Source organism: Pseudomonas sp. SWRI154 (assembly GCF_014268645.1).
GTDB classification, from domain to species: domain Bacteria; phylum Pseudomonadota; class Gammaproteobacteria; order Pseudomonadales; family Pseudomonadaceae; genus Aquipseudomonas; species Aquipseudomonas marvdashtae.
The window spans coordinates 115,343-171,892 of the sequence record NZ_JABWQW010000007.1; the positions used below are offsets into that span (position 1 = coordinate 115,343).

General features: G+C 60.8%; 56 protein-coding genes, 1 other RNA gene and 1 pseudogene (2 of these 58 only partly in view). 15 read left to right on the forward strand and 43 right to left on the reverse strand.

The window, feature by feature from the left end; genetic code table 11:
- The 13 genes from murC to rsmI all read right to left on the reverse strand — a co-directional run.
- Positions 1 to 803 carry the 5' portion of a UDP-N-acetylmuramate--L-alanine ligase gene (gene murC, locus HU806_RS08615; protein ID WP_186610984.1) on the reverse strand. The gene continues 658 nt to the left of window position 1, outside the view, so 803 of the gene's 1,461 nt are visible here — the first part of the coding sequence; its start codon is at positions 801 to 803; the stop codon falls past the left edge of the window.
- Positions 796 to 1,866: an undecaprenyldiphospho-muramoylpentapeptide beta-N-acetylglucosaminyltransferase gene (gene murG / locus HU806_RS08620; protein WP_186610985.1), complete on the reverse strand. Its 1,071-nt coding sequence runs from the start codon at positions 1,864 to 1,866 to the stop codon at positions 796 to 798. The genes murC and murG overlap by 8 nt, the downstream gene beginning before the upstream one ends.
- The gene (ftsW, locus tag HU806_RS08625; RefSeq protein ID WP_527251139.1) at positions 1,856 to 3,073 is read right to left on the reverse strand and encodes a putative lipid II flippase FtsW; all 1,218 of its coding nucleotides are present in this window, start codon (positions 3,071 to 3,073) and stop codon (positions 1,856 to 1,858) included. The genes murG and ftsW overlap by 11 nt, the downstream gene beginning before the upstream one ends.
- On the reverse strand, positions 3,070 to 4,416 hold the full coding sequence (gene murD, locus HU806_RS08630; RefSeq protein ID WP_186610986.1) for a UDP-N-acetylmuramoyl-L-alanine--D-glutamate ligase: 1,347 nt from the start codon (positions 4,414 to 4,416) through the stop codon (positions 3,070 to 3,072). The genes ftsW and murD overlap by 4 nt, the downstream gene beginning before the upstream one ends.
- Before the next feature lie 5 nt (positions 4,417 to 4,421).
- Positions 4,422 to 5,504 (reverse strand): phospho-N-acetylmuramoyl-pentapeptide-transferase, encoded by a 1,083-nt coding sequence (gene mraY, locus HU806_RS08635; RefSeq protein ID WP_186610987.1) that lies wholly within the window; start codon positions 5,502 to 5,504, stop codon positions 4,422 to 4,424.
- Positions 5,504 to 6,871, reverse strand: coding sequence for a UDP-N-acetylmuramoyl-tripeptide--D-alanyl-D-alanine ligase (locus HU806_RS08640; RefSeq protein ID WP_186610988.1), 1,368 nt, complete (start codon positions 6,869 to 6,871; stop codon positions 5,504 to 5,506). The genes mraY and HU806_RS08640 overlap by 1 nt, the downstream gene beginning before the upstream one ends.
- Positions 6,864 to 8,327 (reverse strand): UDP-N-acetylmuramoyl-L-alanyl-D-glutamate--2,6-diaminopimelate ligase, encoded by a 1,464-nt coding sequence (murE, locus tag HU806_RS08645; RefSeq protein WP_186610989.1) that lies wholly within the window; start codon positions 8,325 to 8,327, stop codon positions 6,864 to 6,866. The genes HU806_RS08640 and murE overlap by 8 nt, the downstream gene beginning before the upstream one ends.
- Positions 8,327 to 10,066: a peptidoglycan D,D-transpeptidase FtsI family protein gene (locus HU806_RS08650; protein WP_186611076.1), complete on the reverse strand. Its 1,740-nt coding sequence runs from the start codon at positions 10,064 to 10,066 to the stop codon at positions 8,327 to 8,329. The genes murE and HU806_RS08650 overlap by 1 nt, the downstream gene beginning before the upstream one ends.
- Positions 10,066 to 10,359, reverse strand: coding sequence for a cell division protein FtsL (gene ftsL / locus HU806_RS08655; protein ID WP_003178214.1), 294 nt, complete (start codon positions 10,357 to 10,359; stop codon positions 10,066 to 10,068). Before ftsL ends, HU806_RS08650 begins: the two co-directional genes overlap by 1 nt.
- A complete protein-coding gene (gene rsmH / locus HU806_RS08660; protein ID WP_186610990.1) occupies positions 10,356 to 11,303 on the reverse strand; it encodes a 16S rRNA (cytosine(1402)-N(4))-methyltransferase RsmH in 948 nt (315 codons plus the stop codon). Before rsmH ends, ftsL begins: the two co-directional genes overlap by 4 nt.
- Positions 11,300 to 11,755 (reverse strand): division/cell wall cluster transcriptional repressor MraZ, encoded by a 456-nt coding sequence (mraZ, locus tag HU806_RS08665; protein WP_003178209.1) that lies wholly within the window; start codon positions 11,753 to 11,755, stop codon positions 11,300 to 11,302. The genes rsmH and mraZ overlap by 4 nt, the downstream gene beginning before the upstream one ends.
- 308 nt (positions 11,756 to 12,063) lie before the next feature.
- An RNA gene (gene rnpB / locus HU806_RS08670) (RNase P RNA component class A) lies at positions 12,064 to 12,417 on the reverse strand.
- A 74-nt stretch (positions 12,418 to 12,491) separates the two neighbouring features.
- A complete protein-coding gene (rsmI, locus tag HU806_RS08675) occupies positions 12,492 to 13,346 on the reverse strand; it encodes a 16S rRNA (cytidine(1402)-2'-O)-methyltransferase (protein ID WP_186610991.1) in 855 nt (284 codons plus the stop codon).
- 251 nt (positions 13,347 to 13,597) lie between these two features.
- On the opposite strand from rsmI, the gene HU806_RS08680 reads away from it, so the two are divergent.
- The 4 genes from HU806_RS08680 (at position 13,598) to HU806_RS08695 (ending at position 17,041) form a co-directional block, all read left to right on the forward strand.
- On the forward strand, positions 13,598 to 15,409 hold the full coding sequence (locus HU806_RS08680) for a penicillin-binding protein activator (protein ID WP_186610992.1): 1,812 nt from the start codon (positions 13,598 to 13,600) through the stop codon (positions 15,407 to 15,409).
- On the forward strand, positions 15,409 to 15,771 hold the full coding sequence (locus tag HU806_RS08685) for a YraN family protein (protein WP_186610993.1): 363 nt from the start codon (positions 15,409 to 15,411) through the stop codon (positions 15,769 to 15,771). Before HU806_RS08680 ends, HU806_RS08685 begins: the two co-directional genes overlap by 1 nt.
- Positions 15,772 to 15,872: 101 nt before the next feature.
- Positions 15,873 to 16,466, forward strand: a complete 594-nt coding sequence (locus tag HU806_RS08690; protein WP_007928463.1) for a phosphoheptose isomerase — start codon at positions 15,873 to 15,875, stop codon at positions 16,464 to 16,466.
- Positions 16,463 to 17,041 carry a BON domain-containing protein gene (locus tag HU806_RS08695; protein ID WP_030139689.1) on the forward strand — a complete coding sequence of 193 codons (579 nt, stop codon included), beginning with the start codon at positions 16,463 to 16,465 and terminating at the stop codon, positions 17,039 to 17,041. Before HU806_RS08690 ends, HU806_RS08695 begins: the two co-directional genes overlap by 4 nt.
- A gap of 62 nt (positions 17,042 to 17,103) precedes the next feature.
- Here the strand turns inward: HU806_RS08695 and HU806_RS08700 are convergent, their stop codons facing one another.
- From HU806_RS08700 to rplM, 7 genes are all read right to left on the reverse strand, one after another.
- Complete coding sequence (locus HU806_RS08700) at positions 17,104 to 17,517, reverse strand: ClpXP protease specificity-enhancing factor (RefSeq protein WP_186610994.1); 414 nt, start codon at positions 17,515 to 17,517, stop codon at positions 17,104 to 17,106.
- Between the two features lie 16 nt (positions 17,518 to 17,533).
- Complete coding sequence (locus HU806_RS08705) at positions 17,534 to 18,151, reverse strand: glutathione S-transferase N-terminal domain-containing protein (RefSeq protein WP_030138559.1); 618 nt, start codon at positions 18,149 to 18,151, stop codon at positions 17,534 to 17,536.
- A gap of 152 nt (positions 18,152 to 18,303) precedes the next feature.
- Complete coding sequence (locus tag HU806_RS08710) at positions 18,304 to 19,086, reverse strand: cytochrome c1 (protein ID WP_186610995.1); 783 nt, start codon at positions 19,084 to 19,086, stop codon at positions 18,304 to 18,306.
- Entirely contained in the window at positions 19,086 to 20,297 is a 1,212-nt protein-coding gene (locus tag HU806_RS08715) for a cytochrome b (protein ID WP_092393821.1), read from the reverse strand. The genes HU806_RS08710 and HU806_RS08715 overlap by 1 nt, the downstream gene beginning before the upstream one ends.
- Positions 20,297 to 20,890, reverse strand: a complete 594-nt coding sequence (gene petA, locus HU806_RS08720; protein ID WP_186610996.1) for a ubiquinol-cytochrome c reductase iron-sulfur subunit — start codon at positions 20,888 to 20,890, stop codon at positions 20,297 to 20,299. Before petA ends, HU806_RS08715 begins: the two co-directional genes overlap by 1 nt.
- Before the next feature lie 256 nt (positions 20,891 to 21,146).
- Positions 21,147 to 21,539 carry a 30S ribosomal protein S9 gene (gene rpsI / locus HU806_RS08725; RefSeq protein ID WP_003205364.1) on the reverse strand — a complete coding sequence of 131 codons (393 nt, stop codon included), beginning with the start codon at positions 21,537 to 21,539 and terminating at the stop codon, positions 21,147 to 21,149.
- Positions 21,540 to 21,553: 14 nt separating this feature from the next.
- Positions 21,554 to 21,982, reverse strand: a complete 429-nt coding sequence (gene rplM, locus HU806_RS08730; protein WP_003178186.1) for a 50S ribosomal protein L13 — start codon at positions 21,980 to 21,982, stop codon at positions 21,554 to 21,556.
- A 245-nt stretch (positions 21,983 to 22,227) separates the two neighbouring features.
- Between rplM and HU806_RS08735 the strand changes: the two genes are divergently transcribed.
- On the forward strand, positions 22,228 to 23,268 hold the full coding sequence (locus HU806_RS08735; protein WP_186610997.1) for an NADP(H)-dependent aldo-keto reductase: 1,041 nt from the start codon (positions 22,228 to 22,230) through the stop codon (positions 23,266 to 23,268).
- Between the two features lie 59 nt (positions 23,269 to 23,327).
- Here the strand turns inward: HU806_RS08735 and HU806_RS08740 are convergent, their stop codons facing one another.
- Positions 23,328 to 24,464, reverse strand: a complete 1,137-nt coding sequence (locus HU806_RS08740; RefSeq protein WP_186610998.1) for an acyl-CoA dehydrogenase family protein — start codon at positions 24,462 to 24,464, stop codon at positions 23,328 to 23,330.
- A gap of 243 nt (positions 24,465 to 24,707) precedes the next feature.
- Between HU806_RS08740 and HU806_RS08745 the strand changes: the two genes are divergently transcribed.
- Positions 24,708 to 25,604: a GlxA family transcriptional regulator gene (locus HU806_RS08745; protein ID WP_186611077.1), complete on the forward strand. Its 897-nt coding sequence runs from the start codon at positions 24,708 to 24,710 to the stop codon at positions 25,602 to 25,604.
- A 64-nt stretch (positions 25,605 to 25,668) separates the two neighbouring features.
- Here the strand turns inward: HU806_RS08745 and zapE are convergent, their stop codons facing one another.
- From zapE to HU806_RS08760, 3 genes are all read right to left on the reverse strand, one after another.
- Positions 25,669 to 26,763, reverse strand: a complete 1,095-nt coding sequence (zapE, locus tag HU806_RS08750) for a cell division protein ZapE (protein WP_186610999.1) — start codon at positions 26,761 to 26,763, stop codon at positions 25,669 to 25,671.
- A gap of 101 nt (positions 26,764 to 26,864) precedes the next feature.
- Entirely contained in the window at positions 26,865 to 28,220 is a 1,356-nt protein-coding gene (locus HU806_RS08755; protein ID WP_186611000.1) for a tryptophan--tRNA ligase, read from the reverse strand.
- A 25-nt stretch (positions 28,221 to 28,245) separates the two neighbouring features.
- A complete protein-coding gene (locus HU806_RS08760) occupies positions 28,246 to 28,875 on the reverse strand; it encodes an alpha/beta hydrolase (RefSeq protein ID WP_186611078.1) in 630 nt (209 codons plus the stop codon).
- A 148-nt stretch (positions 28,876 to 29,023) separates the two neighbouring features.
- On the opposite strand from HU806_RS08760, the gene HU806_RS08765 reads away from it, so the two are divergent.
- Positions 29,024 to 29,461, forward strand: coding sequence for a ZapG family protein (locus HU806_RS08765; protein ID WP_186611001.1), 438 nt, complete (start codon positions 29,024 to 29,026; stop codon positions 29,459 to 29,461).
- A gap of 251 nt (positions 29,462 to 29,712) precedes the next feature.
- Here the strand turns inward: HU806_RS08765 and HU806_RS08770 are convergent, their stop codons facing one another.
- The 8 genes from HU806_RS08770 to ehuR form a co-directional block, all read right to left on the reverse strand.
- The gene (locus HU806_RS08770) at positions 29,713 to 31,098 is read right to left on the reverse strand and encodes an aspartate aminotransferase family protein (protein WP_186611002.1); all 1,386 of its coding nucleotides are present in this window, start codon (positions 31,096 to 31,098) and stop codon (positions 29,713 to 29,715) included.
- Positions 31,095 to 32,582 (reverse strand): NAD-dependent succinate-semialdehyde dehydrogenase, encoded by a 1,488-nt coding sequence (locus tag HU806_RS08775; RefSeq protein WP_186611003.1) that lies wholly within the window; start codon positions 32,580 to 32,582, stop codon positions 31,095 to 31,097. The genes HU806_RS08770 and HU806_RS08775 overlap by 4 nt, the downstream gene beginning before the upstream one ends.
- 130 nt (positions 32,583 to 32,712) lie before the next feature.
- Complete coding sequence (locus HU806_RS08780; protein WP_186611004.1) at positions 32,713 to 33,192, reverse strand: Lrp/AsnC family transcriptional regulator; 480 nt, start codon at positions 33,190 to 33,192, stop codon at positions 32,713 to 32,715.
- Positions 33,193 to 33,378: 186 nt separating this feature from the next.
- Positions 33,379 to 34,392 (reverse strand): N(2)-acetyl-L-2,4-diaminobutanoate deacetylase DoeB, encoded by a 1,014-nt coding sequence (doeB, locus tag HU806_RS08785; RefSeq protein WP_186611005.1) that lies wholly within the window; start codon positions 34,390 to 34,392, stop codon positions 33,379 to 33,381.
- Positions 34,393 to 34,395: 3 nt separating this feature from the next.
- Entirely contained in the window at positions 34,396 to 35,586 is a 1,191-nt protein-coding gene (doeA, locus tag HU806_RS08790) for an ectoine hydrolase DoeA (protein ID WP_186611006.1), read from the reverse strand.
- Positions 35,587 to 35,626: 40 nt separating this feature from the next.
- A complete protein-coding gene (locus HU806_RS08795) occupies positions 35,627 to 36,619 on the reverse strand; it encodes a cyclodeaminase (protein WP_186611007.1) in 993 nt (330 codons plus the stop codon).
- Between the two features lie 21 nt (positions 36,620 to 36,640).
- Positions 36,641 to 37,612, reverse strand: a complete 972-nt coding sequence (gene eutB / locus HU806_RS08800; RefSeq protein WP_186611008.1) for a hydroxyectoine utilization dehydratase EutB — start codon at positions 37,610 to 37,612, stop codon at positions 36,641 to 36,643.
- A 323-nt stretch (positions 37,613 to 37,935) separates the two neighbouring features.
- Positions 37,936 to 39,330 carry a MocR-like ectoine utilization transcription factor EhuR gene (gene ehuR / locus HU806_RS08805; RefSeq protein ID WP_186611009.1) on the reverse strand — a complete coding sequence of 465 codons (1,395 nt, stop codon included), beginning with the start codon at positions 39,328 to 39,330 and terminating at the stop codon, positions 37,936 to 37,938.
- Between the two features lie 289 nt (positions 39,331 to 39,619).
- On the opposite strand from ehuR, the gene ehuB reads away from it, so the two are divergent.
- From ehuB to ehuA, 4 genes are all read left to right on the forward strand, one after another.
- Complete coding sequence (gene ehuB, locus HU806_RS08810) at positions 39,620 to 40,477, forward strand: ectoine/hydroxyectoine ABC transporter substrate-binding protein EhuB (RefSeq protein WP_186611010.1); 858 nt, start codon at positions 39,620 to 39,622, stop codon at positions 40,475 to 40,477.
- Positions 40,478 to 40,555: 78 nt separating this feature from the next.
- The gene (gene ehuC, locus HU806_RS08815; protein WP_186611011.1) at positions 40,556 to 41,215 is read left to right on the forward strand and encodes an ectoine/hydroxyectoine ABC transporter permease subunit EhuC; all 660 of its coding nucleotides are present in this window, start codon (positions 40,556 to 40,558) and stop codon (positions 41,213 to 41,215) included.
- The gene (gene ehuD, locus HU806_RS08820; protein WP_186611012.1) at positions 41,212 to 41,868 is read left to right on the forward strand and encodes an ectoine/hydroxyectoine ABC transporter permease subunit EhuD; all 657 of its coding nucleotides are present in this window, start codon (positions 41,212 to 41,214) and stop codon (positions 41,866 to 41,868) included. The genes ehuC and ehuD overlap by 4 nt, the downstream gene beginning before the upstream one ends.
- On the forward strand, positions 41,868 to 42,737 hold the full coding sequence (ehuA, locus tag HU806_RS08825; protein WP_527251140.1) for an ectoine/hydroxyectoine ABC transporter ATP-binding protein EhuA: 870 nt from the start codon (positions 41,868 to 41,870) through the stop codon (positions 42,735 to 42,737). Before ehuD ends, ehuA begins: the two co-directional genes overlap by 1 nt.
- A gap of 210 nt (positions 42,738 to 42,947) precedes the next feature.
- Here the strand turns inward: ehuA and HU806_RS08830 are convergent, their stop codons facing one another.
- Positions 42,948 to 43,682, reverse strand: coding sequence for a YiaD family glycine zipper/OmpA-like lipoprotein (locus HU806_RS08830; protein WP_186611013.1), 735 nt, complete (start codon positions 43,680 to 43,682; stop codon positions 42,948 to 42,950).
- 152 nt (positions 43,683 to 43,834) lie between these two features.
- The gene (locus HU806_RS08835) at positions 43,835 to 45,010 is read right to left on the reverse strand and encodes an aspartate aminotransferase family protein (protein WP_186611014.1); all 1,176 of its coding nucleotides are present in this window, start codon (positions 45,008 to 45,010) and stop codon (positions 43,835 to 43,837) included.
- 99 nt (positions 45,011 to 45,109) lie between these two features.
- Here HU806_RS08835 and HU806_RS08840 point away from each other — a divergent pair, with 99 nt between their 5' ends.
- The 4 genes from HU806_RS08840 to HU806_RS08855 all read left to right on the forward strand — a co-directional run bounded on the left by HU806_RS08840 (position 45,110) and on the right by HU806_RS08855 (position 48,936).
- The gene (locus HU806_RS08840) at positions 45,110 to 46,012 is read left to right on the forward strand and encodes a LysR family transcriptional regulator (RefSeq protein WP_186611015.1); all 903 of its coding nucleotides are present in this window, start codon (positions 45,110 to 45,112) and stop codon (positions 46,010 to 46,012) included.
- Positions 46,013 to 46,286: 274 nt separating this feature from the next.
- The gene (locus HU806_RS08845; protein ID WP_186611016.1) at positions 46,287 to 47,300 is read left to right on the forward strand and encodes a sensor domain-containing diguanylate cyclase; all 1,014 of its coding nucleotides are present in this window, start codon (positions 46,287 to 46,289) and stop codon (positions 47,298 to 47,300) included.
- A 66-nt stretch (positions 47,301 to 47,366) separates the two neighbouring features.
- Entirely contained in the window at positions 47,367 to 48,110 is a 744-nt protein-coding gene (locus tag HU806_RS08850; RefSeq protein ID WP_186611017.1) for a DUF72 domain-containing protein, read from the forward strand.
- Positions 48,111 to 48,231: 121 nt separating this feature from the next.
- Positions 48,232 to 48,936, forward strand: a complete 705-nt coding sequence (locus HU806_RS08855) for a hypothetical protein (RefSeq protein WP_186611018.1) — start codon at positions 48,232 to 48,234, stop codon at positions 48,934 to 48,936.
- Positions 48,937 to 49,039: 103 nt separating this feature from the next.
- On the opposite strand, the gene relB is transcribed toward HU806_RS08855, so the two are convergent.
- The 9 genes and pseudogenes from relB to hmpA all read right to left on the reverse strand — a co-directional run.
- The gene (gene relB, locus HU806_RS08860; protein ID WP_030139928.1) at positions 49,040 to 49,354 is read right to left on the reverse strand and encodes a type II toxin-antitoxin system RelB family anti-toxin transcriptional regulator; all 315 of its coding nucleotides are present in this window, start codon (positions 49,352 to 49,354) and stop codon (positions 49,040 to 49,042) included.
- Positions 49,351 to 49,694, reverse strand: a pseudogene (locus HU806_RS08865) (toxin). The gene relB and the pseudogene HU806_RS08865 overlap by 4 nt, the downstream one beginning before the upstream one ends.
- Positions 49,695 to 49,836: 142 nt before the next feature.
- Positions 49,837 to 50,724 (reverse strand): heme o synthase, encoded by an 888-nt coding sequence (gene cyoE / locus HU806_RS08870; RefSeq protein WP_039591595.1) that lies wholly within the window; start codon positions 50,722 to 50,724, stop codon positions 49,837 to 49,839.
- Positions 50,725 to 50,735: 11 nt separating this feature from the next.
- Entirely contained in the window at positions 50,736 to 51,071 is a 336-nt protein-coding gene (gene cyoD / locus HU806_RS08875; RefSeq protein ID WP_039591596.1) for a cytochrome o ubiquinol oxidase subunit IV, read from the reverse strand.
- Positions 51,072 to 51,698 (reverse strand): cytochrome o ubiquinol oxidase subunit III, encoded by a 627-nt coding sequence (locus HU806_RS08880; protein WP_053125033.1) that lies wholly within the window; start codon positions 51,696 to 51,698, stop codon positions 51,072 to 51,074.
- A gap of 3 nt (positions 51,699 to 51,701) precedes the next feature.
- The gene (cyoB, locus tag HU806_RS08885; protein ID WP_186611019.1) at positions 51,702 to 53,732 is read right to left on the reverse strand and encodes a cytochrome o ubiquinol oxidase subunit I; all 2,031 of its coding nucleotides are present in this window, start codon (positions 53,730 to 53,732) and stop codon (positions 51,702 to 51,704) included.
- A gap of 3 nt (positions 53,733 to 53,735) precedes the next feature.
- Complete coding sequence (gene cyoA / locus HU806_RS08890) at positions 53,736 to 54,683, reverse strand: ubiquinol oxidase subunit II (protein WP_186611020.1); 948 nt, start codon at positions 54,681 to 54,683, stop codon at positions 53,736 to 53,738.
- Between the two features lie 784 nt (positions 54,684 to 55,467).
- Positions 55,468 to 55,977, reverse strand: coding sequence for a disulfide bond formation protein B (locus HU806_RS08895; RefSeq protein WP_186611021.1), 510 nt, complete (start codon positions 55,975 to 55,977; stop codon positions 55,468 to 55,470).
- Positions 55,978 to 56,204: 227 nt separating this feature from the next.
- Positions 56,205 to 56,550, reverse strand: the end of a protein-coding gene (gene hmpA, locus HU806_RS08900; protein WP_186611022.1) for an NO-inducible flavohemoprotein. It continues 836 nt past the right edge of the window; the window shows 346 of its 1,182 coding nt (coding positions 837-1,182); the start codon falls outside the window, past its right edge; the stop codon is at positions 56,205 to 56,207.

Below are 56,550 nucleotides of genomic sequence, written 5' to 3' on the forward strand. Positions count from 1 at the left end.
AACGTCTGCATCCCCTGCTGGCGCACGTTGATGGCGCGCACATCGACGTCTTCGCCAAAACCGTAGGTCACAGTCGGACGCTTGATCAACGGCAGGATTTCACGCACCACCGGATCGTCCAGGCACACCACCGCCAACCCGTAGAACGGCAGGTTGTGCAGGAATTCGACGAAGGTTTTCTTCAGTTTGTTGAAGTCGCCGTCGTAGGTCGCCATGTGATCGGCGTCGATGTTGGTCACCACGGCCACCAGCGGTTGCAGGTGCAGGAAACTCGCATCGCTCTCGTCGGCTTCGGCGATCAGGTAGCGGCTGGTGCCCAGTTGGGCGTTGGTGCCCGCGGCGTTCAGACGGCCACCGATCACGAACGTCGGATCCAGGCCACCGGCGGCGAACACCGAGGCGATCAGGCTGGTGGTGGTGGTCTTGCCGTGGGTGCCGGCGACGGCGATGCCGTGGCGATAGCGCATCAGCTCGGCGAGCATCTCGGCCCGTGGCACCACTGGAATGCGGCGCTCCAGTGCGGTGGCGACTTCCGGGTTGGAGGTGTTCACGGCGCTGGACACCACCAGCACGTCGGCGTTGGCGGCGTTCTCGGCGCGGTGGCCGATGAAGATCTGCGCGCCGAAAGATTCCAGGCGCTCGGTGACCGGGGAAGCTTTCAGGTCGGAACCAGACACTTCATAACCCAGGTTCAGCAGCACTTCGGCAATCCCGCACATGCCCACACCGCCGATTCCGACGAAGTGGATACGGCGGATACGGCGCATTTCCGGTTGTGGCATGGCTTTGCGATTCTCAACCATGGGCCACCTCCAGGCAGGTATCGACCACCTGAGCGGTGGCATCGGGTTTGGCCAGGCGGCGTGCGGCGCGGGCCATGTCTTCGAGTGTTTGCGGCTGCATCAAGACCTCTGTCAGGCGCGCGGCAAGATCCGCGGCGCCAGTCGTTCTTTGTGGCATCAGGAAGGCAGCGCCTTCACGGGCCAAATAATCGGCGTTGCGGGTCTGGTGATCGTCGATGGCGTGGGGCAAAGGCACCAGCATCGAGGGCAGACCGGCGGCAGCCAGTTCACTGACGGTCAGCGCGCCTGCGCGGCAGACCACCAGGTCGGCCCAGCCATAGGCTTGGGCCATGTCTTTGATGAACGGCTGCACTTGCGCCTCGACGCCGGCGGCGCGATAGCGTTCGGCGGTCACTTCATCGTGGTTTTTGCCAGCCTGGTGAAACACCTCCGGGCGCAGTTCGGGAACGACCTGCGACAGGGCTTCGGGCAGCAATTTGTTCAACGGTTCTGCGCCCAGGCTTCCGCCCAGGATCAGCAAACGCGCCTTGCGTCCGGCCAGGGCCGGGCGCGGTGTAGCGAGGAACAGCTCCGTGCGCACCGGATTACCGGTGGTGCGACGGCTGCCCGACAGGGTAAAGGTGTCGGGGAAGGCTTCACAGACCCGAGCGGCCAATGGCACCAGTAACCGATTGGCGGTACCGGCTACGGCGTTCTGCTCGTGAACGATCACCGGTACACCGGCCAATTTCGCCGCGACGCCACCCGGGCCGGTCACATAACCACCGAATCCGACGACACAGACCGGCCGCAGCCGACGAATGATCGCCCGCGCCTGCCAGATCGACTTGAGCAGCATCAGCGGCGCCTTGAGCAGAGACAGCTTGCCCTTGCCCCGCAAGCCGCTGGCATTGATCCGATGGAGTTCCAGGCCCGCGGCCGGCACCAGTTCATTCTCGATGCCCCGTGGCGTGCCCAGCCAATGCACGGTATAGCCACGCGCCTGGAATTCCCGGGCACAGGCCAGCGCCGGGAACACATGCCCACCGGTACCGCCCGCCATGATCAGCACGTTAGCGCCCATGAGTCGGCTCCTCGGCGAAGTCGCTCTCCTGGAATTCCATCTCTTCGCTGCCCAAGTGGGTTCGACTCTCCCACTCGATGCGCAGCAACAAGCCGAGACAGGCGCAGCAGATCACCAGGGAGCTACCGCCATAACTGAGGAACGGCAGCGTCAGGCCCTTGGTCGGCAACAGGCCGACGTTCACGCCGATGTTGATCAGGAATTGACCGATCCACAGGAATGACAAGCCATACGCCACGTATGCGGCAAAAAACTGCTTGGCCTTTTCGGCCCACAAACCGATGTACATGCCGCGCACGCAGACGAAGACGAACAGCGCGACGGTCAGCAGCGAGCCGACCACGCCCAGCTCTTCGGCGAGGACCGAGAACACGAAGTCGGTGTGGGCTTCCGGCAGGTAGAACTGCTTCTGCACGCTGTTGCCCAGGCCTACGCCCAACCATTCGCCGCGCCCGAAAGCGATCAGCGCCTGGGTCAATTGATAGCCGGAACCGAATTGGTCGGCCCATGGATCGGTAAAGGTAATCAAACGCGCCATCCGGTACGGCTGCGCCTGAACCAGCACGGTCACCGCGCCGACCGCCAGCGCCACCATCAGGGTGAAACGGAACAGCCCGACACCGCCCAGGAACAGCATCGCCGCCGCCGCCCCCATCATCACTACAGTGGCGCCGAAGTCCGGTTCCATCAGCAGCAGGCCGGCCATCGGCAGCAGCACGATGAACGGCTTGAAGAAGCCCATCCAGCTCTCGCGCACTTCCTTCTGGCGACGCACCAGGTAACCGGCGAGATAGATCACCACGAATACCTTGGCGATTTCCGACGGTTGGACGTTAAAGAAGCTGAAGCCGATCCAGCGCATCGAACCGTTGACCTCGCGGCCGATACCCGGCAACAGCACCATCACCAGCAGGCCGAAGGCGCCGAGCAGCATCATCCAGCCCAGGCGCTGCCAGGTGGCGATCGGCACCATCATGGTGACGATGCACGCGCCCAGCCCGATCAGCAGGTAAATCAGGTGACGGATCATGTGGTAAAGGGTGTTGCCCGACTGCACGGCGGCCACCTCCGACGACGCGGAGGTAATCATCACCAGGCCCAGGCCGAGCAATGCCAGGCAACCGGCGAGCATCGGGAAATCCAGGTCGATGCCGCGCCCAGTGATCAGCGGCGACGGGTACGGCTTGATGATGTTCATCAGGTTCATGCCAATTCCTCCGCGGCCCGGGCGAACAACTGCCCACGCTCTTCGTAGTTCTTGAACATGTCGAAACTGGCGCAGGCCGGAGACAACAGCACCGCATCGCCTGGGTGCGCGAGGGCACGGCATTGCTGTACCGCCTCGTCCAGCGAAGCGACGCGAACCAACGGCACGGCATCGCCGAGGGCCTGGGCGATCAATTCGCGGTCCCGGCCCATCAGCACCACGGCGCGGCAGTTGACCGCCACTGGATCGCGCAGATCCTTGAAGTCGGCGCCCTTGCCGTCGCCACCGGCGATCAGCACCAGCTTGCCTTCAATGTCCGCACCCAGGCCTTCGATGGCGGCCAGCGCGGCGCCGACGTTGGTGGCCTTGGAATCGTTGTACCAGGCCACGCCATCCAGGTCGCGTACCCACTGGCAGCGGTGTTCGAGACCGGCGAAGCTGCGCAGGGCCGAGAGCATGGCGTCGAACGGCAGCCCGACCGCGTGACCAAGGGCCAAGGCCGCGAGTGCATTGGCCTGGTTGTGGGCGCCACGAATCTTCAGTTCGCGCACCGGCATCAGGTTCTGGAATTCGAAGGCCAGGTATTTCTCGCCATTCTCTTCGCGCAAACCAAAGCCTTTGAAATCCGGAACGCCGAGGCCGAAGGTCCAGCAAGGCAGCCCTTCGCTCATCAACGGCCGTGTCAGCGCGTCCTGCCGATTGAATACCACCTGCCGCGCGCCACGGAAGATCCGGTGCTTGGCCAGGTGATAGGCCGGCAGGCCGCTGTACCGATCCATGTGGTCTTCGCTGATGTTGAGCACGGTCGCCACTTCGGCGCCCAGGTCATCAGTGGTTTCGAGCTGGAAGCTCGACAGTTCCATGACGTACAGCTCGACGTCGTCACTGAGCAGGTCCAGCGCCGGGGTGCCGAGGTTGCCGCCGACGGCGACGCGCTTGCCGGCCGCAGCCGCCATTTCACCCACCAGGGTGGTGACGGTGCTCTTGGCGTTGGAACCACTGATGGCAACGATCGGTGCCTTGGCATTGCGGGCGAACAACTCGATGTCGCCGGACAATTTCACGCCACGGGCGGCGGCAGCCTGCAGGGCCGGGGTCGCCAGGGCCAGGCCGGGGCTCACGTAGAGCTCATCGGCACGGCACAGGAACTCGACGTCCAGCTCGCCACAACGCACATCCACCTGGGGATAGTCACGACGCAGCGTGGCCAGCTCAGGCGGATTTTCCCGCGTATCGGCGACGGCAAAGGACACGCCCCGGTTCGCCAGGAAGCGAACCAGGGACATGCCGCTCTTGCCGAGGCCGACAACGATGCGGAAGTGGTCAGAAGCGATCAGGGACACTCGTTCTACCTCAGCTTCAGGGTGGCAAGGCCGACCAGTACCAGAATCACGGTGATGATCCAGAAACGGACGATCACACGCGGCTCGGGCCAGCCCTTGAGTTCAAAGTGGTGGTGGATCGGCGCCATGCGAAATACCCGGCGGCCGGTCAATTTAAAGGAGGCAACCTGAATGACGACTGACAGGGTCTCCATCACGAACACGCCGCCCATGATGAACAGGACGATTTCCTGGCGAACGATGACCGCGATGGTGCCCAGGGCCGCGCCCAGCGCCAGCGCGCCGACGTCACCCATGAAGACTTGCGCCGGGTAGGTGTTGAACCACAGGAAGCCCAGGCCGGCGCCGATCAGCGCGCCGCAGAAAACAATCAGTTCACCCGCGCCCGGTACATAAGGAATCAGCAGGTATTCAGCGAATTTCACGTTACCCGACAGGTAGCAGAAGATCCCCAGCGCACCGCCGACCATGACTGTCGGCATGATCGCCAGGCCGTCGAGACCGTCGGTGAGGTTGACCGCGTTGCTCGAGCCGACGATCACCAGGTAAGTCAGCACGATGAAGCCAGCGCCCAGTGGGATGCTGTAGTCCTTGAGCATCGGCAGGATCAGGGTGGTTTCCACCGGCGAGGCGGCGGTCATATAGAGGAAGATCGCCGCACCGAGGCCGAACACCGACTGCCAGAAATATTTCCAGCGGCTTGGCAGCCCACGGGAGTTCTTCTCGATGACCTTGCGATAGTCGTCGACCCAGCCGATGGCACCGAACAACAGCGTCACCAACAGCACGACCCAGACGTAACGGTTCGCCAGGTCGGCCCAGAGCAAGGTACTAATGCCGATGGATGACAGGATCAGCGCGCCGCCCATGGTCGGGGTGCCGGATTTGGACAGGTGCGATTGCGGACCGTCGTTACGAACCGACTGGCCGATTTGCAGGCTCTGCAGGGTGCGGATCATCCACGGGCCCAGAAACAGCGACAACGACAGCGCGGTCAGCACGCCCAGGATCCCGCGCAGGGTCAGGTACTGGAAGACCGCGAAGCCTTTGTGGAACTGTTGCAGGTACTCCGCTAGCAGCAGCAGCATTAATGTTTCTCCATACGGGTGCCGCACAAAGCCGCGACGATATTTTCCATCGCTGCGCTGCGTGAGCCCTTGATCAATAGGGTGGTGTTCGGGTCTTGCTCGGCGCCCAGGGCCTGGATCAGCTCGGCCTGAGTGGTGAAATGCTGCGCGTTCTCGCCAAACGCGGCGACCGCATGAGCCATCATCGGGCCGACGGCGTACAACGCATCGACCTTGCCGCGTGCATAGGCGCCGACATCGTGATGACCTTGTTGCGCCCACTCGCCCAGTTCACCGATATCCCCCAACACCAACACGGTGCGCCCTGAGAAACCGGCAAGGATATCCACCGCTGCGCACATGGACGTCGGGTTGGCGTTGTAGGTGTCGTCGATAACGCGCATGCCGTTGCTCGCCAGTTGCGCAACGCTACGACCCTTGACCGGTTGCACCGCGTTCAATCCGGCGACAATGCCCGGCAGCGACACGCCCAGGGCATGGGCGGCAGCGGCGGCAGCCAGTGCATTGGCGACGTTATGAGTGCCAAGCAGGTTCAACTGCACGCGTTCGGCACCGTCGGGGCTGTGCAGGTTGAAAGCCGGGCAACCACGGGCGTCGCGGTCCAGGTCACTGGCGTAGAAGTTCGCGGCGAGGTTGCTCAGGGCGAAGGTCAACACCTTGCGCTCGCCCGCCCGGGCCTTCCAGATTTCGAAGGCCTTGTCGTCGAGGTTCAGCACGGCGACGCCTTTGGCATCCAGCCCTTCGATGATCTCGCCCTTGGCCTCGACGATCTTTTCCGGGCCGCCGAATTCGCCGACATGGGCGGTCCCGGCATTGTTGAGCACGGCCACGTGGGGCTTGGTCATGCCGACGGTGTAGGCAATCTCGCCCAGGCGCGAAGCGCCGAGTTCGATGACGGCGGCGCTGTGTTCCGGCGCCAGCTCCAGCAGGGTCAGCGGTACGCCGAGATCATTGTTCAGGTTGCCACGGGTCGCCAATACCGGACCGCGGGTGCGCAGGATGCTCGCGAGCATCTCCTTGACCGTGGTCTTGCCGCTGGAACCCGTAATGGCCGCAACCGGATTGGCAAACGCTGCGCGATTCAGCGCACCGAGCTGGCCCAGGGCCTGGCGAGTGTCGTTGACCAACAACTGCGGCAGCGTGCTGTTGGTCACTTCCCGCTCGACCAACGCGGCGACCGCGCCTTTGGTTGCCACTTCGTTCAAATAGTCATGGCCGTCGAAACGCGGCCCGGCCAATGCGACGAACAATTGCCCCGGTGTGATAGCCCGGCTGTCGATGCTGACGCCTTCGAAACTGGCGTCCGCAGCGATGAGACGCGCGTTCAAAGCATTGGTCAGCTCACTGAGTTTCCAGGCATTAAGCATGGGCCACCTCCCATGCAGTCAGCGCGTGATCGGCTTCCGCCAGATCAGAGAACGCATGGCGCTCGCCGTTGATTTCCTGGTAGTCCTCATGCCCTTTTCCGGCCAGGACGACAACATCGTCTGCCGACGCACTGGCGATCAGTTGGGCAATGGCCTGGCCGCGACCGGCCACGAAGTTGACGTTATCCACCTGCGAGAAACCGGCGCGGATGTCGTCGAAAATTCGCTGCGGATCTTCGCTACGCGGATTGTCATCGGTCACGAGCACGCCATCGGCCAGCCGCTCGACGACTTCAGCCATCAACGGACGCTTGCCACGGTCTCGATCACCGCCACAGCCGAACAGGCACAGCAACTTGCCCTTGGCATGCGGGCGCAAGGCCGTGAGAACTTTTTCCAGCGCGTCCGGCGTGTGGGCGTAATCGACCACCACCAACGGCTGGGTGCCGCCGCCCAGGCGCTGCATGCGACCGGCCGGACCCTCGAGTTGCGGCAGCACTTTGAGAATTTCGTCGAGTGCGTAATCCAGCCCGAGCAAGGCGCCGATGGCTGCCAAAACGTTGCTCAGGTTGAAGCGGCCCAGCAGAGTGCTGCGCAGGAAATGCTCGCCCTGGGGCGTGACCAGCGTGGCGCGCACGCCTTCGTCATTGAATTGCGCCTGGCGGATATAAAGGTAGGCGCTGCTGTCTTCCAGGCTGTAGGTGATCAACCGGGACTCGCGTTGCTCGGCGGCCAGTTGCCGGCCGAACTCGTCATCGATATTGATGACCCGGCACTTCAAGTTATTCCAGGCAAACAGCCTGGCCTTGGCTTCACCGTAGGCCTGCATGGTGCCGTGGTAATCCAGGTGATCGCGGGACAGGTTGGTCAGCACGGCAACGTCGAATGCCAGGGCGCTGACACGGCCCTGATCAAGGCCATGGGAAGAGACTTCCATTGCAACGGCCTTGGCTCCGGCCTTCTTCAGATCGGCCAGAGTCGCCTGCACGGCAATCGGGTTTGGCGTGGTATGAAGGCCGCTTTGCAGGGCACCGTGGAAACCATTGCCCAGCGTCCCGACGATGCCGCAATGCTGGCCAAGCAGATCCAACGCTTGTGCCACCAATTGGGTGACGCTGGTCTTGCCGTTAGTGCCAGTCACGCCGATCAGGTTCAGGTGACGGCTCGGCTCGCCATAAAAACGTCCGGCGATATCCGACAGCTGCGCCGCCAGCCCCTTGACGGGAATCAGCGGCACATCGGTGATGGGCAGCACGGTGGCGCCGTTGACTTCATAGGCCACAGCCGCCGCTCCGCGCTTCAGGGCGTCGGCTATGTGTGCGCGACCATCGAACCGGGCGCCCGGCACCGCCAGGAATAGGTCTCCAGCGCGTACGTCACGGCTATCAAGGGTCAACTCGCGAATCAGCAAGTCGTGGCCGGCGTGGGCAAAAATCTTGTTCAGGCTCAGGGACATCAGCCACGCCCTCCGTCGGCTTTCAATGGAACGACCGGGGCGGTACTCGCCTGCTGGGTCGGTGGCAGGTTATCCGGGGTGATGTTCATCAACCGCAGCGTGCCGGACATGACTTTGCTGAACACCGGCGCGGAAACCAGGCCGCCGAAATAGCCGGCCTTGCTCGGTTCATCGATGACCACGACGATGGCGTAACGCGGGTCGCTCATCGGGCCGAAACCGGCAAACAGCGAGCGGTAGGAGTTCTCGGCATAACCCTTGGTGCCAACGGAAGTCTTGCGCGCCGTACCGGACTTGCCGGCCACGTGGTAAGCCGGCACCTGGGCGCGATACACACCGCGCGGCGCCTCGATCACTTGTTGCAGCATGCCCTGCATCGTCTTCGCGACGTCTTCCGGAATCACTTGGGTGGTCTGCGGCGCCTTGTCGGTCTTGACCAAGGTCAGCGGCGCGATACGCCCATTGTTGGCCAGCGCGGAAAACGCGTGGACAAGCTGGATCGCCGTCACGGAAACACCGTAGCCGTAGGACAACGTGGCGGTTTCCGCCTTGCGCCATTCACGATAGTTGGGCAGGTTGCCGACGCGCTCGCCCGGGAAGCCCAGGCCGGTATCCTGGCCGAGGCCGATTTTCTGGGCCAGGCGATAAATCGCCTCGCCACCGATATCGAAGGCGATCTTGCTCATGCCGACGTTACTGGAATTGATCAGGATGCCAGTCAGGTCGAGCACCGGCCCTTCCGTCTTGGATACGTCGCGAATGGTGTACTTGCCAATCTGCAACGTCCCTGGATAGACCTCGACGGTGTCGCTGGGCTTCCAGCGCCCGGTTTCCAAGGCAGCGGCCATGGACACGGCCTTCATGGTCGAACCCGGCTCGAACACGTCGATCATCGCGCGGTTGCGCATCATCGCCGGCTGCAGGTTGCGACGGTTGTTCGGGTTGTAGGTCGGCTGGTTGACCATCGCCAGGATCTCGCCAGTCTTGACGTCCATGATCACCAGGCTACCGGCCTTGGCACCGTTCTCGACGATGGCATTGCGCAGCTCGCGGTTGGCCAGGTATTGCAAACGCAGGTCAATGGACAACGCCAAGGGCTTGCCGGCCTTGGCGTTTTTCGTGACTTGGACATCCTTGATCAGCCTGCCGCGCCGGTCCTTGATGACCTGGCGCTTGCCGGCGACTCCAGCGAGCCATTCGTCATAGGCCAGTTCGACCCCTTCCCGTCCGCGGTCATCGATATCGGTAAAACCGACCATATGGGCGGTGACTTCACCGGCCGGGTAGAAACGGCGGAACTCTTCGATGCCATACACGCCCGGCACCTTCAGGTCGAGCACGCTCTGGCCTTGCTCAGGCGTCAGCCCGCGCACCAGGTAGATGAATTCTTTATTGGCCTGGGCTTCAAGACGCTCGGCGAGTGCCTTGGGATCCTGGCCGAGGGCCGCGGCCAATGCCGGCCACTTTTCCTTGGCTTGCTGCATTTCCTTGGCGTTCGCCCACAGGGTCGTCACCGGGGTGCTCACGGCCAGCGGCTCGCCATTGCGGTCAGTGATCAAGCCACGGTGCGCCGGGATCGGGATATGACGCACGCTGCGCGCATCACCCTGCCCCTTGAGAAAGTCGCGGTCGACGACTTGCAGGTCGATGATGCGCCAGGCAATCGCCGCGACCATGATCCCGAGCAAGCCCAGGACCAGACGAAACCGCCACGGGAACAGCGCCCCTTCGAGTTTCATCATGGCGCCACCATCTGCACTTCGGCGGCGCCGGGAATGCGCATTTTCAGTTGCTCGGTGGCCAGTACTTCGATGCGGCTATGGGCAGTCCAGGTACTCTGTTCCAGGATCAACCGACCCCATTCGGCCTGAGCCTTGTCGCGCACGCTCAGCTCGTTATAAAGCGTGTTGAGCAACTGGCGGTTCCAATGCGCGCTGTAAGACACGGCGATGGCCGACACGAGCACGCCAATAAAAAGCAGCAGCATGAAAAAGCTGCCGCCCGGCAACGGCTTGGCGAAGAGCTTGCTCACCGCAACTTCTCCGCGACACGCATGACAGCGCTACGGGCGCGCGGATTGGCCTTGAGTTCTGCCTCGGAGGCGAACTGCGCTTTGCCGTGGATCTTGATCTTGGGGACGAACGCTTCGAAACGCACCGGCAGGTTGCGCGGCAGGTTGTCGGCTTCGCCTTTGGTGAGCTTGCGCATGAACAGCTTGACGATACGGTCTTCCAGGGAATGGAAGCTGATCACCACCAGGCGACCACCGATTTCCAGCGCTTCAAGGGCGGCCTCGAGGCCTGCCTCAAGATCGCCCAGTTCGTTGTTGACGTGGATGCGCAGCCCCTGGAAAGCGCGGGTCGCTGGATTCTTGCCTTTTTCCCAGGCCGGATTGGCGACTTTCAGCACTTCGGCCAAGTCGCCGGTACGCTCGAACGGCTTGATGTCGCGGCGTTCAACTACCGCGCGCGCCATGCGCCCCGAAAAACGTTCTTCACCGTATTCCTTGAAGACACGGGCGATTTCTTCCACCGGGGCGGTGTTGACGAATTCGGCGGCGCTGACTCCGCGGGACGGATCCATGCGCATGTCCAGCGGGCCGTCGTTGAGGAAACTGAAGCCCCGTTCCGGGTCGTCCAACTGCGGCGAAGACACGCCAAGGTCCAGCAGTACGCCACTGATCTTGCCGGCCAGGCCACGCTGGGCAACTTCCGAACCGAGCTCCGCAAAGCTGCGCTGCACAACGACAAAGCGGCCGTCTTCGGCCGCTAGCGCTTGCCCGGTGGCAATCGCTTGAGGATCCTTGTCGAACCCCAGCAGCCGACCGTCCGGACCGAGCAGACTGAGGATCAGCCGACTGTGCCCGCCACGCCCGAACGTGCCGTCCAGATAGCAGCCATCAGGACGTACGGCGAGAGCCTCGACGGCTTCGTCAAGCAGTACGGTGATGTGGTTAAAGCCGCTATCAGTAGTCACAGGATCAAATCACGCAGTTCATCAGGCATGGCGCCCGGTTGTTGAATAGCAGCAAGGTCGGCGGCAGAAACCGCGTTCCAGGCATCTTCGTCCCACAGTTGGAACTTGTTCAGTTGGCCCACCAGCATCGCGCGCTTATCCAGCTTGGCGTATTCGCGAAGACGCGGCGGCACCAGGAAACGACCGCTACCGTCGAGTTCGAGGTCGACGGCATTACCGATCAGCAAGCGCTGCAAACGGCGGTTTTCTTCACGCAACGAAGGCAGTGCGCGCAGTTTGGTTTCGATGATTTCCCACTCATCCAGCGGATAGACCGACAAACATGGGTCAACAGCGTCGATCGTGACGATTAATTGACCCGAACTTCGCGAAACGAGCTCGTCACGATACCGGCTGGGCATGGCGAGCCGGCCTTTTGCATCGAGACTGATTGCGTTAGCTCCGCGAAACACGTCTGCGTTTCTCCACTTTTGGGCGGTTTACGTTCAAAAAAACCCACTTCATGCCACTTTCCGCCACTTGCGCACACTATAGGAATGCGCCCACCGCACCGTCAAGGCGCGGATTGAAGGAAAAGCCTTATAGATCGGAGATTTAGGAGCGTTTCAGGAGGGGCAACAAGAATCTGACGTAGGAAAATTCGCTTCAACTCGAGGAAGCACAGGGGACTGCGCGCATAAGTTAAAGTGATTTATTAAGAGTAAGATTTTTTTGGTATTAGGAACTGCGTCTGCCAGTGATTCCGGCAGGGAGGGAAAAGGTGGAGAGTCGATCTGTAAGCCGGGTTCTGTCTTGAACAGTCATTCGTCTACGATGGCCATCACTGGACATCTTTAGCAACCTACCCGGTCCCAGCGCGGGCCACGCCTTGGGACCCTATTTGGTCTTGCTCCAAGTGGGGTTTACCTAGCCACGAACTGTTGCCAGACGTGCGGTGCGCTCTTACCGCACCTTTTCACCCTTACCGGCGCCGAAGCGCTTAGGCGGTTATTTTCTGTGGCACTTTCCGTAGGCTCACGCCTCCCAGGCATTACCTGGCACTTCGCCCTATGGAGCCCGGACTTTCCTCCCCCCCCTAATTTTCATAGAGGGCAGCGACTGTCCGATCGACTCTCCGCCGCGAAGGTTAACGGTACAGCGCTACAAGAACAAGCGCTAAAAGCCCATGGCCAGCCTGGCACCCAGCTTTCACTGGCTCTTCTGTTTTTCCAGTGCGACCTGGTACAGCACATTCTTGCGCTCGCCGGTAATCTGCGCCGCAAGGGCGGCCGCACGCTTGAGAGGCATTTCCTCGAGCAACAGGTCCAGGATGCGCATTGCCTCGCTGCTGACGGCCTCTTCGTTTTGGGGCGGTGTCCAACCCGCCACCAGCACGACACACTCGCCGCGCTGCTGGTTGCTGTCACCCTCGACGAAGGCTCGTAGCTCGGCTAACGGCAAGCCCTTGAGGGTTTCAAAGGTCTTGGTCAATTCCCGAGCCAACAGCGCTTGGCGCTCGGGGCCGAACACCAGCTCCATATCCTGCAAGCATTCAAGGATGCGGTGCGGCGCCTCATAAAAGATCAGTGTGCGCGGTTCTTCCTTTATAGCTTCCAGGCGCGCCCGCCGCCCCACGGCCTTGGCGGGCAGGAAACCTTCGAATATGAACCGGTCCGACGGCAGGCCCGCCGCCGACAGCGCCGCGATCAATGCACACGCCCCAGGCACCGGCACGACATTGATTCCTGCAGCGCGGGCCTGGCGTACCAAGTGATAGCCCGGATCGGAGATCAATGGCGTACCGGCATCAGAAATCAGCGCCACGTTGTCGCCAGCCAGCAGACGGGTGATGAAACGACTGCCTTCATCGCGTTCGTTATGCTCGTGACAAGCCGCCAAGGGCGTGGAAATACCGAAATGTTGCAGCAGGCGCTGAGAATGGCGCGTGTCTTCGGCCGCGATCAGCGCAACGTCCTGCAGGATCTTCAAGGCGCGCGCACTGATATCGTCCAGGTTGCCGATGGGCGTCGCCACCACGTAAAGCGAGCCGTCGGCGGAATTCATAGCACCTGGAGCAGTCAAAACGCACACCTCATGATTGGGAAAACCGCCATTGTAGCGCGTGTCGACGGTCTCGGCTGCTGCGCATCAAGGCTTGTGCACTCCCTCGCCACAGGAGTCAACAAGTCGGCTTCTATGCGGTACCACACCCTTTGAACCACCTAAATCAACCGATTCACACCACTAACATCGCGCCCCGGCCAACGCTTGGGTACAATTCGACGCTAATTTGATCTCGTATCAGGAACACTTACATGATCGCTTGCCTGCGGCTGCTCTCCGCCCTCTGCCTCGCTGCCCTCCTGGCGGCTTGCGCCAGCTCGCCCTCGTCCAGCCTTGGCGAACTTCCACGGACCCCGGATGCCAGTATCGAGCAGTTGCTCGAACAGGCCGCCCAAAGTAAAACGCCGGAACAAGCAGCGCTGTTGCGCCTGAGCGCCGCAGACCTGGCCTACCGCCAGGGCAATGCCGGCCAGTCCGCACAGATCCTGCAACAAGTGCCGATGGAACAACTCAAGCCCGGCCAGCAGATATTTGCCAGCACGCTGTCGGCCGAATTGGCGATGACGCGCAATCAGCCCAAGGCAGCGCTGACTTCGCTGGGCCATCCAAGCCTGCAGCACCTGAGCGAAATGCCGGTGGAACAGCAAGTCCGCACCGGCACCGTCCGCGCTCGCGCCCTTGAGGCCGATGGCCAGACGCTGGCCGCCGCCAAGGAGCGGATCTTCATTGCCCCGCTGCTGGAAGGCGAAGCCGCGGCGAAAAACCACGAAGCCATCTGGACGCTGATCGCCTCGCTGCCCACCGACCAACTGCAACCGACCACCACCGACGACCTCGGTGGCTGGTTGAGCCTGGCCAAGGCCGTGAAAACCGCCGGCACCCTGGAGCAACAACAGGCTGCCATCGACAGCTGGCGCGAACAGAACCCTAAACACCCTGCCGCGCTTCAACTGCCGACTCCGCTGGTCAAGCTCAAGGAACTGGCAAGCCAGCCACTCAGCAAGATCGCCTTGTTGCTGCCTCAGAACGGTCCGCTGGCCTCGGTTGCCAAAGCCCTGCGCGAAGGGTTCATGGCCGCGCACTACCAGGCCCAACAGGCAGGGCAGAAGCCGCCGAGCATCCAGGTTTACGACAGCGCCAGCCTGACCTCCATGGACGAGTTCTATCGCAAGGCGCAGGCCGACGGCGTGCAACTGGTCGTCGGCCCGCTGGAAAAACCACTGGTCAAGCAGATCAGCACCCGCCCTCAGTTGCCGATCACCACCCTGGCGCTGAACTACAGCGAAGGCGAACAAGGGCCACCGCAACTATTCCAGTTCGGCCTGGCTCCGGAAGATGAAGCCCGCGAAGTGTCCCGCCGCGCCCGCGCCGACGGCCTGCATCGCGCCGCCGCCATGGTGCCGAAAGGGGAATGGGGCGATCGCGTATTGAAAGCTTTCAGCCAGGATTGGCAGGCGAATGGCGGAACCATCGTCGCAGTCGAACGCGTCGACCAGCCCGTGCAACTGGCCCAGCAGATCGCCGACATGTTCCAGTTGCGCCAGAGCGAAGGTCGCGCCAAGAGCTTGCAAAGCACCGTGGGCACAACGGTCGCCGCGCAGCCATCGCGTCGCCAGGACATCGAGTTCATCTTCCTGGCATCGACCCCGCAGCAGGCCCAGCAGATCAAGCCGACCTTGAACTTCCAGTACGCCGGCGACGTGCCGGTCTACGCGACATCTTCAGTGTTCAGCGTCAGCGGCGACCAGAATCAGTACAACGACATGAACGGCGTGCGCTTCTGCGAAACGCCTTGGCTGCTCGACGCCAACGACCCGTTGCGCCAGCAGGTCACCGCGCAATGGCCTCAGGCGGGCGGCAGCCTGGGCCGGTTGTATGCGATGGGTGCCGACGCCTATCGCCTCGCTCCGCGCCTGGGCCAGCTCAAGGCGTTGCCAGACAGCCGGATCGAAGGCCTGTCGGGAAGCCTGGCGATATCGCCGACCCAGCGCGTGCAACGTCAGTTGCCTTGGGCGCAATTCGTCAACGGCCAGGTACAGCGGCTACCGGACACCCAGCGCTGATGCCCGACCGATCACACCTGCAAAGCGGTAGGAATGCCGAGGGCCAAGCCCTCGCGCATCTTCAGCAACAGGGTCTGCGCCTGCTGGCGCAGAACTGGTTGTGCAAACGCGGCGAGCTGGATCTGGTCATGCTTGACGGCGATACAGTAGTATTCGTCGAAGTCCGCTATAGAAAAAATACCCAATGGGGTGGCGCGCTCGATAGCATCGATGCACGCAAGCGTCAGAAGCTGGTTTACGCCGCGCAGTACTTCCTGCAAAGCGAGCCTCGCTGGGCCGACCATCCCTGCCGCTTCGACGTGATTGCCATCGACAGCAACGTCGATCAGCTGAACTGGCTACAAAACGCCTTCGACAGTTGAGCGCCCAGCCAAGCCGGACACCTTCACTTAACTTTTTTGCTCTTTGCTTTGCGCGCCGCACATGTTTGTGCCGATAAGTCGCGCTACTTAAGGTCACATAGATGGACATGCAATCGCGAATCCGCCAGCTTTTTCAGGCCAGTATCGACACCAAGCAACAGGCGATGGACGTACTTGCACCGCACATCGAGCAAGCGAGCCAAGTGATGGTCAACGCCCTGCTCAACGAAGGCAAGATGCTCTCGTGCGGCAATGGCGGCTCTGCCGGCGACGCCCAGCACTTCTCCTCGGAGCTACTCAACCGCTTCGAACGCGAACGCCCGAGCCTGCCGGCCATCGCACTGACAACCGACAGCTCGACGATCACCTCGATCGCCAACGACTACAGCTACAACGAAGTATTCTCCAAACAGATCCGCGCCCTGGGCCAACCCGGCGATGTGTTGCTGGCGATTTCCACCAGCGGCAACTCGGCCAACATTATTCAAGCGATCCAGGCCGCACATGATCGCGAAATGATTGTCGTAGCATTGACCGGTCGCGACGGCGGCGGCATGGCATCGTTGCTGCTGCCTGAAGACGTCGAGATTCGCGTACCGGCCAATGTCACTGCACGTATTCAGGAAGTCCATCTGCTGGCGATCCACTGTCTTTGTGACTTGATCGACAGCCAACTGTTCGGGAGTGAAGAATGACCCCTAATCGCCTAGGCCTACTGGCCCTGACCCTGTGCCTCGGCATCAGCGGCTGCACATCGGTGGTTAATGCCAGCCGGGAAAAGCCGATTGAAGACGACCGCGGCACCCGCACCTTCGGCAGCAAGATCGACGACTCGCTGATCGAAACCAAGGTCGGCGTGAACATCGCCAAAGCCGATCCGGACCTGGACAACAACTCGCACATCGTCGTCACCAGCTTCAACGGCGTCGTGCTGCTGGCCGGCCAGACGCCACGCGCCGACCTCAAGGCCAAGGCCGAACAGGAAGCCAGCGCTGTGCAGCGGGTCAAGACCGTGCACAACGAGCTTCAGGTGCTGCAACCCTCCTCCCTGCTGGCACGTCAGAACGATGCCTGGCTGACGACCAAGATCAAGACGCAGATGCTGACAGATGCCAGCATTCCAGGATCGCGCATCAAGGTTGTGACCGAGAACGGAATCGTTTATCTGCTGGGGTTGCTGACCAAGCAGGAGGCTGCGCAGGCGACCAATCTGGTTCAGGGTGTGTCTGGTGTACAGAAGATTGTGAAGCTGTTCGAATACATCGACTGACGTAAACAACAGGCACAAAAAAGGCGATCCAATTGGATCGCCTTTTTTGTGCCTGATTGTCGTTATTTCACCACTTTCAAGCTCGGCCGCCCACTAGGACGCGGCGGCTCGTCATCCGGTGGCGGCAGGTCATCATCCGCCTCGAGCTCTTCCTCGCCGTCCAACGGCACTTCCAGCTCGAACACCATGCCCTGGCCATTCTCCCGGGCATAGATCCCCAGGATCGAAGCGATAGGCACGTACAGCGTGTGCGGCACGCCACCGAAGCGCCCTTCGAAACTGACCGCATCGTTGTCCATGTGCAAATGACGCACGGCGGCCGGCGACACGTTCAATACAATCTGCCCGTCGTTGGCAAAACCCTGCGGCACCTGGACCGATGGATACTCGGCATTGACCAGCATGTGCGGGGTGCAATCGTTGTCCACAATCCACTCGTAGAGCGCGCGGACCAGATAAGGTCGACTGGAGTTCATAGCGGCTCCCTAAGCCTTAGCGCATGTCACGTTCGACACCAGACAGACTCGCCTGGAAAGCCTCACGCGCAAATTGGCGCTCCATATAATCAAGCAGCGGCTTGGCTGGCCGCGGCAGTTCGATACCCAGGATCGGCAAACGCCAGAGTATGGGCAATAGGCAGCAATCCACCAGACTTTGTTCCTCACTCAGAAAGAACGGCTTGTCGACGAACAGCGGCGACACGCCCGTCAGGCTTTCTCGCAACTCCTTGCGCGCCACCACCCGCGCCGGCTCCTTGGTCCGCGGATCCAGGATCAGATCCACCAACCCGCACCAGTCACGCTGGATGCGATGGATGAGCAAACGACTGTTGGCACGCGCGACTGGGTACACCGGCAGCAAAGGCGGATGCGGATAACGCTCATCCAGGTATTCCATCACCACGGTCGACTCCCACAACGCCAGGTCACGATCGACCAGCGTAGGCAGGCTGCCGTAAGGGTTCACCTCGATCAGCTTCGGCGGCTGACGGCCCGCTTCAACGTAAATGATCTCGGCGCTGACACCCTTCTCTGCAAGTACGATGCGTACCCGGTGGGAATAGTGGTCGGCGGGGTCGGAGTAACAGGCCAACCGATTGGTCACGCCCATGGCGATCCTCCTCGCTTGTTGAAATTATCGAAAAACGGAAAAACGAGCGCGCCCAGAGGGCGTCTCCCGTAACCACCTGATCAACCAGGCTCGTTACACCTTCAGAGACGCCCTTGGGCGCGCACGATTAACAGCAACGGCTTACAGCTTTATCAATGCACGTCTTTCCAGTATTCACGCTTGAGCAGGTAAGCGAATACGAAGAAGAACGCCAGGTACAGCAATACATACGTACCGATGCGCTGATGCTCCAGCTTCACCGGGTTGGCCGAGTAGGCCAGGAAGGTCACCAGGTTCTTGACCTTCTCATCGAACTGCTCAGGTGTCAGGGTGCCAGTGTTCGGCACGATGGTCAGCTGATCGCAGGCTTCATGCGTCAAAGCGGTGCCGGTCAGCGGATCATATTGCTTCTTGCCGTCCTCGACGATCTGAACCTGCTTGCAGCCTACCACTTGACGACCCTGAAGGCCGACCAGAACGTTCGGCATGCCGACGTTCGGGAAGACTTTGTTGTTCACACCCCAAGGGCGCGCAGGGTCTTCATAGAACGAACGCAGGTAGCCGTAGAGCCAGTCGGTACCACGCACGCGTGCCACCAGCGTCAGGTCCGGCGGCGCTGCGCCGAACCAGGTCTTCGCGTCCGCAGGCTGCATGCCGATGTTCATGTGGTCGCCCAGCTTGGCGCCGGTGAACACCAGCTTCTCGAGCATCATCTCGTGAGGGATACCCAGGTCATCGGCCACGCGCTCGTAACGCTGGAACTTGGCACTGTGACAGCCCATGCAGTAGTTGGCGAACGTACGGGCGCCGTCTTGCATGGCCGCTTTGTCGGAAACGTCGATGTCGACCTTTTCCAGTTCCGGCCCACTCGACGTGGACGCAAAAGACAGTACAGGCAACGCAGCAAGAATCAGTACAGAAAATAGCTTTTTCATCAGCCAGTCACCCTTTCCGGAACCGGTTTGGTCTTCTCGAGCCTGGTGTAGAAAGGCATCAGAATGAAGTAGGCGAAGTACAGGAAGGTGCAGACCTGCGACAGCAGCGTCCGTCCCGGGGTCGGCGCCAGTACGCCCAGCACGCCCAGGATCACGAACGAGATGCAGAACACCCAGAGCCAGATCTTGCTCAGCCAACCCTTGTAGCGCATCGACTTGACGGGGCTGCGGTCCAGCCACGGCAGGACAAACAGCACCGCGATAGCCGCGCCCATGGCGATGACGCCCAGCAGCTTGTCCGGAACCGCCCGCAGGATCGCGTAGAACGGTGTGAAGTACCAGACCGGCGCAATATGCTCAGGCGTCTTGAAGGCGTTGGCCTGTTCGAAGTTCGGCTTCTCGAGGAAATAACCACCCATTTCCGGGAAGAAGAACACGATGGAGCAGAAGATGAACAGGAAGACCACGACGCCGACGATGTCTTTCACGGTGTAGTACGGGTGGAAGGCGATGCCGTCCAGCGGTACGCCGTTCTCGTCCTTGTGCTTCTTGATATCGACGCCATCCGGGTTGTTCGAACCCACTTCGTGCAGCGCCAGGATGTGCAGCACAACCAGGCCGAGGATCACGATCGGCAGCGCCACGACATGCAGGGCGAAGAAGCGGTTCAGGGTAATGCCCGAGATCAGGTAGTCACCACGGATCCACTGGGTCAGGTCGTCACCGATGACCGGGATTGCACCGAACAGCGAGATGATCACCTGGGCGCCCCAGTAGGACATCTGGCCCCACGGCAGCAGGTAGCCCATGAAGGCTTCGGCCATCAGCGCCAGGTAGATCAGCATGCCGAAGACCCAGACCAGCTCACGCGGTTTCTGGTACGAACCGTAGAGCAGGCCACGGAACATGTGCAGATAGACCACGATGAAGAACGCTGAAGCGCCGGTGGAGTGCAGCAGACGCAGGATCGAGCCGTACTCGACGTCGCGCATGATGTACTCGACGGAGGCAAACGCCTCTTCCGCCGACGGGGTGTAGCTCATGGTCAGCCAGACACCGGTAACGATCTGGTTGACCAGGACGAGCAAGGCCAGGGAGCCAAAGAAATAGAAGAAGTTGAAGTTCTTCGGTGCGTAGTACTTGCTGAGATGGTCTTCCCACATTTTGGTCGCGGGAAAGCGCGCATCAACCCAATCCATGAATTTGCTCATCACGCTTTCTCCGTATCGACGCCAATGACAATGATGTCATCGGTCTCATAGGAATGCGGGGGAACCGGCAGGTTCAAAGGTGCAGGCTGCGATTTGTAGACGCGACCGGCCAGGTCATAGTGGGAGCCGTGGCAAGGGCAGAAATAACCGCCAACCCAGTCCTTGCCCAAGTCGACAGGCGCGACTTCGGGACGGAACGTTGGCGAGCAGCCCAAGTGGGTGCAGAGGCCAACCAGAAGCAGGATCTCCGGCTTGATCGAGCGCGTCTCAGGGTTGACGTATTCCGGTTGGACCGAGTTCTTGGAAGAGGGATCGGACAGCTGGCCCTCGATCTTTTTCAGATTCCCCAAAATCTCCTCTGTACGGCGGACGATGAACACCGGCTGACCACGCCATTCAGCAATCATCTGCTGCCCTGGCTCGATCTTGCCGATATTCACTTTCACCGGTGCACCTGCGGCTTTCGCCTTGGCACTGGGAAACCATGACCCCACGAACGGGACCACGGCCCCCACCGCTCCTGCAGCACCCACCACGGATGTGGCTGCTACCAGGAAGCGACGCCGGCCTGCATTCACGCCGTCATTGCTCATTCAGTCCTCTCCCATCAGCTTTGTGGCCTGTTAGATCAGGCGTCTACTAAGTAAAAATCTGAACTTATAAAAATTTTGCCGAATGGTAATGAAAACCCCCAATTCTGACAAGGTAATTACCATGCGGCCAAACCGCCAAGCCTTGTAGTATAGGGGCTCTACGAATGTGGCAAGTTGTCACAGAGCAATTATTTCGCCCATAAAAAAACGCCCAGCTCCGTGAGGAACTGGGCGCCTTTTGAACGCGGAAGCGAAATTAACGCTTCGAGTACTGCGGACGCTTACGCGCTTTACGCAGACCGACTTTCTTACGTTCAACTTCGCGAGCATCGCGAGTTACGAAGCCAGCTTTACGCAGTGCGCCGCGCAGAGTTTCGTCGTAATCCATCAGGGCGCGAGTGATGCCGTGGCGGATTGCGCCAGCTTGACCACTTACACCACCACCGATAACGGTGACGTAGATGTCGAATTTTTCGACGGTCTCGGTCAGTTCCAGCGGCTGACGAACTACCATGCGGGCAGTTTCGCGGCCGAAGAAGTTATCCAGGGAGCGGTTGTTGATGGAGATGTTACCAGTGCCCGGACGCAGGAAGACGCGTGCGGTTGCGGTCTTGCGACGGCCAGTGCCGTAATTTTGAGTCGCCGACATAATGAACTATTCCGTTAAAACTTCAGTTCTTGGGGCTGCTGAGCAGTATGAGGGTGAGCAGCGCCCGCATAAACCTTCAGCTTACGATACATGTCGCGACCCAGTGGGTTTTTAGGCAGCATGCCTTTAACCGCGGTCTCGAGCACGCGCTCAGGGGCTTTGGCGATCAGCTTTTCGAAGTTGATCGACTTGATGCCGCCAGGAAAACCGGAGTGGGAGTAGTACATTTTGTCAGTGGTTTTAGCGCCAGTAACACGTACTTGCTCAGCATTGATGACGACGATGTAGTCACCGGTGTCAACGTGAGGGGTGTACTCAGGCTTGTGCTTGCCACGCAGACGGCTCGCGATTTCGGTGGCCAGACGACCCAGGGTCTGACCAGCAGCGTCGACGACAAACCAGTCGCGCTTTACTGTTTCCGGTTTAGCAGTAAAAGTTTTCATTCTTTATAGCCTCAGGGGCCGCCCTGTAAATTAGACGGCGGATCTTACTGAATAGTGCGTACTTTGACAAGTCAAAGGCAGCCGGATACAGACGCTTTCGGGGGCTCGGGTCGGCGCGTCCGTTCAACGGCAAGATTCTTCGGCGGCGGCGCATCACTTCCACTGCAGAAAGAGGTGCGCAATTATGCAGATTGCGAAAAATATTTCAACCTGCTTTTATGATTGTTTTGCCCAAGGAGTCCCCGATGGACTATCGCAAGCTAGGCCGTACCGATCTGAATGTCAGCGCCTTATGCCTCGGAACCATGACCTGGGGCGAGCAGAACAGCGAGGCCGAGGCGTTCGCCCAGATCGAACGCGCCAAGGGTGCCGGGATCAACTTCCTCGACACCGCCGAAATGTACCCCGTACCGCCCAAGGCCGAGACCTACGCCACCACCGAGCGTTACATCGGCAACTATTTCAAGAGTCGCGGTGACCGCGCCGACTGGGTCCTGGCAAGCAAGATCGCCGGCCCCGGCAACACCATCGATTACATCCGCGACAAAAATCTAAAGCACAACCGCCGCCACATCGTCGAAGCGTTGGATGCAAGCCTCAAGCGCCTGCAGACCGACTGGATCGACCTTTACCAATTGCACTGGCCGGAACGCAGCACCAACTTTTTTGGCCAGCTGGGCTACACCCACAAGGCCAACGAAGACTTCACGCCGCTGGAGGAAACCCTCGAAGCCTTGGACGAGCAGGTCCGCGCCGGCAAGATCCGCCACATCGGCCTGTCCAACGAGACGCCTTGGGGCACCATGAAATTCCTCGCCCTGGCCGAGGCCCGTGGCTGGCCGCGAGCGGTGTCGATCCAGAACCCGTACAACCTGCTCAACCGCAGCTTCGAGATCGGCCTGTCGGAAATCGCCATTCGCGAGCAATGCGGCTTGCTGGCTTACTCGCCACTGGCGTTCGGTTTCCTGTCGGGCAAATACGAGAACGGCGCACGGCCGGCCAAGGGTCGCCTGACGCTCTACAGCCGCTTCATGCGCTATTTCAATCCGCAGTCGGAAGCAGCCTGCAGCCGCTATGTGGCACTGGCTCGCGAACACGGCCTGGACCCGGCGCAGATGGCCCTGGCATTCGTTACCCGGCAGCCGTTCGTGACCAGTAACATCATCGGCGCCACAACCCTGGAGCAACTGGACAGCAACATCGCCAGCTTCGACTTGAAGCTGTCGGACGAAGTGCTGGCGGGGATCGAGGCGATTCACAAGGATCATCCGAATCCCGCGCCATAACTCAAGCGGAACGCCCCTTGCACCGATCCGACGCCGAGCGTCGGATCGGTCACGCCGCATTACAGCGACCGCGCAATGATCTCCTTCATGATTTCATTGGTCCCGGCATAGATCCGCTGCACCCGCGCATCCGCCCATGCCCGGGCGATCGGGTATTCCCACATGAAGCCGTAGCCGCCATGCAACTGCACGCATTCGTCGAGCACCTTGCATTGCAGGTCGGTGCCCCAGTATTTCGCCATCGCCGCGGTCGGCACGTCGAGCTTGCCTTGCAGGTGCAGTTCCAGGCAGCGGTCGACAAAGACCCGGCCGATCTGGATCTCTGTGGCCATTTCCGCCAGTTTGAAGCGGGTGTTCTGGAAGTCGGCGATGGACTTGCCAAATGCCTTGCGATCACGGGTGTAGTCCAGCGTCCACTGCAGCGCCGCTTCGGCCGACGCCAGGCCACCGATGGCGACGGTCAGGCGCTCCTGGGGCAACTCTTGCATCAGGTAGGCAAAGCCCATCCCTGCCTGCCCCAGCAGGTTTTCCTTCGGTACGCGAACATCCTGGAAGAACAGTTCGGAGGTGTCCTGGGCCTTCATGCCGACTTTTTCCAGGCGCTTGCCTTTCTCGAAGCCGGGCGTGCCCGCTTCCACGAGGAACAGGCTGGTGCCCTTGGCCCCCGCTTTCGGGTCGGTCTTGGCGACGACGATGACCAAGTCAGCCAGGAAACCATTGGTGATGAATGTCTTGGAGCCGTTAATGACATATTCATCGCCATCCAGCACCGCCGAGGTCTTCACACCTTGCAGGTCAGAGCCGGCGCCCGGCTCGGTCATGGCGATAGCCGTGACCATTTCACCAGACACCAGTTTTGGCAGGTATTTATGCTTCAGCGCCTCGCTGCCGTAATGCAGGATGTACGGCGCGACAATATCGGAATGCAGTGAAAAGCCGATCCCGGTCAGCCCCAGGCGGCCGATTTCCTCGATCACCACGGTGCTGTAGAGAAAGTCCGCATCCAGTCCACCGTAGGCCTCCGGCAGATGCGAGCACAACATCCCCGCCTCCCCTGCCTTGTTCCAAAGCTGACGGTCGACATGCCCCTGTTTTTCCCACTGGCTGTGGTACGGCACGGCTTCTTTTTCAAGGAAGCTTCGTACCGTGTCTCGAAACAATTCGTGCTCGGGACTGAACAGGGTTCTCGGGATCATGACGTACCTCTGGTTATTGTTCGATGGCTTATCCGACACAGCCTAAGCCTGGGCTGGATGACAGGACACTGGACACATGCGACAAAAAATAAGACGATCCAGCCGTCTGGTGACCACTATCCCCTATAAAAATAAAGATCAATTATGTCCATGCACGTCTCCACGCCCTTGCGGCGCGTCAGCATCCTGGCAACCGACCGGGTTTTCGCTTCCACCCTCATGCAGGCCAAGGATTTTTTCCACCTGGCCAGCCTGCGCTATGGCAAACAACTGGGCCACGGCCTGACGCCGGCATTCGAAACCCGGCTGGTCAGCCCCGATGGCAAGCCAGTCAACAGTTTCAGCGACGTGATCATGCCGGTGGACGGCGGCCTGGAAGACACCGACGTGATCATCCTTCCGGCTTTCTGGGATGACTTCGCGATCCTGTGCCAACGCCACCCTCAAGTCCTGCCGTGGCTGCGAGAACAGCATGCGCGCGGCGCGGTACTCTGCGGCGAAGCCACCGGCGTCTTCTGGCTGGCCGAGACCGGGCTGCTCGATGGCAAGGAAGCCACCACCTACTGGCGTTTCTTCAATGCCTTCAAGGAACGCTTTCCCCAGGTGCACCTGAACCAGGACAAGCACCTGACCGACGCCGACAACCTGTTCTGTGCCGGCGGCACCACATCGGCATGCGACCTTTACATCTACCTGATCGAACGGTTCTGCGGCGCCAATGTGGCCCAGGCCGTGGCGCGGGACATCTTGTACGAAGTCCAACGCAGCTACTCGCCCGGACGCATCGGCTTCGGTGGCCAGAAGCTGCACCAGGACGTGATCATCCTGCAGATCCAGCAATGGCTCGAGGAGCATTTCGCCGACAAGTTCCGCTTCGAGGACGTCGCGCGCGAACATGGCATGAGCATCCGCAATTTCATGCGCCGCTTCCAGACCGCCACGGGTGACAAGCCCCTGCATTACCTGCAACGACTGCGCATAGAAACCGCCAAGGGCCTGCTCTCCGGCAGCCGCAAGAGCATCAAGACCATCAGCTATGAAGTCGGCTACGACGACGCGAGCTTCTTCGCACGGCTGTTCCGGCAACATACCGACCTGTCGCCGAACCAGTACCGGCAGCAGTTTCAGCAGGCGGCATGAAAATCATCTGACCGAAAAAATAAAAAGGCCTGCAATCGCAGGCCTTTTTCTATTGTCCGAATCCTTACGGCTTATGCGCCCGCGACAGGAATTCGTGGGATTGCATCTCCAGCAAACGACTCAGGGTCCGCTGGAATTCGAAGGTCAGGCGACCGCCGGTGTACAGATCCTTGAGTTCGACTTCAGCCGAGATGATCAGCTTCACGTTGCGGTCGTAGAACTCGTCGACCATGTTGATGAAGCGGCGAGCGATGTCGTCAGTGGTGACGCTCATCTGCTCGACGCCGCTGATCAGCACGGCGTGGAAGATCTTGCCCAGTTCGATGTAGTCGTTCTGGCTGCGCGGGCCGTCGCACAGTTCGCGGAAGTCGAACCACGCCACGTCGTCACAGGTGCGGATGGCGCGGATCTCGCGGTTCTCGATGATCAGCACATCGTTTTCCACCGCCTGGGTGCATTCCGGCGTCAGGGCGCGGAAGCTCTTGCGCAAGCTCTCTTCAGCGGCGGCGTCCAACGGGAAGTGGAACAACTCCGCTTGCTCAAGGTGGCGCAGGCGATAGTCCACTCCGCTGTCGACGTTGACGACTTCAGTGTGTTCCTTGATCAGCTTGATCGCTGGCAGGAAGCGCGCCCGTTGCAGGCCGTCCTTGTACAGGCCGTCCGGCACGATGTTCGAGGTGGCGACCAGGGTCACGCCATTCTTGAACAACTCTTCCATCAGCGTGCCAAGGATCATCGCGTCAGTGATGTCGGACACAAAAAACTCATCGAAGCAGATCACCCGGGTCTCGTCGGAAAAACGCTTGGCGATGATGGTCAACGGGTTCTTTTCGCCGCCCAGGGTCTTCATTTCCTCGTGCACACGCTTCATGAAGCGGTGGAAGTGCGTCCGGGTCTTTTCCTTGAACGGCAGCGCTTCGAAGAAGGTGTCCACCAGGTAGGTCTTGCCACGGCCGACACCGCCCCAGAAGTACAGGCCCCTGACCGGCGCCTGGTCTTTTTTGCCGAACAGCTTGCCCAAGAAGCCCGGCTTGTTGTTCGAAGCGGCAATCAAGTCGTCGTACAGGCGCTGCAAATGCCGCACGGCCGTTTCCTGGGCTGCGTCGTGGAAGAACTCCGGGCGTTTCAGATCAGCTTGATATCGTTCTAGGGGCGTCATATTCGTTAGCAAGGCAACAAAAACGGGCCGTCACTGTAGCGACGGCCCAGAAGAATGGCAATCGGCCCTTATGCGGGCCGATGATCGGGTAACGCGTTCGATCAGTCCTGCGCTGGCGTCAGGGCGACGCGCAACGCAGCGATGGCCGCATCCCGGGCGGCAATGTCGGCGAAGGCCGGGCTGTTCGCCACGCACTCGCCGTCGAGCCAGACGCTGAAACCCAGCTCGTCGCTGCGTACATCCAAGGCTTGGCCGGACTGCAACTGCTTGGTCACCTGCCCTGCCGTCTTGCCGTCGGCAAAGTTGTCCGAGAGCAATAATTGCTCGCCATCGGCAGAAAGCAGGCGGAAGCGGAAGCTGCCGTCCTCGTCGCGGAAACTGACGAAACGTGCCGCCTTGGCTGCTTTCTTTTTAGTCTGGGTGGCGACTTGGACCTGACTGACGAAGGACCGCAGGCCAACGGCCTCGCGCAGTTCGTTGAGGAACGGCGTTGCCACGGCCCGGGCTTTGTTCGCGCCCAGTTGCAGGATGTCTTCAAGGTCCGATGGACGCTCGATGAACTGGTGATAACGCTCGCGCGCTTCACCCAGCTCGCTGTCGAGCAACTGGAACAGGCGGTTCTTCGCCTCGCCCCAACCCAAGCCCTGCAACAGCTCGCTACGGAATTCGGCGGACTGCGCCGGGGTGGCGAACGCCTGGAACAGCGTGAACAGGTGCGAATTGTCCGGATCCTTGGCTTCGCCCGGCGCGCGGGAATCGGTGACGATCCGCGAGATCGCGTCCTTCATGTCCTTGGCGCTGCTGAACAATGGGATGGTGTTGTCGTAGCTCTTGGACATCTTGCGACCGTCGAGGCCCGGCAGCGTGGCAACGCTTTCTTCGATCAGCGCCTCGGGCATCGTAAAGAACTCTTTGCCCTGGCCAAACAGGTGGTTGAAGCGCTGGCCGATGTCCCGGGCCATTTCCACGTGCTGGATCTGGTCGCGACCGACCGGCACCTTGTGGGCGTTGAACATCAGAATGTCGGCGGCCATCAGGATCGGGTAGCTGTAGAGGCCCATCGTGATGCCGGCGTCCGGGTCTTCGCCGGCCTCGACGTTCTTGTCCACCGAAGCCTTGTAGGCGTGGGCGCGGTTGAGCAGGCCCTTGGCGGCGACGCAGGTCAGCAGCCAGGTCAGTTCCGGGATTTCGGGAATGTCGGACTGGCGATAGAACGTCACGCGTTCCACGTCCAGGCCACCGGCCAGCCAGGTGGCGGCGATCTCCAGGCGCGAACGCTGGATACGCAGCGGATCATCGCACTTGATCAGGGCGTGGTAGTCGGCCAGGAAGTAGAACGAATCGGCATTGCTGTCGCGGCTGGCAAGGATCGCCGGACGGATGGCGCCGGCATAGTTGCCCAGGTGCGGGGTGCCGGTGGTGGTGATGCCGGTCAGGATACGGGTACGCGTCGTCATGGGTTTATCGCTTGTCAGACTGCTGTCAATTCGAGAGGCGCGGCAGGAGCAGATCCTTGAGATCGGTCAGCTTGCCATGAAAAAAGTGTCCGCATTCTGCCACTTTCAGCAGCTCGTGGGGGCGCTGCAGCGTGTCGGACCATTCGTAGACAAGCCGGGGATCGACGACTTCATCGGTTTCAGGCTGGATCACCGTCAACTCGCCACCCGTCGGCAAGGGCGATTGTTCATTCAAGCGCATCACGGCAGGTGCGACCATGAACAGGTGCTTGAGCGCCTGGCCCTGGGCTTGCAACCGACCGCCGAGGGTCGCGGCGACAAAACCGCCGAAGGAGAAACCGAACAGCGTCAGGGGCAAACTCGGGTGTTTTTCCAGCAGCCAGGCGGCCGCGGCCTGGGCGTCGTCCACTTCGCCGGTGCCCATGTCATGGCTGCCGGCACTGGCACCAACGCCACGATAATTGAAACGCAACGTCACCAGGCCAGCATCCCGGGCAGTGCGTTGCAGGGTCGAGACGACCTTGTTGAGCATGGTCCCGCCCTGCACCGGGTTCGGGTGGCAGATCAGCGCCAGGCCACGGGGCGCTTCGCTGTCCAGGTACAAGGCTTCCAGTTGGCCCACAGGGCCATCGATGAATACAGGGGTTTCGCGCATAAGCAAGGGAAAGAACTCCGTGACCCCGAATGGGGTCGACTCGTCTAGCTAAAAGTCTGTGCCTGGCATGATTGCGATGTTCTTCGCGGTATACAGCGCAGGTCCGAGCCGTTAACGTAAAGCAAAGCCGTTTATAGAGGAAGGACTCGTGGAACACTCGCTCTTAGTTTGGCTGTTGCCGACTCTTGCCCTGGTTGCTGGTGTCGCCATTGGATTCCTGGTTGCCCGACTGCTGCCCAACGCGGTGCCCAACAGCACGCAACGGCAGCTGGACGACATCCAGGAACGTTTCGACAGTTACCAGAATGAGGTGGTCACCCACTTCAACAGCACAGCTTCGCTGGTGAAAAAACTCACCCAGAGCTATCAGGAAGTCCAGGATCACTTGTCCGAGGGCGCCAACCGCCTGGCGCTGGACGAGCAGACCCGCCAGCGCTTGCTGGCCGCCCTGCAAGCCGATGCGGCGCAGACGCCACGGGAACGCCTGACCCCACCAAAAGGGATCCAGGAGCCGCCACGGGACTACGCCCCCAAGGCGCCGAATTCACCCGGCATGCTCGATGAGCATTACGGTTTGAAGAAGTAGTTTCGCAGCGACACCAAAAAGCCCGCCTGATCGGATGATCAGGCGGGCTTTTTATTGGCTCTGATTCCCTATCTCAATTTGATCCCCCGTGGCGAGGGAGCTTGCTCCCGCTGGGTTGAAGCAGCCCTAGAGCAGCGAACTCGATTTTCCTGGCACACCGAGTTGCCTGGTTTTAGGGCCGCTTCGCGGCCCAGCGGGAGCAAGCTCCCTCGCCACGGGATACAGGTGTCCTGAAGAATTATTGACTCAGCTCAAGCCAACACTTCCTCCGCCACCTGGTCGATCGCCCCTTTGGTGATGTCGACGATCAGGTCGGCGTCTTCGCGGGTCAGGATCAGCGGCGGCGCGAAGCCGAGGATGTCGCCGTGGGGCATCGCGCGGGCGATCATGCCGCGTTCCAGGCAGGCGGCCGAAACCTTCGGGCCGACTTTCAGAGCCGGGTCGAACGCCGTGCGCTGTTCACGATCGGCCATGAATTCCACCGCCGCCAACATGCCATCACCCCGGACCTCACCCACCAGAGGATGACCTTCGAGGGTTTCACGCAACCGACGGTTGAGGTAGCCGCCCACGTCTTCAGCGTTGGCCGTGAGGTTTTCCCGTTCAAGAATGTCGAGGTTGGCCAGGGCCGCCGCCGCGCAGATCGGGTGTCCCGAATAGGTCCAGCCATGGCCCATCGCGCCCTCGGCCTGGGAGGCTTTTTCAATCACGCTCCAAACTTTTTCGCCGATGATCACCGCCGACAACGGCGCATAAGCGCTGGTCAGGCCTTTGGCGGTGGTGATCAGGTCCGGCTTCATGCCATAGCGCTGGCTGCCCATTTTCGAACCGAGGCGGCCAAACGCGCAGACCACCTCGTCGGCGATCAGCAGCACGTCGTACTTATCCAGCACGGCCTGGATCGCATCCCAATAACCCGCTGGCGGAACGATGATGCCGCCTGTGCCCATCACCGGTTCGCCGATGAACGCCGCGACGGTGTCCGGGCCTTCGGCGAGGATCATTTTTTCCAGCTCATCGGCGCAATAACGCACAAAGTTCGCTTCGTCCATGCCCGCCGGGGCCTTGCGATACCAATGCGGACATACGGTGTGCTTGACGCCTTCCGCCGGCAAGTCGAAGTGCTGGTGAAAGGCCGGCAGCCCGGTCAGGCTGCCGGTCATGATGCCCGAGCCGTGGTAGCCACGGTCACGGGAGATGATTTTCTTCTTCTGCGGCCGACCCAGGACGTTGTTGTAGTAACGCACCAGTTTGATCTGGGTTTCGTTGGCGTCGGAGCCAGACAACCCGTAATAAACTTTCTTCATCCCCTCCGGCGCCCAATCCATGATGCGGCTGGACAGCTCGATGATCGCCTCGCTCGAATGGCCCACATAGGTGTGGTAATAGGCCAATTCCTTGGCTTGCTTGTAGATGGCGTCCGCCACTTCGGTACGGCCATAACCGATGTTCACGCAATAGAGCCCGGCGAAAGCGTCGATGAAATCACGCCCTTCATGGTCGCGAATGCGAATACCTGACGCGCTCTTGATGATCCGTCCCTTGAGCGCACCACTGGCGTGATCGTGGGCGTGGGTCGAGGGGTGCATGAAATGCGCACGGTCTTGTTCGAACAGCGTGTTGAGTTCTTGGCTCATGCGGGCTCTCCTGGGAACTGGCCTTGATGGTGCAGGCAAAAATATTTGGTTTCGACAAAGGGCTCGAAGCCCTCGCTGCCACCCTCGCGGCCGAGGCCCGAGGCTTTCATGCCACCGAAGGGAATCGGGTGGCCGGTGAACTTGACGCCGTTGACCGCGACCATGGCGTGGTCGAGGCGGCGAATCAGCGGATAAATGACGTCCAGGCGATTCGAGCAAATATAGGCCGCCAGGCCGTACTCGGTGTCGTTGGCCATTTCGATGGCCTCGTCCAGGGTGTCGAACGGCATCACCCCGGCGATGGGCGCGAAGTTTTCCTCGCGGTAGATACGCATCTGCGGCGTGACATCGGCCAGCACGGTCGGCTGATAGAACAACCCGCCCAAGGCATGGGCCTCGCCGCCCACAAGGCGTTGAGCGCCGAGGGCCAGCGCATCGGCGACACGATCAGCAGTCCCATCGAACGCCGCCTGGTGCATCAACGGGCCGACATCCACGCCCTGCTCTTGTTGATCGACCATGGCCGGCCCGACCCGCAAGGCACGGACAGCTTCGGCGAAACGATTGAGGAATGCCTGATAGACCGGACGCTGCACCATGATCCGGTTGGCCGCGCAGCAATCCTGGCCCGACGTCTGGAACTTCGCTTCGACGGCGACTTTCACCGCTAGCGCCAAATCGGCGTCGGCGCAGACAATGAACGGCGCGTTACCGCCCAACTCCAACGCGACTTTTTTCACGTCATGAGCCGCCGCTTGCAGGACCAGTTTGCCCACCCGGGTCGAGCCGGTGAAACTCACCGAGCGCACGCGACGGTCCCTGACCAGGGTTTCCATGGCCATTTGCGGCTCGCCCAAGACCACATTGAAGACCCCGGCGGGAAAGCCTGCTTCCTCGGCCAGTTGTGCCAAGGCCAGGGCCGAGTACGGCGTTTCATGGGCTGGCTTGACCACCACGGTGCAACCGGCGGCCAACGCGGCGGCGGCCTTGCGGGTGATCATTGCCGATGGGAAATTCCACGGTGTGAGCAACGCGCAGACGCCCACTGGTTCCTTGAGGGTGCCCAGGTGCGCATTCGGAATATGACTGGGAATGTTCTGGCCATAAAGGCGCCGAGCCTCTTCGGCGAACCATGGGATGAAGCTGGCGGCATAGGCGATTTCGCCACGGGACTCGGCCAGCGGCTTGCCCTGCTCCAGGCTGAGAATGCGCGCCAGGTCTTCACTGTGTTCGGTGATCAACGCTGCCCAGCGCCGCAGGATCGCGCCGCGAGTTTCCAGGCTCTGCTCGCGCCACGCGGCAAAGGCGCGATGCGCCGCGTCCACCGCCGCGACGATCTGCGGCTGATCGAGCATCGGCACATGACCGATGACCGTGCGGGTGGCAGGGTTGTGCACCGCAATACTCTGACCACTGTCGCTGTGGACCCAATGGCCGTCGATGTAGCAAAGCGCCTTGAACAGCAGCGGATGTTGATAAGGCATGACGTTCACTCCAGACCGTTTGCGTGAACCCATGCTAGGGCAGCGGCGCTCGGGATTTCGGGTGTTTGCGCGGGGTCAGACCTTGGTTTTTTTCTGGAAAGAACCTGCTGGAAAGTGGTTTCTGCGGTGCTCAGGAAGAAGCCGTCAACTCCGCTGGCAACGCGCCGGCGGTCTTGATGGTCTTGGTGACGATGTAGGTGAAATAGCGTTCGATGCCCAGGTCTTCGAGCAGCAGTTGGTCGACGAAACGCTGGTAGGCGTCGACGTCCGGTGCCTGGATCATCGCCAGGTAATCCACCCCACCGCCGGTGGCGTAACAGAACGCCACTTCCGGCGCGGCGATCATGCGTTGCTCGAAACGGCGCATGTCCTGGGCGGTGTGTCGGGCCAGGGTGATTTCCACCAGCACCTGCTGGCGCTTGAACACCGCGCCCCAATCGATCTGCGCCCGGTAGCCAATGATCAGGCCCGCCGCCTCCAGCTTGCGCACCCGCTCCCAGGCCGGCGTCACCGAGAGGCTGATGGCCTCGGCCAGGCTCGACTTGGTGATCCGCCCGTCCTCGGCGAGGATCTGCAGGATCTTCAGGTCGTAACGATCGAGCTTGTGCATGGGACCGGGCTCTCCAGAACATTCAGTTATCACGCTGCCCCTGTGGCGAGGGAGCTTGCTCCCGCTGGGCCGCGCAGCGGCCCCAATGTCAGAGTCGCGATGGCTCAGGCCAAAAAGCGACGACTGCTTCGCAGCCGAGCGGGAGCAAGCTCCCTCGCCACGGGGTGGTGTGTCAGTTGAGGTAGATCACGCCAACACATCCGCAATCACCACCAGCGTATCGCCACACTGCACCAACCCGGGAAAGTGCCGGGCCGCCAGCAGGCCGCTGCGGGCGGCGCGGTATTCGACCGGGGCGACGCCGCTGCGGGTGGCGTCGTAGATACGCGCGACCACCTCGCCGCAGGTGACGTTTTCGCCGAGGTCGCGGCACATTTCCAGCAAGCCGTCGTGCTCACTGGCGATGAAGCAACTGGCGTCCGGCATGTCGAGCATCATCGACGGTTGCAACTCGATCGTGCCCTGCAAAATGCCGGCGTGAATCAACAGGTTGCGCACACCCCGCTCGGCAATCGCTACGCTACGCGCGGTCGACGAACCGCCGCCACCTAGCTCGGTAGTAACAAACACCTTGCCCTGGGACTCGGCCGCCGTGTCGTACATCGCCCCGGCGTCCAGCTCCAGCATGCGCATGCAATACGGCGCGTTGAACGCCAGCATTCCCGCCTCGCAGCGGGCCTCCTGCGTTTTGTCAGGCAGCACATGGCAGGCGGCGAAGGGCAGGAAGTCCAGGGTCCGGCCACCGGAATGGATGTCCAATACGATGTCGGCCAACGGCAGCAACGTGCGGTTGAAATAATCGGCAATTTTCTCGGTGACGGTGCCGTCCGGCCTGCCGGGAAAACTGCGATTCAGGTTGCCCTTGTCGATCGGCGAGGTCCGACGCCCGGCATGGAACGCCGGGGTGTTCATGAACGGCACGATGATCACCCGCCCGCTGACGTCTTCGGCGCTCAACTGCTGCGCCAGCTTGCTCAAGGCCACTGGGCCTTCGTATTCGTCGCCGTGGTTGCCGCCGCTGAGCAGCGCCGTCGGGCCGCTGCCGCGCTGGATCACGGTGATGGGGATCATCACCGCGCCCCAGGCCGAATCGTCCCGCGAGTACGGCAACTTGAGAAAGCCGTGCTGCACGCCCTCGCGGCTGAAGTCGACCGTGGCGCTGATGGGGTTGCTGATGGGATTGATGGACAAGTCGGGCATGGCTCAATCCTTCACGAACAGTTGACGAGGCACGTTGCACAGCGTCTCGACGCCGGTCTCGGTGATCAGGATGCTCTCGGTGATTTCCAGGCCCCAGTCGTCCATCCACAACCCCGGCATGAAGTGGAAGGTCATGCCCGGTTGCAACACGCTGTTGTCGCCGGGGCGCAGGCTCATGGTGCGCTCGCCCCAATCCGGTGGATAACTGATCCCGATGGGGTAGCCGCAACGGCTGTCCTTGTGAATGCCGAACTTCTCCAGCACCTTGAAAAACGCCACGGCGATGTCGCCAGTGGTGTTACCTGGTTTGGCCGCGTCCAGGCCGGCGGCGATGCCCTCGATCACGGCTTTTTCGCCGTCGAGGAAATGCTGCGGCGGCTTGCCCAGGTAGATGGTCCGCGACAGCGGGCAGTGGTATCGCTTGTAGCAACCGGCGATTTCAAAAAAGGTGCCAGCGCCCTTCTCGAACGGTGAATCGTCCCAGGTCAGGTGCGGCGCGCTGGCATCGGCGCCGGTGGGCAACAGCGGCACGATGGCCGGGTAGTCGCCGCCATGGCCGTCGGCGCCGAGGATGCCGCTGCTGTAGATCTCCGCCACCAGTTCGTTCTTGCGCATGCCCGGCTCGATCCGCTCGAGGATCCGGCTGTGCATGTTCTCGACGATGCGCGCGGCGATGCGCATGTAGGCGATTTCCTGGGGCGACTTGACGGCCCGCTGCCAATTCACCAGGCCGACCGCGTCCAGCAGTTTCGCCTCGGGCAGATGCTTTTGCAGTGACAGGTACGCGGCGGCGCTGAAGTAATAGTTATCCATCTCCACGCCAATGCGCAGCGCGCCCCAGCCACGGGCGATGATTACCTCGCGGGACAGGTAGTCCATGGGATGGCGCTCGCGGGACTGCACGTAGATGTCCGGGTAGCCGACGATGTTATCGGCCTGCATGAACACCGTGCGCTTGGCCCCGTTGGCATCCTGGCCGCGACCGAACCACACGGGCTCGCCGTCCAGCGCCAAGAGCACGCACTGGTGCACGTAGAACGACCAGCCGTCATAGCCGGTGAGCCAGGCCATGTTCGATGGATCGGTCACCACCAGCAGCTCCAGGCCCTGGGCCTGCATGGCGGCCCGAACCTTCGCCAGGCGCTGGGCGTATTCCTCCCGTTTAAACGGAAGATTGACGACTATCTCTGACATCCATCTGCCCTCTGATCAATGACGCACGAATGAAAAATGGTTAGCGGCCGAATGGGAAACCCTTGCCCGCCGCCCGCGCCCGCTCGAACGCCAGGTTGGCGATGGCGGTGTCCTGGGCGCCGGTGCCCGTGAGGTCGCACAGGGTGATTTGCGACGGGCCGATGCGCGCGGCCCGTTGCCCCGCCAGCACTTGGCCCAGTTCCATCAGCACCCGTTCGTCGCGCACGGTTCCGGCGGCCAATGCGTGATGCAACTCGCCGAGCACTCGGGTCTGGCTCAGGCGATCGGCGACGTAGCAATCGACAGCCGCCAAGGCTTGCGGTGAAATTTCGTTCTTGTGTTCCGCGTCCGAGCCCATCGCCGTAATGTGCAGGCCGGGGCGCAAATGGCGCGCCTCGATCAGCGGCTCGCGGCTGGGGGTGCAGGTGATGGCGATGTCCACGCCTTCCAAGGCTTCGTCGACCGTGCGACACGCGGTGATCGACAATCCGCTGGCGCGCGCCAGTTCAGCGCTGAACGCCTTGGCCTTCTCGGCGTCCCGCGCCCAGACCCGCACCTCCTCGATAGGCCGCACCAGGCGCAGCGCCTGAAGCTGCAACGCCGCCTGCTCGCCAGCACCGATCAGCGCAACGCTGCGGCTGTCTTCGCGAGACAGGCACCGCGCCGCCACCGCTCCGGCCGCGGCGGTGCGCACGGCGGTGAGGTAGCCATTGTCCAGCAACAGCGCCTCCAGCAAACCGGTGCGCGCCGAGAGCAGCATCATCATGCCATTGAGGCTGGGCAGGCCAAGCTTGGGGTTATCGAAAAAACCTGGGCTGACCTTGATGGCGAAGCGCTCCAGGCCCGGCAGGTAAGCAGTCTTCACGTCCACTTCGCCGTTGTGCTCGGGAATGTCCAATCGCAGGATTGGCGGCATCGCCACGGCGGCGGTGGCCAGCAGCACGAAAGCCTGCTCGACGGCGTCGACGCTCGCCAGGTCGAGGGCCACGCAACTGTGCAGGTCGGCTTCGCTCAATAGGATGACTTCACTCATGACGGGCTCCGTTAACGGTTATCAAGCGTTGGCGCCAGCGACAACGCGGGCATGTTGTTCGGTGTCGACGTTGCGCCCGCTGACCACCAGGACGATGGGACCGCGCGGTTCGATCAGGCCGTCGAGCAGCGCCGCGATACCCACCACGGCAGCGCCTTCGAGCACCAGGCGTTCTTGGTGATAGGCGTGGCGGATGGCGTTGGCGATCGAAGCTTCCGAGAGCAGGTGCAGGTCGTTGATCAGTTGGCGCGTCATGGCGAAGGTGTAGCGGTTGTCCAGGCCAATGCCGCCGCCGAGGGAATCGGCCAGGGTTGGCAGTTCTTCGACGTCCACCGGATGCCCTGCGGCGAGGCTGGCGTGCATCGCGGCACCTCGCGCCATGCTGATGCCGTGGACTTGAATCGCTGGATTGGCGCTTTTGAGGGCCAGGGCCACACCGGCAAACAAGCCGCCACCGGACAACGGCACCAACACCTGGGCCACGTCCGGTTGTTGTCCGAGGATCTCCAGGCCGAGGGTGCCTTGGCCGGCGATGATCGCCGGATGATCGAAGGGCGGCAGGAAGGTCGCGCCCTCATCTTTGGCAATGCGTTCGGCTTCACGCTGGGCATCGTCCTGGGACTGGCCGACGATGCATACCTCGGCACCCAGGTCGCGGATCGCCTGTACTTTGTTGCCCGGCACGAGGTTCGACAGGCAGACAATCGCCTTGACGCCTTGTTGCGACGCGGCATGGGCCAGTGCCCGACCATGGTTACCGGTCGAGGCCGTCACCACGCCTGACGCCTTCTGCTCCGGGCTGAGTTGCGCCACGGCATTGCTCGCCCCGCGCAGCTTGAAGCTGCCGGTGATTTGCATGGATTCGAGCTTGAGATACACCGCCACGCCCATCAGTCGCGACAGGCTGGGAGAATGCTCCATGGGCGTGCGTCGCACCAGCGACTCGATGCGCTGGCGAGCGAGATAGACATCCTGTAGCTGCAACACTGCCATGACCGCGTCCCGAGCTTATGTGTTGGGCGCAGTCTAAGAGGGCTGGATTGTGGTGATGAATGTACTAGGGCAATTTAGTTTGCATTCGTTGCGATTGAACGAAAGTGAACCGAAAACTTGAAGATGACCTCATTCCCGTGGCGAGGGAGCTTGCTCCCGCTGGGCTGCGCAGCAGACCCAAAACCATTCGACCCGTTGCATCAGCAGACCGTCGGAAGCTTTTACGACTGCTTCGCAGCCGAGCGGGAGCAAGCTCCCTCGCCACAAAAGGCCCCATGCAGTTTTTGAGTAAACACCTTGCCTTCAGAGCACCCTCTTGCACATCAGAAATCATGAATCTGCGGGTACTGGTTGAAGATCTCGCGCATGCCGATCAGCGCATGGCGCATTTCTTCGTCGCTGCATTCGGCGCCGACGCACACCCGCACGGCACGGGGCTTGGGCGTCCCGCGCACGGTGAACGGGTCGGGCGACGTCACGGCAATGTGCTTGTGCCGCAGCGCCCGCACCAGGCTGTCCACTTCCCAATGGGGCGGGATGCCAATCCATGCGTTCAAGGCGTGAGGGTGCTGGGCCAGCAGATGCTCGCCCATGTATTCGGTGACCATCGCCTGGCGCCCCGCCAACAGGCGTCGCTGCAAATGCACCAGCGATTCGGCGCGCCCATCGCGGATCCACCGGGCGGCGATCTCCGAGACCATCGGCGTGGCCATCCAACTGTTCACCCGCAGGATGCTCTCGGTGCGCAGCGCCAGGCGCTTGGGCACCACCAAGTAACCGATGCGCAGACCGGTGAGCACCGACTTGGTCATGCTCGTGCAGTAGAAGGACAGCTCCGGCAGATAATGGCTGATGGGCGGTGCGCGGCGTTCGTCCAGCAGCGGACCGTAGACGTCGTCTTCGATGATGTGCACGCCGAAACGCCGAGCAATCTCGGCGATTTCCCGGCGACGTGTGTCGGGCATCAGGCTGGTGGTGGGGTTGTTCAGGTTCGGCGTGCACACCAGCGCGGTGATGCGCTCGTTGCTGCACATGTCTTCGAAATGTTCCGGGTCGATGCCATGGCGGTCCATCTCCAAACCCTTGAGGGTAAAGCCCAGCACCTGGGAGTTGCCGATCACGCCGTGGTCGGTCACGCCTTCGCAGAGCACCACGTCGTCGGGGCCGGCCAGTGACGCCAGGGCGAGGAAGATCCCGTGGGCCGCGCCGTTGGTGATGAGAATATCGTTGCGATCAACCTTGAGCCCCTGGCGACCGATCCATTGAGCCGCCGCTTCGCGATGGGATTCAAAGCCTGCGATCGGACGAAACGCGTGGATCCACGGCTGGTCTTCTTCAGTGCTCAGCTCGGCGCAGGTGTCGCGCCAGAATTGATCATGCTCGCGAGTATGCAGGATGCGCGTAATGGAAAAATCCACCAGGGCGCGCTCGGGGCTGTCGAGGATGTAAGTGGCGACCCGGTCGCTCATGCGCCGTGAGACGAAGCTGCCACGCCCCACTTCGCAACGCACCAGCCCCTGGCGTTCCAGTTCCTTGTAGGCATTGGTGACGGTCTGCACGCTGATACCCATCGCATCGGCCACTTGCCGTTGCGGTGGCAGGCGCTGATCGTTGGCCAGGGTGCCCTGCTCGATGTCGTCGGCGATGGCCTGCACCAGTATCTTGTATTTGGATTCACCACTGCGGGCGACGTCCAAGGCTGATTTCCACTTATCCATAACGCTGCAACCCGCGTGTGTACTGGTGCGCACAGCATTGCGCGGCAATCGCGGCAAAGCAATTGTCCTAGTGCAATACAATCAGCGCCGGGGCTTTTGTATGCTCGGTCCAAGGTCGTCATCCAGGCGGGCTCATCGCCCCGACAAAAAGCCGGATCGACCTGTACCGGCGCCGTTATCGATTCCAGGCCTCGCCCGGGTCCGCCGCTGTACGCTTTGCTCTTGTCACACTGCCTCCTAACACAGAACCGTCCACCGACGGATCCACAAGAAACAGGAGATTTTATCGATGAGCAATTTTCTTCCCGGCACCTGCGCGCCCCTGCGCCAGCTCTTGTTGACCTGCGCGGTGCTCGGCCTGACCGGCACCGTTCAAGCCGCGACCCTGGACACCGTCAAAAGCAACAGCAGCATCCGCATTGGCTATGCGAACGAGACCCCGTTCGCCTTCACCGAAACCGACGGCACCGTCACCGGTGAATCGCCGGAAATCGCCAAGATCATCTTCGCCAGAATGGGCATCCAACAGGTCAATGGCGTGCTCACCGAATGGGGTTCGCTGATTCCTGGGCTGCGCGCAGGTCGCTTCGACGTGATTGCCGCCGGCATGTACATCACCCCGGCGCGCTGCAAGCAAGTGTTGTTCACCGATCCCCAATACCAACTGCCCGACGCCTTGCTCGTGGCCAAGGGCAACCCGAAAAAACTCTACAGCTATGAAGACATCGCCAAGCAACCGGATGTGAAGCTGGCGATCATGGCCGGCACGGTGAACCTGGCCTACGCCCGCGATTCCGGGGTCAAGGATGAGCAGATCCTCCAGGTCCCCGACACCACCGCACAACTGCAAGCCGTGCGCGCCGGTCGCGCCGACGCTGCGGTCGGCACGCAACTGACCATGAAAGGCCTGGCTTCCAAGGGGGGTGACAAGGTCGAGGCAATGACCGAGTTCAAGGACGATCCATCCCACATCGGCTACGGCGCCCTGGCCTTTCGCCCCGAGGACAAAGACCTGCGCGACGCGGTCAATGCCGAGCTGAAAAAATGGCTGGGCTCCGAAGAACACCTCAAGGCCGTCGCGCCATTCGGTTTCGACAAGTCCAACGTCACCAGCAAGACCGCGGCCGAGCTCTGCGCTCAGCCATAGTCGAACTGGCGTGCCGAAACGGGCATGACGCGCACGCGTGATGCCTGTTCCCTGCTTCATCGGATATCGGGTTGAACCATGGGCGAATTACTTCCGTTACTGATTCAAGGGGCCTGGGTCACGCTGCAGGTGACCTTCTTCGGCTCATTGCTGGCAATTGTCGCGGCGGTGCTCGCGGCCCTCGGTCGGCTGTCGCCATGGCGCGCGTTGCGCTGGTTTTCGATTACCTACATCGAAGTGTTCCGTGGCACCTCGCTGCTGGTGCAGTTGTTCTGGCTGTTCTTCGTGTTGCCGCTGCCGCCGTTCAACATCGAGCTGAGCCCGTACGCCGTGGCGATCGTCGGCCTGGGGCTGCACATCGGCGCGTATGGGGCCGAAGTGATGCGCGGCGCCATCAGCTCGGTCGCCAAAGGCCAATACGAAGCCTGCACGGCGCTGAACTTCAGCGGCTTCACGCGCTTCAAGCGAATCATCTTGCCGCAAGCCCTGCTGGCGGCTATCCCGCCGGGCACCAACTTGCTGATCGAGCTACTGAAGAACACCTCGCTGGTGTCACTGATCACCTTGTCCGACCTGAGCTTCCGGGCGCGACAGTTGGATCAGGCGACATTCCAGACCCTGGAAATCTTCAGCCTGGCGCTGGTGATGTATTTCATCCTCGCCCAGGCCATCAACTTCGGCATGCGCAGCATTGAGCGCCGGTTGAGCCGGGGCCGGATGCGTGGAGGACTGTCATGACCCTGTTCGACTGGTCCTACGCGGCGCAAATCCTCCCGGATCTGCTGCGGGCCTCTCTTAATACCGTGGGCATCACCCTGATCGGTTTCGTGATCGCGATCGTCCTGGGGCTGTTCCTGGCGATTGGCCGGCGCAGTCGCAAGTTCTGGTTGTCGTGGCCGGCCACGGCGGTGATCGAATTCATCCGCAGCACGCCGTTGCTGATCCAGGTGTATTTCCTTTACTACGTGCTGCCCAACTACGGCCTGAGCCTGACGGCCATGCAGGTTGGGATCGTGGGTATCGGACTGCACTACGCCTGCTACATCGCCGAGGTTTATCGCAGTGGCCTCGACGCGGTGCCGCGGGCGCAGTGGGAAGCGGTGACGGCGTTGAACATCGCGCCGTACGACGCCTACCGCAACATCATCCTGCCCCAGGCGCTGAGACCGATCGTGCCGCCCCTGGGCAACTACCTGGTGGCGATGCTCAAGGACACGCCGGTGCTGTCGGCAATCACCGTGGTGGAAATCATGCAGCAGGCCAAGAACATCGGTTCCGAGCATTTCCGTTACCTGGAACCCATCACCCTGGTCGGCCTGTTCTTCCTCGCCCTGAGCCTCGCCTTGGCTTGGCTGGTACGGCGCCTTGAAACGCGCATGGAGCTACGCTAATGACTTTACCTCTGTCCACGCCCACCGATTTGTCCCGGCGCAGCACGCTGGCATCGCAGCAGGAGGCCCCGGCCATGCAGATTCCGACACCGTCCCGGCCGATTGTGAGTTTCCAGGACGTGACCAAGAGCTATGGCAGCTTTACCGTGCTCGATCATCTGAACCTGGACGTCGCGCCCGGCGAAAAAGTCGCGATCATCGGTCCCAGCGGCTCGGGCAAATCCACCCTGCTGCGGGTGTTGATGACGCTTGAAGGCATCGACCAGGGCCAGATCCGCATCGAAGACGACTCCCTGACCCACATGCCCAACCGCAACGGCGTGCTGGTGCCGGCCAACGACCGACACATTCGCCGGGTGCGCGGCAAGATAGGCATGGTGTTCCAGAGCTTCAACCTGTTTCCCCACATGACCGCCTTGCAGAACGTCATCGAGGCGCCAGTGCAAGTGCTCGGCATGAATCCGAAGGAAGCCCGCGAGCGCGCGGCCGATCTGCTGGAGCTGGTGGGCCTGGGCAACAAGCTCGACCATTACCCGTCGCAGTTGTCCGGCGGTCAGCAACAACGGGTGGCGATTGCCCGGGCCTTGGCGATGCGGCCCAAGGTCATGCTGTTTGACGAGGTGACTTCGGCGTTGGATCCGGAGTTGTGCGGCGAGGTCTTGAACGTGATCCGCAAGCTGGGCGCCGAGCACAATCTGACGATGCTGATGGTGACCCACCAGATGGGCTTCGCTCGGGAGTTCGCCGACCGGGTGTGCTTCTTCTACAAGGGGCAGATCCACGAGCAAGGCACACCTGCGCAGATTTTCGAGAACCCGCAGCAGGAACGGACGTGTGCGTTCTTGAGTGCGGTGAAAGAGGCTAATTAAACTCAGCACTTCGTGGCGAGGGAGCTTGCTCCCGCTGGACTGCGCAGCAGGCCCAAAACCGACCGCCGCGGTGTGTCTGGAGGATTGAGGTGACTGGTCTGGGGGTTGCTGCGCAACCCAGCGGGAGCAAGCTCCCTCGCCACAAGGGCCCCAGCCACGAAAAAGGGGGGCCATGTTTCCATGGTCCCCCTTTCATTTACCGCCCAGCGCTTACGGATACTGCTGGTAAGTCTGCCCCTGCTGCTGCGGCGCCTGGTATTGCTGGCCGGGGATGGCCTTGAGGTTGACCTCGACACGACGGTTCTGCGCGCGGCCATTGACGTCGGCGTTGCTGGCGACCGGGTTGTCCGGGCCGGCTCCGCGAGCCGTTAGGTTGGCACCGCTCACGCCTTGCGACGTCAGGTAAGTCGCCACGCTCTGGGCACGGCGCTGGGACAGGTCCATGTTGTGCTGGCGGCTGCCGGTGCTGTCGGTGTAGCCGACGATTTCAATCTGGTTCTGGTTGAACTCCTTGAGGGAGTTGGCCAGGTTGTTCAGCGGCTGGTAGAAGCTCGACGCAATGTTGGCCGAGTCGGTGGCAAAAGTGATGTTGCCCGGCATGATCAGCTTGATCTGGTCGCCCTGGCGCTGCACTTCGACACCGGTATTGGCCATGCTGGCGCGCAGTTTTTTCTCCTGCTGGTCGGCGTAGTAACCGTAGCCGGCCGCCGAAGCCCCTACCACCGCCGCGCCGATCAATGCCCCTTTGCCACGGTTATCGTGGCCGATGGCCGCGCCCGCCAATGCACCGGCCAAGGCGCCGAGGCCGCCATACTTGGCGGTTTTGCTCATGCCGGAAGAATCGGTAGAGGCCTGGCCTTGGTTGTCATAGGGGTTGGGCGACGCACAGCCGGACAACAGGGCCACGGCAGTAGCGACAACGATCAAGCGACGCGAGGTGAACATGGAGATGCTCCTGGGTTTTCAGTCTGAGTGCCAAAGTGTAGGCAATCGACTCTGGCTGGCGTTGGAACGCGACAATCGTTAAAAATTCCGTTCCGCTGCGCTGCGCTTCATCCAGACTGACCACCACAGACCATCGGCTTGGCGAAGTCGCCTCACACCTGCGCCAGACAACGACTTACACCCCTGACAATCATCTCCACTTCTCGTCCGTCAATTGTCAGGGGCGGCAGCAGGCGGATGGTCTTGCCCCGGGTGACATTGATCAACAAGCCGTGGTCCCGGGCGGCGCAGAGGGTCAGGTCACGGACCGGTTGCTTGAGTTCTACGCCGATCATCAGCCCTTGGCCACGGATCTCAAGCACGTTCGGGTTGTCCGCCAATTCGGCCCGCAAGCGGCTGAGCAGTTGCTCGCCCTGGCGCCGGGCATTCTCCAGCAGGCCTTGTTCCTCGATGATATCCAACACCGTGCAACCGACGCGACAAGCCAACGGATTGCCGCCAAACGTGCTGCCATGGCTGCCGGGGGTAAACAACTCGGCGGCCTTGCCCCGGGCCAGGCAGGCGCCGATAGGCACGCCGTTGCCCAGGCCTTTGGCGAGGGTCATGACGTCCGGCACGATGTCCTCGTGCTGGAAAGCGAACCACTGCCCGGTGCGGCCGATGCCGGTCTGGATCTCGTCGAGCATCAGCAACCAGGCGCGCCGGCTGCACAGGTCCCGCAGCGCTTTCAAATAACCCGGCGGCGCGAGTTGCACGCCGCTTTCGCCCTGGATCGGTTCAACCAATATCGCGACGATACGCTCGCCGTGGGCTTGCTGGACCTTTTCCAAGGCAGCGAGATCGCCGAACGGCACTTTGACGTAATCCCCCGGCAAGCGATTGAAGCCCAGCCGCACCGACGGGCCGTCGCTGGCGGACATCGTGCCCAAGGTACGCCCATGGAAGGCGTTGTCCATTACCACGACCAGCGGCTGCTCGACGCCTTTATGCCAGCCGTGCAGGCGTGCCAGTTTCAGTGCGGTTTCATTGGCCTCGGCCCCTGAATTGTTGAAAAACACCCGCTCCATGCCCGAGAGCTGCGTGAGCTTGTGCGCCAGCCGTTGTTGCCAGTCGATGCTGTACAGGTTGGAGGTGTGCAGCAACAGGCCGGCCTGCTCACTGATGGCCGCCACTAACTTGGGATGGGAATGCCCGACGTTGGTCACCGCCACGCCCGCCACCGCGTCCAGATACTCGCGACCGTCCCGGTCCCACAGGCGGGTACCCAGGCCATGGGTGAAGTTCAGCGCCAAGGGTTGGTAAGTGGTCATCAGGCAGGCGGCGGTCATGACATCTGGTTCCATTTGAGTGATTTTTTCCAGTATGGTTAGCCACTCCTGATGGATAAATGCCGTTTTACTTAAATCATTTAAAAGCTGAGCTTGATAATGGATTTGTTCCAGGCAATGACCGTGTACGTAAAAGTGGTGGAAACCGGCAGCCTGACAGCGGCGGCGCAGGTGTGTGAAATGTCGACGACCATGGTGGGCAATCATCTTCGGGCATTGGAGCAACGCCTCGGTGCGCGCCTGATCAACCGGACGACCCGCCGCCAGCGCTTGACCGAAATCGGCTCGGCCTACTATCAGCGTTGCCTGGAAGTGATCGGGCTGGTCGCCGATTCCGAACGCCTGGCCGAGCAGACCCAAGGCGATCCCAGCGGCACCTTGCGCATCACCGCGCCGCTGACCTTCGGCACCGAACGCCTCGCACCGGCGCTGGCTGAATACAGCCAGTGTTATCCACAGGTCAAACTCGATGTCGTACTGACCAATCAGCGTCTCGACCTGCTGGACCATGGCTTTGACGTTGCCATTCGCCTGGGCCATCCCGACCCGAAGCTGATCGCCCGCCCCCTGATGGACTACACCCTTACCGTTTGCGCCTCCAAGGCTTACTTGGCCCGGCGCGGCACGCCGCAAAAGCCCGATGACCTGCAACACCACGATTGCCTGTCGTTCGCCTATTCCGCCGGCGACGAATGGCGCTTTGCCCAGGAGCACTGGCCCATCAACGGGCCGGACGGGGAAATCAAAGTGCCGGTGCGCGGGCCGATGCTGATCAACAGCTCTTCCGGCCTGCACCGTGCGGCCCTGGCCGGCATGGGCGTGGTGATGCTGCCGGACGCGCTGGTGGCGCAGGATCTGGAGGATGGACACTTGGTGGCGCTGTTGCAGGACTATCAACTGCCCCACCGGCCGATGAGCCTGATGTACGCCCAGGATCGCTATCGTTTGCCGAAGCTGCGCAGTTTCGTCGAGTTTGCGCTGCAAAAGTGGAGCAAACCCTGAAGTAATAAATCTTCTCGTGGCGAGGGAGCTTGCTCCCGCTGGCCTGCGCAGCAGGCCCAATGTGGTGTGTCAGTGCAATCAGGACGAATAATCCGGGGGGCTGCTGCGCAACCCAGCGGGAGCAAGCTCCCTCGCCACGGTGGGGCTACCCTGCGGCCGTGTATGCGCCGGCAAGTCCCATCAACCATGCCTCCTGCTAGTGGCGCCCCGCCCCATCGGCTACTCTTCACCCCTGGAGAGCATTTTGATATCAGGGCTGATTGGGGGAACGATGATGGACGACGCCTCGAAAATCGAATTGCTGCGGCTCGATTTATCCGATCTGGACGAAAGCGTGCTGCACACCATCATGGAGCTGGTCAGCGACGGCATCTGGGACTGGAATGCCAATACCGGCTTCGTTTACCGCAACCCCGGCTGGTACAGGATGCTCGGCTATACGCCCCACTCGCTGAACAACAGCGTGCTGACATGGGAGAGCGTTATCCATCCGCAAGATTACCCCCACGTGATGGCGCTGTTCGACGATTACCTGAAACAACGCTCACCTGGATATCAGGCCGAATATCGCTGCCGCACCCATGACGGCGCCTATATCTGGATTGAAGACCGCGGTTATGTGATCGCTCGCAATCCCGACGGCAGCGTGGCCCGCATGATCGGCGCGCATCGCAGTATCGACGACAGGAAGCGCCTGTTCGAGCAACTGGAACGACGCAACAAATCCCTGGAAGCGATCATCGAAGAACGCACCCGCGAACTGTCTCGGGTCAACCAGCAACTGCAAATCCAGCTCGAGGAAAATCGCCGGCTCGCCGAAACCGACGCCTTGACCCTGGTCGCCAACCGCTACCGCCTGGAACAGGCGCTGCCATTGGCCTGTGAGCGCGCCCAGCGCTTTCGCGAACCGTTGTCGCTGATCTCGATGGATGTCGACGATTTCAAGGACATTAATGATCGTTACGGCCATGCCTTCGGCGATGCGGCGCTGGTGCAAGTGGTGCAGGCGGTCAAGCGCTGCGAACGCGACGGGGATTTGCTGGTGCGTTGGGGCGGTGATGAATTCATCATGATTTTGCCCAATACGTCCCGGGACGATGCCTTCCTGATGGCCGAAACTATCCGCCGAGGCCTGTCCGACTTGCTCCCGGTGGGCGATTTCCAGATCACCATGAGTTTTGGTGTGGTGCAGCGGTTCGAGGACGAGCAGCACGCGGCGCTGTTGGATCGGGCAGACCAGGCGCTGTATCGCTCCAAGATGGCCGGCAAGAATGTGATCTGCGATTGAAAAAATGAATCCCTGAGGCGTTTGCGAGGGTCATAACCTGTGTCCCTTGCGATCAGGTCTACCCAGTTGCCGACTCGACTCCTCCCTTCATCAAATCTTTTCCCGGGCTGCGCCGGTTGGTCATTGCCGAGAGCGCACTGGCCAGCCTTTCCCGAGGAAGGCTCTCATTTGCAGCGCTACAGCGCTCGCTTCCCGGCCGTGGAAATCAACAGTTCGTTCTACCGTCCACACCGCCCCGCCACCTATGCAAAATGGGCGGACAGCGTGCCGCCGGATTTTCGCTTCTCGGTCAAGGTGCCAAAGCAGATCACCCACGAGCGGCGCTTGCACGACTGCGAGGGGCTGGTGGATGAATTCCTCGGGCAATGCTCGCAGTTGGGGGAAAAACTGGGTTGCCTGTTGATCCAATTGCCCCCGTCGCTGGCTTACGACAGCAGCGTGGCCAAGGACTTTTTCAAAGCGCTGCGAGACCGCTATCAGGGCCACGCGGTACTTGAACCTCGACACCCGAGCTGGCTCGCACCGCAGGCCACGGCGATGCTGCTGGACGAACGCATCGGTCGGGTCGCCGCGGATCCTTCGCCCCTGCCGGGCGGCGATGAACCGGCGGGCTGGCCGGGAGTGCGTTACTACCGGCTGCACGGCTCGCCAAGAATTTACTACTCGGCGTATGAAGACGCTTGGCTGGAGCAGCTCGCGCGAAAATTGAAGGCCGCACCGGACACACCGACCTGGTGCATCTTCGACAACACCGCCAGCGGCGCCGCGACAGGGGATGCGTTGCGATTGATGGAGTTGATGCGCAGGTAAAATATTCACCGGTGGCCGGTCCGACCGTGACAACACCGCCCGCGTCCAATAGATTAGGCGACCGGAAAAAAGCTCAATGCCTTTCTCGCCTTATCCAGCTAACAGAAGTAGTGAAATTTCAATGTCCGATTCCAATACCGCTGAATCTGTAGTCACCCTGTCGTCCAAAGCGGAATACGAAAACTCCATCAATCTTTCACAGCATCTGCCCCAGGCCAAAAGCATCAGTGAAATGGTCCTCGATGCCTTCCAGTCGAACCGCGAAAGCGACCAGATCCGCGATCTGCGCAACGCCATTCGCCAGGCGCACGATGCGTTCGATGACGACAAGGCCTACGAACTGATGGGCCAGCTCAAGCAGCTCAAGGACGCCGAAGCCGCTGATTTCGCAGCCTTGGAAGACCTCAGCAGCCGCTTCCCGATCAGCCGCATTCTCTCCAGCTACAAGGATGATCCGGACTTCCAGGAACTGGTCTACGGCTTGGCCCTGAAAGTGCTGAACCAGACCCACCAGGCCATCAGCAACCCCAGCGGCAGCAAGGGCAAGGCCTCGCGCGCCAAGAAAGAAGCCGAGGTATTTGTCATCAGCAAGGACGGCATCAGCGTCACCCTGCCGCTGCGCACACCGCGCTCCAAGCCGAACGTCGATCGCGAGGTCTTCGAGTTCCTGGGCTTCAACTTCGTCGGTGAAGGCGACGAAGCCGAGCTGGAAAGCGAAACCTTCCTGGACAACGACGGCACCGAACAACCGGTTACCCGCAAAAGCATCGTCACCGCGTTGCAGCAGCAGAAAGCATTCGACGGCTACAGCATCGCTCAGCAATAAGGCCCGGTTGATTTCCCCCGTGGCCGCGGCGCTATGAAACAGCGCCCATGAAAAAGCCCCGCGCTTCTCTCGAAGGCGGGGCTTTTTCATGACTATCAGCTTTTCAAACAGCGCCGAGACGCTCGACCATATCTGGAAACTTTTCGACCAGTTTGATCAACAAAGCCGCTTGGGCATTAGGCTTGGATTTTTCCTGCTCCCAGTTACGAAGAGTGCCTGGACTGGTCCGGATGCTCTTGGCAAAAACGGCTTGAGACATATGAAGCCGGTCACGCAAAGCCACGATTTCCTGGGCCGATACCTCGGGAACCGGTTTGTCCTCGATCGATATCTGGCGAAGGGTAATCTTGCCCTCGCGGTGAGCGGCCATCTCTTCGACGCCTTGCATCATCTCGGCAAACAGATCGCGCTTTTTCATAAGGTACCTCGTACTTTCAACTCAGCTTCTATGGCGCGCTTGAGCATCTTCTCTTGCTCGGAGGTCAGGTTTTCCAACTCATCCTTGTCATAAATTGCAAACATCCAACACTGACGATCATTCATGAGCCAATAGTAAATAACCCGAACCCACCTCGTTTCCCTTTGCCACGACGTTCATCGAACCAGCGCAGCTTACGAAAACCACCGGTACGTGGCATGACATCACCGACCTCTGGATGCCGCAGCATATAGGACTGGAGGAGGCGATATTCATCGTCAGCCAGGTATTGACCAACTGTGGCGGTGAACGACGTTGTTTCGAAAAATAGGGTTCGCATGGCCAAAACTATAGGCAAATTGCGCATGATTCAACCAGCCATAATCTGTTGCGACGAATGACACCCGCTTCCATGCCTCACCAAAACAAAAAAAGCCCCGCGCTTCTCTCGAAGGCGGGGCTTTTTTTGCAGCGTCTGAAGCTTAAGGCGCGTAGGTCAGCAGCAGCTCACTCGGCACTTTGAAGTCCAGGGACATCATGACGCTCAAGGCAGTGATGGTGAAGATCGAGAACACAAACAGCTTGCGTGCCCAGACCGTGTCATCCACTGCCTTGTAGCCAGTCCAGGCCATGTACAGCCAGTACATGCCCATGGCGGCGGCGACGGCGAGGTAGCTCATGCCGGCGTAACCGCTGAAGGTCAGCATCAAGGTCGCCACGAGGAAGGCCAGGATGTACAGCAGGATGTGCTTCTTGGCGACCTGAATGCCACGCTTGACCGGCAGTACCGGAATCGAGGCCGCCAGGTAGTCGTTGAAGCGAAAGATTGCGATGGCGTAGGAATGCGGCATCTGCCACAGGCTGAACATCACCAACAGCGTCAGCGCGGCCATGTCGAAGCTGTTGCTGACCGCGACATAGCCGATCACTGGCGGCATCGCGCCCGACAGGCTGCCCACCAGCGTGCCGTGGACCGACTTGCGCTTGAGGTAAAGGCTGTAGAGGCCGACGTAGATGACAAAACCGATCACCGCGAACAACGCCGCCAACGGGTTGGCGACCCAATAAAGCAGCGCCACGCCGGCCACGCCCAGCACCGTGGCGAATGCCAGGGCCAGTTGCACCGGAATCAGGCCTTGGACCAGCGCCCGGTTCTTGGTGCGTTCCATCTTGATGTCGATGTCACGGTCGATGCAGTTGTTGAACACGCAACCGGACGCCACCACCAGGGAGGTGCCGATCATCGCCGCCAGGAAGATGGCCAGATCGACATGCCCTTTCGAGGCCAGGAAAAACCCGCCCGCCACAGAAAGCACGTTACCGAAAATGATCCCCGGCTTGGTGATTTGGATAAAGTGCTTCAGTGACATCCGGAGTTTCCTCAGTGCGCCATCATGTTGGTGTGGATGCTGAACATGATCCACAACGACAAGCCGACCAGCAGTACGATCACCAACGCGGCGAAGACAAACGCAATCACGTTGTTCCGCTGGGCGGCCGAGCGGTCCAGGTGCAGGAAGTACACCAGGTGGACCAATACCTGGACCACGGCGAAGATCAGGATGATCCAAAGCGTCAGGCTCTTGGGCAGCGATGGGTACATCACCAGGCCGAACGGAATGACCGTCAGGATCACCGACAGGATGAAGCCGATGGCGTAGGACTTGACGCTGCCGTGGCCGGCGTCGTGGCCATCATGGGAATGAGCGTTAGCCATTTACAGGGTCCCCATCAGATAAACAACGGTGAATACGCAGATCCACACCACGTCCAGGAAGTGCCAGAACAGGCTCAGGCAGCTCAGGCGCGTCTTGTTGGTGGCGGTCAGGCCATTTTTCTGGACCTGATACATCATGATCGCCATCCAGATCAGGCCGCTGGTCACGTGCAGGCCGTGGGTGCCGACCAGGGTGAAGAACCCGGACAGGAAGCCGCTGCGGCTAGGGCCGTAGCCTTCGGCGATCAAGATATGAAACTCGTTGATCTCCATGGCGATAAAGCCGGCGCCCAGCAGGAAGGTCATCGCCAACCAGCCCAGGACCTGGGTTTTCTTGCCCTTGAACAACGCCAGCATGGCGAAGCCGTAGGTAATCGAACTGAACAGCAGCAGAGCGGTTTCGCCCAGCACGTAAGGCAGTTCGAAGATGTCGTGGCCCGACGGGCCACCGGCGACGTTGTTAACCAGCACCGCGTACACCGCGAAGATCGACGCAAACAGAATGCAGTCGGTCATCAGGTAGAGCCAGAAACCGAATACGGTCATCTCGCCCGAGTCGTGGTGATGGTCATCGTGCCCATGGTCATGACCATGGGCGTGTCCAACATTGGTCACTAAGTTCGACATGGTTTAAGCCTGTTCCAACGAGGTTTCAACACGGGTGGCGGAGGCTGGGACTTTCCCGGCCGCGACCAGACGCTTGTGCTGCTCGGCTTCGATGCGCTCGATGACATCCACCGGCACCATGTAGCCCTGATCATCACGGGCGGCATGGATGGTGAAATACACCACGGTGCCGACCAGGCTGGCGATGGCCAGCCACCAGATGTGCCAGATCATCGCGAAACCGAACACGGTCAGCAGTGCGCCCATGACCACACCGGTAGCGGTGTTGTTGGGCATGTGGATCGGCGCGTACTTGGCCGGAGCCTGGTACGCAGTACCGGCTTCCTTGGCTTCGGTGAACGGGTCGATGACGTCCGCTTTTGGCAGCACGGCAAAGTTGTAGAACGGTGGTGGCGAAGACGTCGACCATTCCAGGGTATGGGCATTCCACGGGTCACCGTGTTCGCACATGTTTTCCGGCTTCTTGCGGTCACGCACGCTGACGTAGAGTTGGATCAGCTGGCAGGCGATACCGACCGCGATCATCACCGCACCGAACATCGCGACGTACAGGTACGGCACCCACTCAGGGTTGGTGGTGGCGTTCAGGCGACGGGTCATGCCCATGAAGCCCAGAGCATAGAGCGGCATGAACGCGACGAAGAAGCCCGAGATCCAGAACCAGAACGCTGCCTTGCCCCAACCTTCGTGCAGCTTGAAGCCGAACGCTTTCGGGAAGTAGAACGCAAAGCCCGCGATGTAGCCGAACACGGCACCGCCGATGATCACGTTATGGAAGTGCGCGATCACGAACAGGCTGTTGTGCAGCACGAAGTCCGCACCCGGGATGGCCAGCAGTACGCCGGTCATGCCGCCGATGGCGAAGGTCACCATAAAGCCCAGGGTCCACAGCACGTGGCTGGTGAAACGCAGGCGGCCCTGATAGATGGTGAACAGCCAGTTGAACAGCTTCACACCCGTCGGGATGGAAATCAGCATCGTCGCCAAACCGAAGAAGGCGTTGACGCTGGCACCCGAACCCATGGTGAAGAAGTGGTGCAGCCAGACCATGAAGCCCAGTACCGAGATCGCGCCGGAAGCGTAGATCATCGAGTGGTGGCCAAACAGTTTCTTGCCGGAGAAGGTCGAGATGACTTCGGAGAAGATACCGAACGCCGGCAGGATCAGGATGTACACCTCAGGGTGACCCCAAGCCCAGAACAGGTTGACGTACATCATCGGATTTCCACCCAGTTCATTGGTGAAAATGTGGAAATCCATGTAGCGGTCAAGCGTCAGCAGAGCCAGGGTAGCGGTGAGGATCGGGAACGAAGCGACGATCAGTACGTTGGCCCAGGTGCAGGTCCAGGTGAAGATCGGCATGTCCATCAGCTTCATGCCCGGGGTACGCATTTTCAGCACGGTGGCGAGGAAGTTGACCCCCGTCAGCGTCGTACCCAACCCGGATAGCTGTAGCGCCCAGATGTAGTAATCCATCCCCACGCCCGGACTGTATTGCAAGCCCGACAGCGGCGGATAGGCAACCCAACCGGTCTTGGCGAATTCGCCGACGCCCAGGGACAGGTTGATCAGCACCACGCCGGACACCAGCAACCAGAAGCTCAAGGAGTTCAGGAACGGATAGGCAACGTCACGCGCGCCGATCTGCAGCGGCACTGCAAGGTTCATCAGGCCGGTGAAGAATGGCATCGCCATGAAGATGATCATGATCACACCGTGGGCGGTGAAGATCTGGTCATAGTGTTCAGGCGGCAGGTAGCCAGGCGAACCCTCGGTGGCCATGGCCAACTGGGTACGCATCATGATCGCATCGGCAAAACCGCGCAGCAGCATGACCATGGCGACGATGATGTACATCACGCCGATCTTCTTGTGGTCGACCGAGGTCAACCATTCAGTCCACAGGTAAGTCCACTTCTTGAAGTAAGTGATACCCGCGAACAGCGCCAGACCACCGAGCGCGATGATGGCGAGGGTCACCATGACAATCGGCTCGTGGAACGGGATCGCTTCCCAACTTAATTTACCAAACATCGTTTACTCCTCTGCCCCGGCAGCTGAATGCGAGCTCATGTCCATCCCTTCCATGTTGTGGGCCACTTCCTTGTCTTTCTTCTCGTGATGCATCGGCTTGCCTGGATTCATCCCTTCATACTTATCGATGATGGTCTGGAACAGGTTCGGCGTGACCGACGAGTAGAGTTCGACTGGGTTGTTCTGGCTCGGCTTGGAAAGGGCTTCGTATTCAGCTTTTTCAAGCTGTTTAGGTGCCTTCTTCACATCGTTGACCCAGGCATCGAAATCTTCTTGGGTCGTGGCGATAGCTTTGAACTTCATGCCGGTGAAACCCGCGCCGCTGTAGTTGGCGGAGATACCGTCGAGTTCGGCGTTCTGGTTGGCGATCAGGTGCAGCTTGGTCTGCATGCCGGCCATCGCATAGATCTGGCCGCCCAGGCCCGGGATGAAGAACGAGTTCATCACGGTGTCGGAGGTGACCTTGAAATTGATCGGCGTGTGGGCCGGGAACACGATCTTGTTGACCGTGGCGATGCCTTGTTCCGGATAGATGAACAGCCACTTCCAGTCCATCGAGACCACTTCGATGGTGATCGGCTTGACGTCGGAATCCAGCGGACGATAAGGGTCCAGGGCGTGAGTCGATTTGTAGGTGATGTAACCCAGGGCAATGATGATCAGTACCGGAATGGTCCACACCGCGATTTCGATTTTGGTCGAGTGGGACCATTTCGGCGTGTACGTGGCACTGGTGTTGGACGCGCGATATTTCCAGGCGAACAGGAACGTCATGACGATAACCGGCACGACGACCAGCAACATCAGCAGCGTGGCGGTGATGATCAGGTTTCGTTCATCCAGGCCGACCTGGCCCTTGGGATCGAGCAAGGTCATGTTGCAGCCTCCCAGCAGCAACGTGCCGAGCAGCGGCAACAAGCCTAGTAATCGGGGGTACCTGTTTTTACTCATCTCACGACCTCTAAAGCAGCTTGCGCAATGCAGTTGGGTTTTGATCGCCAACACTTCACCCTGCCAAGGGTTGGCATTTTCTTGGATTGAATAAGGGCTGCCCGTCGAACGTCAGACGCTGTTCGACACATCCTGGGCCAGCAGTGAGTTCTTATTCGTTGGTCAAAGGCCTAGTTCAAGCCCAATTCCATTTGGTGCGGGTAGTTGGAGGCACCGACACCTGGGGTCGCATGGGGCGCTGGCGCCCTTCGACCACTCTCGTGCTCAAGCCTGAGCCGGGTCGGAAAATCGGTGCGGGCGATTGTAGTGAGCTGGAGCCTTCGAGACCATGTCTTAACCCGAAATAATTTTTATCCGATCCGGCAACAATCTGTTGCCGCCATTGCAACGGGCCAGCATGTTATCGAAATTAATTCTCAACAAGAACCCCAAAAATCGTAGGGCTACTACGCCCGATTTAGACAGCTCCAGGGAACTCCATCGGACCTGAACGCCCTTTATGCGCCCATTTTTCGGGGGCTGTGCGGCAAGACGCTTCGCTGTTAAAAATGCCTGCTTCAACAGAGAACTGGCGAGCGAGCCGGGGCCAATCCGGCTGTTTTTTTGTTGCAGGATGGGACGACAATTCACGTCATGAAAGGTCGCCAGGGGCGAGATATGTGACAACGTGTCGCACGTTGTCGCAGGACATTCTTGTTCCGGATCAAGGCTGTCTTCCACCGGGACTGAAATGCAAAACGCCCCGGCTCCTGAAAGAGGAAACCGGGGCGTCTCAAGCAGTGCTTCAGCGAAGCGGCTTGCGATTACGCGACACCAGCAAAGGCACCAGCACGACGGTCAACACGAACGCCACCAGCGCCCATTGCGCCAGCGACAAACCCAGGATCGGTGGATACGGGGTGGAGCAGAAACCATCGACCTGGAAGCCCAGCGGGAAAATCTTCGCCAGCGGCAGGTCGTCCACAATGGGTTGCAGGACGTCGACGCCACAACTGACCGCGGGGAAAAACTGGGTGTACACGTGATGGCCCGCCACGCCTGCCCCCGCCAGGGCACACAGCACAACCAGCCCCTCGAAAATCGTCAGGCTGCGGCGCGTGCGCATGGCGGCACCGATGAAGGCGAAGATGGCGATCAGCAACAACGCATAGCGCTGCAGGATGCACAGTGGGCATGGCGCTTCGCCGAGTACCACCTGCATGTACAGCGCACCGCCGATCAGCCCCAGGCAGATCAGCCCCAGCAGCACGAGGTAGCGCCGCTCTCGGCCTAACCGCATCATTTCCTCACTCATTGCGTTTCCCTTTATAGACATGGATCGACGCGCGACCTGGCGGCACCCGGCACGCTATCGGATGGCCGAAGTCTACACGCAGATCATGGCCGTGAACGAGCCGCCGTCGGCAACATCAGGGGAATAGACAGGAAGAGAGTTAACTGTGGATTAATTCCGGCTGGGGGAAGGCTCGTTGAATGGGGCCGGACAGTGCCGCCCCCATCGCGAGAAGGCTCGATGCTGTCTTATTCCAGCGCCGCCGCCGGACCGAAGAACTCGTAGCGGCTCTGTTCCGCCGGCACGCCCAAGGCCTTGAGGTGACGCTTGACGGCCGCCATGAAACCCTTCGGTCCAAGGAAGTAGGCATCGACGTCCCGCTGCTCCGGCAGCCATTGCGCCAACTGTTGCTCGCCCAACAAACCGACCTTGTCAGCCACGCGACCCGAACCGTCGTCTTCGTCATAGCAATAGAAGCGCTTGAGCTGCGGGTGACGTGTGGCCAGGTCGTCGATCCAGTCACGGAAAGCGTGGACACCGCCGTTGCGCGCGCAGTGGATGAAATGCACCGGCCGCTCGGTTTGCAGCGCCGCC

Coding starts and splice junctions, on each gene's coding strand:
- HU806_RS08710 (WP_186610995.1), bottom strand. CDS start 19,086: ATGAAAAAGCTATTTTCTGTACTGATTCTTGCTGCGTTGCCTGTACTG.
- petA (WP_186610996.1), bottom strand. CDS start 20,890: ATGAGCAATGACGGCGTGAATGCAGGCCGGCGTCGCTTCCTGGTAGCA.
- ehuD (WP_186611012.1), top strand. CDS start 41,212: ATGACCCTGTTCGACTGGTCCTACGCGGCGCAAATCCTCCCGGATCTG.
- rplM (WP_003178186.1), bottom strand. CDS start 21,982: ATGAAAACTTTTACTGCTAAACCGGAAACAGTAAAGCGCGACTGGTTT.
- ftsW (WP_527251139.1), bottom strand. CDS start 3,073: ATGAACCTGATGAACATCATCAAGCCGTACCCGTCGCCGCTGATCACT.
- cyoE (WP_039591595.1), bottom strand. CDS start 50,724: ATGTCACTGAAGCACTTTATCCAAATCACCAAGCCGGGGATCATTTTC.
- ehuB (WP_186611010.1), top strand. CDS start 39,620: ATGAGCAATTTTCTTCCCGGCACCTGCGCGCCCCTGCGCCAGCTCTTG.
- HU806_RS08650 (WP_186611076.1), bottom strand. CDS start 10,066: ATGAAACTCGAAGGGGCGCTGTTCCCGTGGCGGTTTCGTCTGGTCCTG.
- HU806_RS08680 (WP_186610992.1), top strand. CDS start 13,598: ATGATCGCTTGCCTGCGGCTGCTCTCCGCCCTCTGCCTCGCTGCCCTC.
- cyoA (WP_186611020.1), bottom strand. CDS start 54,683: ATGAGTAAAAACAGGTACCCCCGATTACTAGGCTTGTTGCCGCTGCTC.
- HU806_RS08845 (WP_186611016.1), top strand. CDS start 46,287: ATGGACGACGCCTCGAAAATCGAATTGCTGCGGCTCGATTTATCCGAT.
- ehuR (WP_186611009.1), bottom strand. CDS start 39,330: ATGGATAAGTGGAAATCAGCCTTGGACGTCGCCCGCAGTGGTGAATCC.
- HU806_RS08700 (WP_186610994.1), bottom strand. CDS start 17,517: ATGAACTCCAGTCGACCTTATCTGGTCCGCGCGCTCTACGAGTGGATT.
- HU806_RS08840 (WP_186611015.1), top strand. CDS start 45,110: ATGGATTTGTTCCAGGCAATGACCGTGTACGTAAAAGTGGTGGAAACC.
- mraY (WP_186610987.1), bottom strand. CDS start 5,504: ATGCTGCTGCTGCTAGCGGAGTACCTGCAACAGTTCCACAAAGGCTTC.
- HU806_RS08735 (WP_186610997.1), top strand. CDS start 22,228: ATGGACTATCGCAAGCTAGGCCGTACCGATCTGAATGTCAGCGCCTTA.
- HU806_RS08755 (WP_186611000.1), bottom strand. CDS start 28,220: ATGACGACGCGTACCCGTATCCTGACCGGCATCACCACCACCGGCACC.
- HU806_RS08740 (WP_186610998.1), bottom strand. CDS start 24,464: ATGATCCCGAGAACCCTGTTCAGTCCCGAGCACGAATTGTTTCGAGAC.
- cyoB (WP_186611019.1), bottom strand. CDS start 53,732: ATGTTTGGTAAATTAAGTTGGGAAGCGATCCCGTTCCACGAGCCGATT.
- HU806_RS08780 (WP_186611004.1), bottom strand. CDS start 33,192: ATGCACAAGCTCGATCGTTACGACCTGAAGATCCTGCAGATCCTCGCC.
- cyoD (WP_039591596.1), bottom strand. CDS start 51,071: ATGGCTAACGCTCATTCCCATGATGGCCACGACGCCGGCCACGGCAGC.
- rpsI (WP_003205364.1), bottom strand. CDS start 21,539: ATGTCGGCGACTCAAAATTACGGCACTGGCCGTCGCAAGACCGCAACC.
- HU806_RS08795 (WP_186611007.1), bottom strand. CDS start 36,619: ATGAGTGAAGTCATCCTATTGAGCGAAGCCGACCTGCACAGTTGCGTG.
- HU806_RS08705 (WP_030138559.1), bottom strand. CDS start 18,151: ATGGGCGTGACCAATCGGTTGGCCTGTTACTCCGACCCCGCCGACCAC.
- rsmI (WP_186610991.1), bottom strand. CDS start 13,346: ATGAATTCCGCCGACGGCTCGCTTTACGTGGTGGCGACGCCCATCGGC.
- eutB (WP_186611008.1), bottom strand. CDS start 37,612: ATGGCAGTGTTGCAGCTACAGGATGTCTATCTCGCTCGCCAGCGCATC.
- ehuC (WP_186611011.1), top strand. CDS start 40,556: ATGGGCGAATTACTTCCGTTACTGATTCAAGGGGCCTGGGTCACGCTG.
- HU806_RS08770 (WP_186611002.1), bottom strand. CDS start 31,098: ATGAGCCAAGAACTCAACACGCTGTTCGAACAAGACCGTGCGCATTTC.
- doeA (WP_186611006.1), bottom strand. CDS start 35,586: ATGTCAGAGATAGTCGTCAATCTTCCGTTTAAACGGGAGGAATACGCC.
- doeB (WP_186611005.1), bottom strand. CDS start 34,392: ATGCCCGACTTGTCCATCAATCCCATCAGCAACCCCATCAGCGCCACG.
- HU806_RS08695 (WP_030139689.1), top strand. CDS start 16,463: ATGACCCCTAATCGCCTAGGCCTACTGGCCCTGACCCTGTGCCTCGGC.
- relB (WP_030139928.1), bottom strand. CDS start 49,354: ATGAAAAAGCGCGATCTGTTTGCCGAGATGATGCAAGGCGTCGAAGAG.
- HU806_RS08640 (WP_186610988.1), bottom strand. CDS start 6,871: ATGCTTAATGCCTGGAAACTCAGTGAGCTGACCAATGCTTTGAACGCG.
- murE (WP_186610989.1), bottom strand. CDS start 8,327: ATGTCCCTGAGCCTGAACAAGATTTTTGCCCACGCCGGCCACGACTTG.
- HU806_RS08880 (WP_053125033.1), bottom strand. CDS start 51,698: ATGTCGAACTTAGTGACCAATGTTGGACACGCCCATGGTCATGACCAT.
- ehuA (WP_527251140.1), top strand. CDS start 41,868: ATGACTTTACCTCTGTCCACGCCCACCGATTTGTCCCGGCGCAGCACG.
- HU806_RS08895 (WP_186611021.1), bottom strand. CDS start 55,977: ATGAGTGAGGAAATGATGCGGTTAGGCCGAGAGCGGCGCTACCTCGTG.
- HU806_RS08830 (WP_186611013.1), bottom strand. CDS start 43,682: ATGTTCACCTCGCGTCGCTTGATCGTTGTCGCTACTGCCGTGGCCCTG.
- HU806_RS08835 (WP_186611014.1), bottom strand. CDS start 45,010: ATGACCGCCGCCTGCCTGATGACCACTTACCAACCCTTGGCGCTGAAC.
- zapE (WP_186610999.1), bottom strand. CDS start 26,763: ATGACGCCCCTAGAACGATATCAAGCTGATCTGAAACGCCCGGAGTTC.
- HU806_RS08775 (WP_186611003.1), bottom strand. CDS start 32,582: ATGCCTTATCAACATCCGCTGCTGTTCAAGGCGCTTTGCTACATCGAC.
- murG (WP_186610985.1), bottom strand. CDS start 1,866: ATGGGCGCTAACGTGCTGATCATGGCGGGCGGTACCGGTGGGCATGTG.
- HU806_RS08760 (WP_186611078.1), bottom strand. CDS start 28,875: ATGCGCGAAACCCCTGTATTCATCGATGGCCCTGTGGGCCAACTGGAA.
- HU806_RS08690 (WP_007928463.1), top strand. CDS start 15,873: ATGGACATGCAATCGCGAATCCGCCAGCTTTTTCAGGCCAGTATCGAC.
- HU806_RS08855 (WP_186611018.1), top strand. CDS start 48,232: ATGTCCGATTCCAATACCGCTGAATCTGTAGTCACCCTGTCGTCCAAA.
- HU806_RS08685 (WP_186610993.1), top strand. CDS start 15,409: ATGCCCGACCGATCACACCTGCAAAGCGGTAGGAATGCCGAGGGCCAA.
- HU806_RS08715 (WP_092393821.1), bottom strand. CDS start 20,297: ATGAGCAAATTCATGGATTGGGTTGATGCGCGCTTTCCCGCGACCAAA.